At 62.6% G+C, this 55,327-nt stretch carries 60 protein-coding genes and 2 pseudogenes; 51 read left to right on the top strand and 11 right to left on the bottom strand.

The genetic code is table 11. The features are described 5' to 3' along the window. The first annotated feature begins 122 nt into the window (after nucleotides 1-122). From G3A56_RS20430 to G3A56_RS20185, 51 genes and pseudogenes are all read left to right on the top strand, one after another. Nucleotides 123-314: a hypothetical protein gene (locus tag G3A56_RS20430; protein ID WP_097143148.1), complete on the top strand. Its 192-nt coding sequence runs from the start codon at nucleotides 123-125 to the stop codon at nucleotides 312-314. After that, on the top strand, nucleotides 311-544 hold the full coding sequence (locus G3A56_RS20425; protein ID WP_097143149.1) for a hypothetical protein: 234 nt from the start codon (nucleotides 311-313) through the stop codon (nucleotides 542-544). The genes G3A56_RS20430 and G3A56_RS20425 overlap by 4 nt, the downstream gene beginning before the upstream one ends. Beyond that, nucleotides 541-732: a hypothetical protein gene (locus G3A56_RS20420; protein WP_097143150.1), complete on the top strand. Its 192-nt coding sequence runs from the start codon at nucleotides 541-543 to the stop codon at nucleotides 730-732. The genes G3A56_RS20425 and G3A56_RS20420 overlap by 4 nt, the downstream gene beginning before the upstream one ends. A 270-nt stretch (nucleotides 733-1,002) precedes the next feature. Continuing rightward, entirely contained in the window at nucleotides 1,003-1,956 is a 954-nt protein-coding gene (locus G3A56_RS20415; RefSeq protein WP_097143184.1) for an ArdC family protein, read from the top strand. Then, a complete protein-coding gene (locus G3A56_RS20410; protein WP_097143183.1) occupies nucleotides 1,956-2,735 on the top strand; it encodes a hypothetical protein in 780 nt (259 codons plus the stop codon). Before G3A56_RS20415 ends, G3A56_RS20410 begins: the two co-directional genes overlap by 1 nt. Then, nucleotides 2,732-3,175, top strand: coding sequence for a hypothetical protein (locus G3A56_RS20405; RefSeq protein WP_097143182.1), 444 nt, complete (start codon nucleotides 2,732-2,734; stop codon nucleotides 3,173-3,175). Before G3A56_RS20410 ends, G3A56_RS20405 begins: the two co-directional genes overlap by 4 nt. Beyond that, a complete protein-coding gene (locus tag G3A56_RS20400; protein WP_097143181.1) occupies nucleotides 3,162-3,503 on the top strand; it encodes a hypothetical protein in 342 nt (113 codons plus the stop codon). Before G3A56_RS20405 ends, G3A56_RS20400 begins: the two co-directional genes overlap by 14 nt. A gap of 109 nt (nucleotides 3,504-3,612) precedes the next feature. Further along, nucleotides 3,613-5,787, top strand: coding sequence for a ParB/RepB/Spo0J family partition protein (locus G3A56_RS20395; RefSeq protein ID WP_097143180.1), 2,175 nt, complete (start codon nucleotides 3,613-3,615; stop codon nucleotides 5,785-5,787). 97 nt (nucleotides 5,788-5,884) lie between these two features. Then, nucleotides 5,885-6,304, top strand: a complete 420-nt coding sequence (locus G3A56_RS20390; RefSeq protein ID WP_097143179.1) for a hypothetical protein — start codon at nucleotides 5,885-5,887, stop codon at nucleotides 6,302-6,304. 84 nt (nucleotides 6,305-6,388) lie between these two features. Continuing rightward, nucleotides 6,389-6,658, top strand: a complete 270-nt coding sequence (locus G3A56_RS20385) for a DUF6117 family protein (protein ID WP_097143178.1) — start codon at nucleotides 6,389-6,391, stop codon at nucleotides 6,656-6,658. 389 nt (nucleotides 6,659-7,047) lie between these two features. Then, nucleotides 7,048-7,470 carry an antirestriction protein gene (locus G3A56_RS20375; RefSeq protein WP_097143177.1) on the top strand — a complete coding sequence of 141 codons (423 nt, stop codon included), beginning with the start codon at nucleotides 7,048-7,050 and terminating at the stop codon, nucleotides 7,468-7,470. Nucleotides 7,471-7,625: 155 nt separating this feature from the next. Beyond that, a complete protein-coding gene (locus G3A56_RS20370; protein ID WP_097143176.1) occupies nucleotides 7,626-8,174 on the top strand; it encodes a hypothetical protein in 549 nt (182 codons plus the stop codon). A gap of 72 nt (nucleotides 8,175-8,246) precedes the next feature. After that, complete coding sequence (locus tag G3A56_RS20365) at nucleotides 8,247-8,675, top strand: hypothetical protein (RefSeq protein ID WP_097143175.1); 429 nt, start codon at nucleotides 8,247-8,249, stop codon at nucleotides 8,673-8,675. Further along, on the top strand, nucleotides 8,657-8,851 hold the full coding sequence (locus tag G3A56_RS20360) for a hypothetical protein (RefSeq protein WP_097143174.1): 195 nt from the start codon (nucleotides 8,657-8,659) through the stop codon (nucleotides 8,849-8,851). The genes G3A56_RS20365 and G3A56_RS20360 overlap by 19 nt, the downstream gene beginning before the upstream one ends. 69 nt (nucleotides 8,852-8,920) lie before the next feature. Further along, a complete protein-coding gene (locus tag G3A56_RS20355; RefSeq protein WP_097143173.1) occupies nucleotides 8,921-9,337 on the top strand; it encodes a hypothetical protein in 417 nt (138 codons plus the stop codon). Nucleotides 9,338-9,545: 208 nt separating this feature from the next. Continuing rightward, nucleotides 9,546-13,895 carry a bifunctional class I SAM-dependent methyltransferase/DEAD/DEAH box helicase gene (locus G3A56_RS20350; RefSeq protein ID WP_164056814.1) on the top strand — a complete coding sequence of 1,450 codons (4,350 nt, stop codon included), beginning with the start codon at nucleotides 9,546-9,548 and terminating at the stop codon, nucleotides 13,893-13,895. Beyond that, complete coding sequence (locus tag G3A56_RS20345) at nucleotides 13,895-14,932, top strand: DUF7146 domain-containing protein (protein ID WP_097143171.1); 1,038 nt, start codon at nucleotides 13,895-13,897, stop codon at nucleotides 14,930-14,932. The genes G3A56_RS20350 and G3A56_RS20345 overlap by 1 nt, the downstream gene beginning before the upstream one ends. 328 nt (nucleotides 14,933-15,260) lie before the next feature. Continuing rightward, nucleotides 15,261-16,199 carry a DUF2493 domain-containing protein gene (locus G3A56_RS20340; RefSeq protein WP_164056813.1) on the top strand — a complete coding sequence of 313 codons (939 nt, stop codon included), beginning with the start codon at nucleotides 15,261-15,263 and terminating at the stop codon, nucleotides 16,197-16,199. Between the two features lie 165 nt (nucleotides 16,200-16,364). Continuing rightward, on the top strand, nucleotides 16,365-16,781 hold the full coding sequence (locus G3A56_RS20335; RefSeq protein WP_097143170.1) for a hypothetical protein: 417 nt from the start codon (nucleotides 16,365-16,367) through the stop codon (nucleotides 16,779-16,781). A 708-nt stretch (nucleotides 16,782-17,489) separates the two neighbouring features. Continuing rightward, nucleotides 17,490-17,891 carry a single-stranded DNA-binding protein gene (locus G3A56_RS20330; RefSeq protein WP_097143168.1) on the top strand — a complete coding sequence of 134 codons (402 nt, stop codon included), beginning with the start codon at nucleotides 17,490-17,492 and terminating at the stop codon, nucleotides 17,889-17,891. A gap of 552 nt (nucleotides 17,892-18,443) precedes the next feature. Further along, complete coding sequence (locus tag G3A56_RS20325) at nucleotides 18,444-18,989, top strand: hypothetical protein (RefSeq protein ID WP_141402144.1); 546 nt, start codon at nucleotides 18,444-18,446, stop codon at nucleotides 18,987-18,989. 292 nt (nucleotides 18,990-19,281) lie between these two features. Continuing rightward, complete coding sequence (locus G3A56_RS20320) at nucleotides 19,282-19,446, top strand: hypothetical protein (RefSeq protein WP_164056812.1); 165 nt, start codon at nucleotides 19,282-19,284, stop codon at nucleotides 19,444-19,446. Between the two features lie 174 nt (nucleotides 19,447-19,620). Beyond that, entirely contained in the window at nucleotides 19,621-19,785 is a 165-nt protein-coding gene (locus G3A56_RS28470) for a hypothetical protein (protein ID WP_165910062.1), read from the top strand. A 200-nt stretch (nucleotides 19,786-19,985) separates the two neighbouring features. After that, nucleotides 19,986-20,222, top strand: coding sequence for a helix-turn-helix domain-containing protein (locus tag G3A56_RS20315; protein WP_097143166.1), 237 nt, complete (start codon nucleotides 19,986-19,988; stop codon nucleotides 20,220-20,222). A gap of 113 nt (nucleotides 20,223-20,335) precedes the next feature. Beyond that, nucleotides 20,336-20,599, top strand: a complete 264-nt coding sequence (locus G3A56_RS20310; protein WP_425359574.1) for a DNA -binding domain-containing protein — start codon at nucleotides 20,336-20,338, stop codon at nucleotides 20,597-20,599. A 127-nt stretch (nucleotides 20,600-20,726) separates the two neighbouring features. Continuing rightward, nucleotides 20,727-21,038 carry a transcriptional regulator domain-containing protein gene (locus G3A56_RS29650; protein WP_376884951.1) on the top strand — a complete coding sequence of 104 codons (312 nt, stop codon included), beginning with the start codon at nucleotides 20,727-20,729 and terminating at the stop codon, nucleotides 21,036-21,038. Then, nucleotides 21,004-21,489 (top strand): DUF2285 domain-containing protein, encoded by a 486-nt coding sequence (locus tag G3A56_RS29485; protein WP_097143164.1) that lies wholly within the window; start codon nucleotides 21,004-21,006, stop codon nucleotides 21,487-21,489. Before G3A56_RS29650 ends, G3A56_RS29485 begins: the two co-directional genes overlap by 35 nt. 138 nt (nucleotides 21,490-21,627) lie before the next feature. Further along, nucleotides 21,628-21,909: a helix-turn-helix transcriptional regulator gene (locus tag G3A56_RS20300; RefSeq protein WP_097143163.1), complete on the top strand. Its 282-nt coding sequence runs from the start codon at nucleotides 21,628-21,630 to the stop codon at nucleotides 21,907-21,909. Between the two features lie 18 nt (nucleotides 21,910-21,927). Continuing rightward, a complete protein-coding gene (locus G3A56_RS20295) occupies nucleotides 21,928-23,253 on the top strand; it encodes a replication initiator protein A (protein WP_246231399.1) in 1,326 nt (441 codons plus the stop codon). Continuing rightward, a complete protein-coding gene (parA, locus tag G3A56_RS20290; protein WP_246231440.1) occupies nucleotides 23,144-23,749 on the top strand; it encodes a ParA family partition ATPase in 606 nt (201 codons plus the stop codon). Before G3A56_RS20295 ends, parA begins: the two co-directional genes overlap by 110 nt. Further along, nucleotides 23,746-24,504 carry a DNA-methyltransferase gene (locus G3A56_RS20285; protein WP_097143160.1) on the top strand — a complete coding sequence of 253 codons (759 nt, stop codon included), beginning with the start codon at nucleotides 23,746-23,748 and terminating at the stop codon, nucleotides 24,502-24,504. Before parA ends, G3A56_RS20285 begins: the two co-directional genes overlap by 4 nt. Further along, entirely contained in the window at nucleotides 24,501-24,752 is a 252-nt protein-coding gene (locus tag G3A56_RS20280; RefSeq protein ID WP_097143159.1) for a hypothetical protein, read from the top strand. Before G3A56_RS20285 ends, G3A56_RS20280 begins: the two co-directional genes overlap by 4 nt. Then, nucleotides 24,749-25,270 (top strand): DUF2840 domain-containing protein, encoded by a 522-nt coding sequence (locus G3A56_RS20275; RefSeq protein ID WP_097143158.1) that lies wholly within the window; start codon nucleotides 24,749-24,751, stop codon nucleotides 25,268-25,270. Before G3A56_RS20280 ends, G3A56_RS20275 begins: the two co-directional genes overlap by 4 nt. Continuing rightward, nucleotides 25,267-25,812 carry a S26 family signal peptidase gene (locus tag G3A56_RS20270; protein ID WP_097143157.1) on the top strand — a complete coding sequence of 182 codons (546 nt, stop codon included), beginning with the start codon at nucleotides 25,267-25,269 and terminating at the stop codon, nucleotides 25,810-25,812. The genes G3A56_RS20275 and G3A56_RS20270 overlap by 4 nt, the downstream gene beginning before the upstream one ends. Before the next feature lie 47 nt (nucleotides 25,813-25,859). Then, nucleotides 25,860-26,195 (top strand): DUF736 domain-containing protein, encoded by a 336-nt coding sequence (locus G3A56_RS20265; RefSeq protein ID WP_097143156.1) that lies wholly within the window; start codon nucleotides 25,860-25,862, stop codon nucleotides 26,193-26,195. A gap of 3 nt (nucleotides 26,196-26,198) precedes the next feature. Beyond that, nucleotides 26,199-26,954: a lytic transglycosylase domain-containing protein gene (locus G3A56_RS20260; RefSeq protein ID WP_097143155.1), complete on the top strand. Its 756-nt coding sequence runs from the start codon at nucleotides 26,199-26,201 to the stop codon at nucleotides 26,952-26,954. After that, the gene (locus G3A56_RS20255; protein WP_141402143.1) at nucleotides 26,951-27,208 is read left to right on the top strand and encodes a hypothetical protein; all 258 of its coding nucleotides are present in this window, start codon (nucleotides 26,951-26,953) and stop codon (nucleotides 27,206-27,208) included. Before G3A56_RS20260 ends, G3A56_RS20255 begins: the two co-directional genes overlap by 4 nt. After that, the gene (locus tag G3A56_RS20250; RefSeq protein ID WP_097143154.1) at nucleotides 27,198-28,937 is read left to right on the top strand and encodes a relaxase/mobilization nuclease domain-containing protein; all 1,740 of its coding nucleotides are present in this window, start codon (nucleotides 27,198-27,200) and stop codon (nucleotides 28,935-28,937) included. Before G3A56_RS20255 ends, G3A56_RS20250 begins: the two co-directional genes overlap by 11 nt. Before the next feature lie 29 nt (nucleotides 28,938-28,966). Beyond that, a pseudogene (locus tag G3A56_RS20245) lies at nucleotides 28,967-30,951 on the top strand (conjugal transfer protein TraG). A 4-nt stretch (nucleotides 30,952-30,955) separates the two neighbouring features. Beyond that, nucleotides 30,956-31,420 carry a CopG family transcriptional regulator gene (locus tag G3A56_RS20240; RefSeq protein WP_097143152.1) on the top strand — a complete coding sequence of 155 codons (465 nt, stop codon included), beginning with the start codon at nucleotides 30,956-30,958 and terminating at the stop codon, nucleotides 31,418-31,420. 167 nt (nucleotides 31,421-31,587) lie between these two features. Further along, the gene (gene trbB / locus G3A56_RS20235) at nucleotides 31,588-32,589 is read left to right on the top strand and encodes a P-type conjugative transfer ATPase TrbB (protein WP_132010564.1); all 1,002 of its coding nucleotides are present in this window, start codon (nucleotides 31,588-31,590) and stop codon (nucleotides 32,587-32,589) included. Between the two features lie 83 nt (nucleotides 32,590-32,672). Beyond that, nucleotides 32,673-32,969 (top strand): TrbC/VirB2 family type IV secretion system protein, encoded by a 297-nt coding sequence (locus G3A56_RS20230; RefSeq protein WP_097143298.1) that lies wholly within the window; start codon nucleotides 32,673-32,675, stop codon nucleotides 32,967-32,969. Beyond that, the gene (locus G3A56_RS20225) at nucleotides 32,969-33,250 is read left to right on the top strand and encodes a VirB3 family type IV secretion system protein (RefSeq protein ID WP_097143292.1); all 282 of its coding nucleotides are present in this window, start codon (nucleotides 32,969-32,971) and stop codon (nucleotides 33,248-33,250) included. The genes G3A56_RS20230 and G3A56_RS20225 overlap by 1 nt, the downstream gene beginning before the upstream one ends. 11 nt (nucleotides 33,251-33,261) lie before the next feature. Then, a pseudogene (gene trbE, locus G3A56_RS20220) lies at nucleotides 33,262-35,691 on the top strand (conjugal transfer protein TrbE); the annotation flags it as partial. A 22-nt stretch (nucleotides 35,692-35,713) separates the two neighbouring features. Then, on the top strand, nucleotides 35,714-36,466 hold the full coding sequence (trbJ, locus tag G3A56_RS20215) for a P-type conjugative transfer protein TrbJ (protein WP_097143290.1): 753 nt from the start codon (nucleotides 35,714-35,716) through the stop codon (nucleotides 36,464-36,466). A gap of 11 nt (nucleotides 36,467-36,477) precedes the next feature. After that, nucleotides 36,478-36,771, top strand: a complete 294-nt coding sequence (trbK-alt, locus tag G3A56_RS20210; protein ID WP_097143289.1) for a putative entry exclusion protein TrbK-alt — start codon at nucleotides 36,478-36,480, stop codon at nucleotides 36,769-36,771. A 3-nt stretch (nucleotides 36,772-36,774) separates the two neighbouring features. Next, the gene (gene trbL / locus G3A56_RS20205; RefSeq protein ID WP_097143288.1) at nucleotides 36,775-38,148 is read left to right on the top strand and encodes a P-type conjugative transfer protein TrbL; all 1,374 of its coding nucleotides are present in this window, start codon (nucleotides 36,775-36,777) and stop codon (nucleotides 38,146-38,148) included. Next, nucleotides 38,145-38,834: a conjugal transfer protein TrbF gene (gene trbF, locus G3A56_RS20200; protein WP_097143287.1), complete on the top strand. Its 690-nt coding sequence runs from the start codon at nucleotides 38,145-38,147 to the stop codon at nucleotides 38,832-38,834. The genes trbL and trbF overlap by 4 nt, the downstream gene beginning before the upstream one ends. Beyond that, nucleotides 38,831-39,850, top strand: coding sequence for a P-type conjugative transfer protein TrbG (gene trbG, locus G3A56_RS20195; protein WP_164056811.1), 1,020 nt, complete (start codon nucleotides 38,831-38,833; stop codon nucleotides 39,848-39,850). The genes trbF and trbG overlap by 4 nt, the downstream gene beginning before the upstream one ends. Continuing rightward, on the top strand, nucleotides 39,847-41,010 hold the full coding sequence (locus tag G3A56_RS20190; RefSeq protein ID WP_210202046.1) for a TraB/TrbI/VirB10 family type IV secretion system protein: 1,164 nt from the start codon (nucleotides 39,847-39,849) through the stop codon (nucleotides 41,008-41,010). The genes trbG and G3A56_RS20190 overlap by 4 nt, the downstream gene beginning before the upstream one ends. A 4-nt stretch (nucleotides 41,011-41,014) precedes the next feature. Further along, nucleotides 41,015-41,287 carry a DUF2274 domain-containing protein gene (locus tag G3A56_RS20185; protein ID WP_164056810.1) on the top strand — a complete coding sequence of 91 codons (273 nt, stop codon included), beginning with the start codon at nucleotides 41,015-41,017 and terminating at the stop codon, nucleotides 41,285-41,287. A gap of 23 nt (nucleotides 41,288-41,310) precedes the next feature. Here the strand turns inward: G3A56_RS20185 and G3A56_RS20180 are convergent, their stop codons facing one another. The 11 genes from G3A56_RS20180 to G3A56_RS20130 form a co-directional block, all read right to left on the bottom strand. Beyond that, nucleotides 41,311-42,243: a LysR family transcriptional regulator gene (locus G3A56_RS20180; RefSeq protein ID WP_164056809.1), complete on the bottom strand. Its 933-nt coding sequence runs from the start codon at nucleotides 42,241-42,243 to the stop codon at nucleotides 41,311-41,313. A 100-nt stretch (nucleotides 42,244-42,343) separates the two neighbouring features. Further along, nucleotides 42,344-43,438 (bottom strand): sensor domain-containing diguanylate cyclase, encoded by a 1,095-nt coding sequence (locus tag G3A56_RS20175; RefSeq protein ID WP_097143283.1) that lies wholly within the window; start codon nucleotides 43,436-43,438, stop codon nucleotides 42,344-42,346. Between the two features lie 60 nt (nucleotides 43,439-43,498). Then, on the bottom strand, nucleotides 43,499-43,693 hold the full coding sequence (locus tag G3A56_RS20170; protein WP_097143282.1) for a hypothetical protein: 195 nt from the start codon (nucleotides 43,691-43,693) through the stop codon (nucleotides 43,499-43,501). A 73-nt stretch (nucleotides 43,694-43,766) separates the two neighbouring features. After that, complete coding sequence (locus G3A56_RS20165; RefSeq protein ID WP_164056808.1) at nucleotides 43,767-46,160, bottom strand: phosphoketolase family protein; 2,394 nt, start codon at nucleotides 46,158-46,160, stop codon at nucleotides 43,767-43,769. 285 nt (nucleotides 46,161-46,445) lie between these two features. Then, nucleotides 46,446-47,618 (bottom strand): alpha/beta hydrolase, encoded by a 1,173-nt coding sequence (locus G3A56_RS20160; protein WP_097143296.1) that lies wholly within the window; start codon nucleotides 47,616-47,618, stop codon nucleotides 46,446-46,448. Between the two features lie 118 nt (nucleotides 47,619-47,736). After that, nucleotides 47,737-50,787, bottom strand: coding sequence for an efflux RND transporter permease subunit (locus G3A56_RS20155; protein WP_164056807.1), 3,051 nt, complete (start codon nucleotides 50,785-50,787; stop codon nucleotides 47,737-47,739). Further along, nucleotides 50,784-51,875 (bottom strand): efflux RND transporter periplasmic adaptor subunit, encoded by a 1,092-nt coding sequence (locus G3A56_RS20150; RefSeq protein WP_235824441.1) that lies wholly within the window; start codon nucleotides 51,873-51,875, stop codon nucleotides 50,784-50,786. The genes G3A56_RS20155 and G3A56_RS20150 overlap by 4 nt, the downstream gene beginning before the upstream one ends. A gap of 1 nt (nucleotide 51,876) precedes the next feature. Next, the gene (locus tag G3A56_RS20145) at nucleotides 51,877-52,929 is read right to left on the bottom strand and encodes an efflux RND transporter periplasmic adaptor subunit (protein WP_164056806.1); all 1,053 of its coding nucleotides are present in this window, start codon (nucleotides 52,927-52,929) and stop codon (nucleotides 51,877-51,879) included. Between the two features lie 215 nt (nucleotides 52,930-53,144). Continuing rightward, the gene (locus G3A56_RS20140) at nucleotides 53,145-53,771 is read right to left on the bottom strand and encodes a DUF3313 domain-containing protein (protein WP_164056805.1); all 627 of its coding nucleotides are present in this window, start codon (nucleotides 53,769-53,771) and stop codon (nucleotides 53,145-53,147) included. A 280-nt stretch (nucleotides 53,772-54,051) separates the two neighbouring features. Continuing rightward, nucleotides 54,052-54,666 carry an SH3 domain-containing protein gene (locus tag G3A56_RS20135; protein ID WP_097143278.1) on the bottom strand — a complete coding sequence of 205 codons (615 nt, stop codon included), beginning with the start codon at nucleotides 54,664-54,666 and terminating at the stop codon, nucleotides 54,052-54,054. Nucleotides 54,667-54,740: 74 nt separating this feature from the next. Next, on the bottom strand, nucleotides 54,741-55,055 hold the full coding sequence (locus G3A56_RS20130; protein WP_246231398.1) for a hypothetical protein: 315 nt from the start codon (nucleotides 55,053-55,055) through the stop codon (nucleotides 54,741-54,743). Between the last annotated feature and the right edge of the window lie 272 nt (nucleotides 55,056-55,327).

The following is a 55,327-nucleotide window of genomic DNA, read 5'->3' as shown; positions in this document are numbered from 1 at the left end:
CCCTGAAACCCTGATCCACGGTTTTACGTGTTTCCGGCTTTACGCCGAAGACGACATTCCCCGGCTCGTTGCAATATCCCGGTGCACAGCCAGTCCGATTTCAGAGTGATGGTTCCGCACATATGGCCAAGAAGCCGGTCGAACGACTTGATCCGACACAATCCACGATAAAGAAACTCTTCGCCTATAGCGGAAACCAATGCGCGATCCCCGATTGCCAGGAGCGGCTTGTCGACGCAAGCGGCGCCATGCTGGGCAAGATCGCCATATCTACGCCGCCGAAAAAGGCGGGCCGCGCTTCGATTCCAAGATGAGCAACGAAGACCGCCGCAGCTTCGACAGAGGTGTTCGACGTTACCGACTCGATGAAGAGGTCGAAGGGCTGGCTACCTTCATCGACCGACTGAAGGAGCTTCCCCTTGAAGAGCGCGCCTTCGCCATCAAGCTGACGGAGCGCATGAGGCACGAGACGTCGACAATCTGCCGGCTGAAGATGTGGCGGGCGCATTCAGCCTGGGTAAGACCAAGCTACGTCAGCGTATGAACCTGCTTGAGCATCATTTGCTTGGCGATATCACCGCGGGCCATGGTTACCAGCAATATATCGTGCGTCTGTGGGACCGCGATCCCGGCAGCAATCCCTGGATTGAAATGCTGGAATTCTGCGACAGGACCGGCATCGCCATCGACAGTCTCGTCTCCGATCTTAACTTCGCGCAATATGACGCATGACGGCATCGCCTCGATGCTATCGGCGGCATGGGCTTTGATTCGGAATTGCTGGTCGAGGTTCCAAGGCTGAATTCCGGACTGTCGTTTCCACGAGTTTCCGTATCTTGGGTGGGGGAAAGCTTTCCCCCTGGCCGGCACTGCGTTGCCGGCGCACCCTCTTCAGCGGGGAGACCCCGCAACGCCCCCTTAGAGTGAGAGTGCGGGCCGGGTTTTCCGCGACGGGTTGAGGGCTGGGAGAGAGGCTTCCGGCGCCCGTCGCGGAGAACCGCGATGTCCAGATATGACCGTACCGGATCGGATCGGGCAAACCTTTACGACGAAATTACCAACAAGATCATCGCCGAGCTGGAGGCCGGACGTATTCCCTGGGTGCAGCCCTGGGGCACGTCGGCAGCGAAAGCACCGCTCGGACTGTCGAGAAACGCCAGCACCGGCCGCAGCTACAGCGGCATCAATGTTCTCATCCTCTGGGGTGCCGTCATCGAGCACGGCTTTCCCGCTCAGGGCTGGCTCACTTTCCGCCAGGCCCTTTCCCTTGGCGGAAATGTCCGCAAGGGCGAACGCGGCACGACTGTCGTCTATGCCGACCGCTTCGTCCCCGACGACGAGAAAAAGCGTGCGCGCGACGCCGGCGAGGAAGCCCACGCTATCCCCTTCCTGAAACGCTTCACCGTGTTCAACACGGCGCAATGCGAAGGATTGCCCGAGGAGATCGAGACCATCGCGCCACCTCCGCCGCCCGGCATGATCGAGCCGCGCGTTGAGGCGCTCATCAAGGCGACAGGCATCGACTTCCACATCGGCGGCAATAAGGCTTTCTACATTCCGTCGCTCGATGTGGTGCACGTACCTCCGCCCGCCGCCTATTTCGAGCCGATCAACTGGCACAGAACTGCGCTCCACGAAGTCGGTCACGCGAGCGGCCATCACAGCCGGCTCAATCGGGATTTGTCCGGTTCCTTTGGCTCAAAGCCTTATTTTTTCGAGGAATGTGTGGCCGAAATTTCGAGCGCCTTTTGCTGCGCGGCGATGGGGATCGTCCCGACCGTGAGGCATAGCGACTACATTGGCGCGTGGATCGATACGATGCGCGCAGACAATCGCGTCATCGTCCGCGCAGCCTCGCAAGCCAGCAAGGCGGCCGACTGGATCTTGTCCTTCCTGCCGGAGGACGAGCGGCCCGTCGCCGAACCGGAAACCGCCATCGACAGGAGGGCCGCGTGATGCGCTTCCGTCGCTGGCACAGACCCGAACCCTATGGAGACACGTCGCGCAAACGCGCGGCGTTCCTGCGCAAGCAGCGCCTCGAACGCGAGGCCCTGCCGCTTTTCGCCGACGACATCGCTGCCGGTCAGCACAGCGTAGACGAGGAAATGGCCCGCCGCGCCGTCTGGTGGGACGAGGCCGAACGCGAGCGCCGCAGCCAGCGGGCGGCCTGGTGGCGCAAAGGCCGTGCCCGGCTGTTCGCGTTCCCCGATCCGTTGCGCCACCGCGTCCGCGAGATCTGGCGGACTTGCCCTTATCCGGCGGACCCGGCGAGCTTTACCGATTTTCTCCATCAGATCGCGGTCGGCAAGCTCGATCCCTACAGGCCACCGTGGGTCTTCCATCAGCAGCTCGCAGTGCGGATCACCCGCAACCCGGCAACCTTCGCCGACGCCTTCCGGCAGATCGGCAGGCGCAAGGCCGCTCTTGGGCAGAACGCGACCGAAGCCGACCAACTGCTGTTCTGCGGCAATCTCGGCTCCGGCATCCTTTTTCTCGCCTCACAAGCCCGTCCGATCGATCCGGACGAAAGCCTCCACATCCTCGACGGTCACAGCCTTGGCGGTTCCAATCTCGGCCGGGCCAGTCATTGGGTCGATATCGAGGTGTGCGGCAAATGCTCCGATGCGGATTTCGCGCTGATCGAGCGGCTCGCCCAGGCCAGCGACACGCGGCCCGTCGTCGTCCGGCGCATGGTTCGCGTCACGCCCGAGGTCAGGACGGGAGGCGCGGTATGACCGAACGCTCCCTTCCGTCCGGCCATAATGGCGGGCCTCCGCTCGATGGGCCTGATGCCCGGCAGGATGGCCGATGCAAAAACTGCATCCACTGGCACGCCCCGCCCGAACGCGAGCAGCGGGACTACGAAAATTTTCGGCTCGGCCTTTCGCGCCGGCGCGTCAAACGGCCTTCCGGAACGTGCGACCGCGTGTTGCTCGTCGGCCGGACTTCGACCGTCTTCTCCGCGACGACGGCGGATTTCTGTTGCCGGAATTTCGAGGCGAAGCCGCCGATGCCACGGCCTTCAGGTGGCGGTTTCGTCACGATCTGGAAGAACGGCCGGATCGTCTGGCAGGGACCGGAGGAGAAAATCCCGCCGCGCTTCCAGCAGCAGGATCTCGATCTTGACGATCCCGATGAAACTTCGGGGCAAGGCGGCGGCCATGATCGACCGTGAGCAGTTGCGCGCGGCCCTGGCGCGCATGGAAACCAGTCTTGCGGAAACCCGCCGCAACCTCGCCCTTGCCGAGCGTGCGCTCAGCGACCGGGCCGAAGCCGAGACGATCGGCCGGCGTCCGAAGGCGCGATACTATCATCGCCGGATGAGCCGGTGGACCGGCGCCGACGAGGTAGAATACCGGCGCGTTCTCGACGGCTTTCTGCTGGTGTCAGGTCCAGATATGGACCGGCTACGGCTCAGGATCGAGCGGCAGGAGGCGGCGATCGAGGCGCTGCGCCGGAAATACGGTGTCAACGCGCAGCGGCCTGGGTGCTTCGACTGGTGACGCCGAGCCTGCCTCCCGCGCTGTAGAGGGAGAGAGAGGCTGGGGATTTCATGACGGGTTGGTAGGTCGAGAGAGAGTCTCTCGGCTGCCCGTCATGGAGTAACCCACCATGGCAAGAGCTGCCAAGAAAAAGTCCGCACCTGCAATCATTGTCTTCTCGCGGTCGCGCGACATTCCGTTCAATCGCATCCACCTCTCGGCCGACAACGTGCGGGAAGTCGACGTCGAAGCCGGCCTTGACGAACTCACCCAGGACATCGACCGCCGCGAGGACCTCGTGCAGGGTCTCAATGTCCGCGCCATCCTTGATGCTGACGGCAACGAAACCGGCGATTTCGAGACCCCGGCCGGCGGTCGCCGCTACAGGTCCGTCGCGCGGTTGGTCGAGACCGGGCGCTTCCCGGCCGATGGCCTCGTTCCCTGCATCGTCAAGAAGGCCGATGCGAAGACCAGCGCTGTCGACGACTCGCTCGCCGAGAACACCTTCCGGCGCGCGCTCCATCCGCTCGACCAGTTCAAGGCGTTCAAGCGCATGGTCGATGGCGGCATGACCAAGGCAGAAGTCGCCAGCGCCTACTTCACCACCGAGCGCTATGTCGACCAGCGCATGGCGCTCGCCAAGGTCTCGCCGGTGCTGCACGAAGCCTATGCCCAGAACAGCATGACGCTGGCGCAACTGGAGGCGTTCACCGCGAATCCGCATCACGAGCGCCAGGAGCAGGTCTGGGAGGCCCTCCAGCAGTCCCACTACCGCGAGCCCTGGCGCATCCGCAACATACTGACCGAAACCAGCGTTCCGGTTTCCGACAGGCGTGCGGCCTTCGTCGGCATCGACGCCTATATGGCAGCGGGTGGCCCGGTGCTGCCGCGCTACCTCTTCGACGATGAGGAAAACGGCTGGCTCGACGACGTGCCGCTTCTCGACCGGCTGGTTGCCGAGAAGCTGAAGACCATCGCTGACGAGATCTCGGCCGAGGGCTGGAAGTGGATCACGGTCGATATCAATCTTCCCTACGGCCACGATCACGGCCTGCGCTCGCTCGGCTTCACCTTCGCCGATCTCACCGAGGAGGAGCGGGCTGCCCGCCAGGCGCTTCGCGACGAATATGAACGGATCGAGGCCGAGCATGAAGGCGCTGACGAACTGCCCGCCGACATCGACCAGCGCCTCGGCGAGATCGAAAAGCAGCTCGAAGCTTTCGAGCGTCGTCCGGCGATCTACGATCCCGCCGACATCGCCATCGCCGGCGTTTTCGTCAGCATCGACGAGGATGGAACGCTTGCGGTCGATCGCGGCTGGGTCCGTCCGGAGGACGAGCCGGTCGAGAGCGCCGAAGGCGGAACGCCGGAGGCTGAAGCTGGCAGCGATACGGATGGTGCGGCGGCGCCTGATGTTCAGCGCGCCACCATCACCATCGATGGGCAGTCGGCCGAGCCCGAGGAAGAAGAGGACACGATCAAGCCTCTTCCCGAAAAGCTGGTGATCGAGTTGACGGCGCATCGCACCGTGGCACTGAGCGACGCCGTGGCCGCCAATCCGCATGTCGCCATGACGGCGCTGCTGCATCGGCTGGTGCGCGACCGCTTCAAGCAGTCTACCACCGGATCGACCGTGCGAGTCTCGGTCCAGGAAGTGTACTTCCGCGAGCAGGGCATCGACCTCAAGGACAGCCCCTATGCGAAGTCGGTCGCCGAGCGGCACGCGGGATGGAAGGCGGATCTTCCGACGGACGCCGATGCGCTGTGGGATTGGCTCCATGCGCTCGATGATACCAGCCGCATGGCGCTGCTGGCGCATTGCGTCTCGTTCGGCATCAACGCGCTCTATGAGCGGCCGAACCCCTTCAGCGGGACCGGCATAACGGAACAGGGTCTTCAGACCCGCATGGCGGAAGCCGACCGCCTTGCCCGCGTCACCGGCCTAGACATGGCGGAGGCAGGTTTCCGGCCGACGGCCGTCAACTATCTCGGCCGCGTCCCCAAAATCCGCATTCTCGAAGCCGTGCGCGAAGGTGCCGGTGATCGGATGGCCGACCTGATTGCCGACATGAAAAAGGCCAAAATGGTCGAGGAGGCCGAGCGCCTGCTGGCGGATACCGGCTGGCTGCCGGAGCCGCTGCGTCTTGCCGGTTCCGATGCCGATCAGGCCGTGGAACCATCGGCAGACGGCGATGGCGGTGACGAAGCGGCGCTGCCCGATTTCCTCGCAGGCGATGACGACGAGGATGCCGCGGACGACGGCGCCAGCAGTGAGGAACCCGAACATCTGGTGGCTGCCGAATAGGTCGCATCGGCGGGGTGACTCAGGTCGCCCCGCTGTCTTCCCTCCCTTGTTTCACAGCCCGGTCCCATGCCGGGCTTTTTTGTTTTGGAGAATAACGATGAAAATTCATGCCACTCTCGAATTCGACCTGGAGGACGAAAGCGGCGTCCTGATTGACGAGCGAAAGGAATATGTCTGGGCCGCAGAGGCCACCGACGATGCCATTCGTTCGCGGCTGATGGGCGCCGGATTCCTGTCCGACGACACGATGATCGGCAGCTATACGCTCGATGTCGTCGTCATCGACGGCTTCGTCGATGACGGCACGGAGGCCGGTCAGGAGGCGGTCCCGGATAGTGCCGCTCTCGCCTCCGAGGAATTCGACGGCCTGATCGACGATGCCACCCACGCGGTCAACAATCTCATCCCCGACCATGCGCTCTCCCGTCTGTCGGACGGCGAGCGCACGGCACTTCTGCACGCGATCAACGACGCGCTGACGCCGGTTCTCGGTCAGTACATTCCGATAAATCCATAAACCGCGCGGCGCTTTGAGCACATACCTTCCCGATCAACCCGGCCCGGCCATCGCGCCGGGCTTTTTCGTTTCTGGAGAAACCTCATGGCCATCCCCGACCATGCCCGCACGAACTTCAACACCCTGCTTCGCGCCGCCGGCGACGGCAATCTCGCACTCATGGAGTGCCTGGATGCCGTCACCCGCGAGCGTCGCTATGTCGTCTGCGCCGTAGGCCGCGCGGATGACGGCGATATCGTCATGACGCCGTTCGGCCATCTCGCCGACGGCAATCCTTACGATCTCTATCTGCCGCCCGATCCCGACGATCCGGCCGGTTTCATCGAGAACCCCGAAGACGGAGGTGCATCATGACGACGATCGACGAGATCTTCGCCGACGATCGCAGCAATCCTCCCGCGGAGCGTTCGCTTCCGTGGGAGGAGACGCATGGCACCGTCACCGTTGTCGTCGAGCCGAAGCCGCACTGGGCATCCGACATGAGGGCCTTCCGGCGCACGGAACAGACCTACTGCTATTATGCCGACTGGACCGAGAATGGTCGACGCGCGCGGTTCTATGGGCATATCGACACGTCCGGTGACGGACGTGATGATGAAGGCACGGACCATGCTCACGCGCGAGATCGCGGACGAACTTTGGGACTGAGAGGAAGAGTGCTGCGGGGCCGGGATGGGTTCGGACGGGCAAAGAGAGAGCGCCGTCCGGTCCTGTCCTTTTCCGCTCTCCGGAGAACCAGTTCCATGTCTACGCAAGTCGCTACTTCTCATTTTGCAACCCTCGTTCCGGATCATCGCCGCGGGAAGTTCCTGCCGACGCTGTTCGGGCATCGGCTCTTCATCGTCGCCGAGGCCGCGGTCTATACGATCATGGAGCGGCTCAGCCCCGACGACTATCGCGGCGGCTTCTGGAATTTCTACGAGCATCATGATCAGCCGCTGTTCCTCGCACCGACGTCCAGGCCACGTTACCGGATCGAAAGCGGCCTCACGGAGTTTCGTGGCGAGGTCTCGGCGGAGGCCGCCGGCATCATCGCCACGATGTTCACGCTTTCGCATCTCACCTTCCAATACGAATCCGACCTACTGGTGGAAAGCTTCCACCGCCTTCGCGACAATCTGGACGGCCATCCCGAGGCGTCCGAGATATTCCAGGCCATCGATTGAATCTCAAAAAGCGTCCTGCCGATCGGTGGGGCGCTTTTTTCATGCCGGCCACGGCCGCAATGCGAGAGCGATGAGAGGGAGAGTAGGGCCGGTTTGGCCGTGGCGGGATGAGGGTCGGGAGAGAGGCTTCCGCCGCCCGTCGCGGAGATATCGTGATGAACAGTTTCACCTTTGCGAATGCCGGCGTTCCAGTTTCGCGCGCCGTTGCCGCTCTGTTGGCCTCCCGGAAATTTCCCCTGCGCGTCACCTGCCTCGGAGAAATTGAGTATCCGGAAGACGATCCAATCTACGGTTCCTATTCCACGGTTACCACGATCGAACTGGCGCAATGCGGCTCGCTCGATGAGGCGATCGCCTTCGTCGAAGGGATTGCCCGACAGAGCCGTATCGTCACCGGCGACGACGATGCCATCGGTTTCCAGCCCCGGCTGTTTGTTGTCGTTGACGGTGAGCACCGGCAAGTGCTTGCCGGCGAGCCGTGGCAGCGCGGCATCCGATGGTGCGATCCCGTCGCCTCCGACGGCGAGGCCCGCCTTGTCGTGGCAAAGGCGAGCAAGCTGCGCGGCGAAGCCTCCCTGGAGGCCGGATGGGACAATCACAGCACCGCCCGCGTGCTTCGTTTCCGCGCCAGCGTCCTCGAAGGCCGCCTGGTTCATCCTGATTGGCGGCAGACCGTCCGGGCAGCGCTGTTCCAGGCTGCCTGACCCCGATGCCCCACCACATTCCCCGATCCAGCCCGGCCCCCGCGCCGGGCGCTTTCATTTGAGGAGTCCCCCATGCCGAAATTTGTTGTCACCGCACGCCATGATGCCCTGGTCTATTACGAAACCGTCGTCGAGGCTGCGACGCCGGAGCAGGCGCGAAGCCTCGCCAACAGCTTCATGTATGAAGGCGAATGGTTCGCTACCGGCTCTGTGTCGGAATATGACGACTTCGAAATCGACGCGGACGACGGCGTTCGCCTGCTCGAAGATGACGAGACCATCGAAGCGTTCCTGACCGTCGCGGTCACGGCCCAGGAGCGCGATGCCGTACTGGCTGGTCTCCGGCTGCTTCAGATCGCCCTTGCGCGGGGCGACATCGATCCGCCGCTCGGGAGCATCCTCACCAATGACGGCGCTCACGCCGGCCTTGATCTGACCCGGATCGACGCCCTGTGCGAACGCATCAACTGTAGGGGGCTCAAATGTACGCCACCTATCTGAGGCTCGACATCATGGTCTGGGACAGCAACCGGGCCGTCATCCGCGCCGCGCGCCGCAGGCTCGCGCGCAGCGCCCGCCGCGATCCGGCGAAGCGGGAAGCCCGCAAGCGCTTCTATCGCGAAATGCTCCGGCATCACGCCGACGCGCAGCGGCTCGTGGCCCACTTCCGCCTCTGACATAGCCGCAAGCATCCCCTCAACCTCGCCCGGCCATCGCGCCGGGCATTTGCGTTTCAGGAGCCTGATATGGCCAACTACTTCACTCATTTCTCCTGCCTGCTCGACGTCGGCACGCCCGACAATGCCGCCCGCGCGCTCGACCTTTACAACAAGCTCTCCGAGGAAGGCGCCTCGGAGGAACCGCCTTCCGAGGGCTTCCTTCTCTCGATCCAGCCCGAACATGGTGGCACTCAGCTCTGGATGCACGATGACGTCACCGGCGATCCCGAGCGTCTGATCCAGTTCGTGAAGATCTGCGCGGCCGAGTTCGGCCTGACAGGTCGTTGGGGTTTCCAGTACGCCAACACCTGCTCACGCCCGCGGATCGATGGTTTCGGCGGCGGGGCGCACGTCCTTGATCTCGCCACCGGCGAGACCGTCGCATGGACCTATACCGATGGTTGGCTCGCCCAGGTTCTCGATGAAGGTGATCCTGATGCCTGAGATCATCGAAACCCACGTCTATCGGCTGAGCGTCCCACCCAACGGTCGGGTGCTCTTGTCATGGCAGCCACGGCTATTTCCACCTCGTAGTCGGGCGTCTTTCCTCGGGACGGAGAGGGAGAGGGTTGCCGGGACGGGTTTGAGCCTGTGCGGTCGAGAGAGAGCGCTGCGCGGCTCAATCCTGTTCTGCTCTCCCGAGGTCGTTCCCATGAACATGATTTCCGCATCTGCGGCGGCTCCTGCTTCCGCGTCACTCCCGCTTGCTTCCGACACCGACACGGCCGCTTCCGTCTTCGCGGCCGCCGATCTTCTTCTTCCCCATCTCGAGCGCGGCCAGCGTGTCGATGCCGTTACGCTGCGCGCCGCAATGGAAACCGCTTTCGGAGCTTCCGATGCGGCCGGCGCCTGGGACTGGAAAACCGGCTATGACGCCTGCGAGGCCGCAACCGTCCTCTTCCTGCGCAAATACGGAAAGGCGCTTTTCCGTAAAGCCGGTTCTCCGGCTGCACGACTTTCCGCCCTGTCGAAAATCGCCAGCCTCCTGCCGACCCACACACGGCGATCCGAAGAGGCACAGACCTTCCAGCAATTCTCGACGCCGGTTCCGCTCGGCCTGGTGGCCGCGACGGCAGCGGCGATCACGCCCGCCGATCGTGTGCTGGAACCTTCGGCCGGCACCGGGCTGCTCGCCATTCTCGCCGAGATCGCCGGAGGCGCGCTTGTGCTCAACGAGCTGGCCGAGCTGCGCGCCGGCCTGCTTTCTTCCCTGTTTCCGGCCGTTTCCGTCACCCGCTTCGATGCTGCCCAGATCGACGATCATCTCGATCCCGGTCTGGTTCCTTCCATCGTGCTGATGAACCCACCATTTTCTGCCATGGCCAATGTTGAGGGTCGCATGGCCGACGCCGCCTATCGCCACGTCGCCTCGGCGCTGGCGCGTCTTGCACCCGGCGGACGACTGGTGACGATCACCGGCGCGAACTTCGCGCCTGACAATGTTGCCTGGACTCCTGCCTTTACCCGGCTGCAGGAGCGGGGTCGCGTCGTCTTCTCCGCCGCGATCGACGGCTCGGTCTATGCCAAGCACGGCACGACGATCCCGACACGGATCACCGTCATCGACAAGCTGCCCGCCGATGATCCGGCTCTCTTTCCGGCCGCTCCCGGTGTCGCGCCGGATGTTGCTACGCTGATGGGCTGGCTCGACACGCATCTGCCTGTGCGCCTGCCTGTCGATCCGTCCGTCGCGGTCCCTGTGGTCACCGCGCCCGCGCCCCGCACCGTGCGCGGCTATCTGAACCGTGCCGCTGCCGCAAGGCCGGCTCCTTCCGCGCCGCTGGCCGAGCCCGAAGCCGTGGCGCTCGAATACGAGACCGTCGACTGGCAGGCGGCCGAGGATGGCCGTATCTCCGACGCCATCTACGAGGAATACGGACTTCAGGTTATCCGTATTCCCGGCTCTACGGCGCATCCGACCAAGCTCGTGCAATCGGTGGCGATGGCGAGTGTTGCGCCGCCGAAGCCAAGCTACCGGCCACACTTACCGACCAACATTCACGGCCTGCTCTCCGACGCACAACTCGAAACCCTGATCTATGCCGGCGAGGCCCATTCCGACTATCTCGCCGGTTCGTGGACGGTGGACGAGACCTTCGATCTCGTCAGCGCGGCACCCGAAGACGCGAAGAATGCCGTGCGTTTCCGGCGTGGCTTCATGATCGGTGATGGCACTGGCGTCGGCAAGGGCCGTGAATCCGCGAGCATCATCCTCGACAACTGGATGCAGGGCCGCCGCAAGGCGGTGTGGATCTCCAAATCCGACAAGTTGATCGAAGACGCGCAAAGGGACTGGAGCGCGCTCGGTATGGAGCGCCTGCTGGTGACGCCGCTATCGCGCTTCCCGCAGGGCAAGCCGATCACGCTGCCGGAAGGCGTCCTATTTACGACCTATGCCACGCTACGCTCCGACGACCGTGGGACAAGGGTTTCGCGCGTCAAACAGATCGTCGAATGGTTGGGAAAGGACTTTGACGGAGCCATTATTTTCGACGAGGCGCACGAGATGCAGAACGCCGGTGGCGGCAAGGGAGAACGCGGCGAGGTTGCCGCATCGCAGCAGGGCCGCGCCGGCCTGCGTCTCCAGCATGCGCTTCCGAACGCCCGCGTCACCTATGTTTCCGCGACCGGCGCCACCACGGTCCACAATCTCGCCTATGCCCAGCGGCTTGGCCTCTGGGGTGGCAAGGACTTTCCCTTCTCCAACCGGGCTGAGTTCGTCACGGCGATCGAGGACGGCGGCGTTGCGGCCATGGAGGTTCTCGCCCGCGACCTTCGCGCGCTCGGCCTCTACACCGCCCGCTCGCTCTCCTTCGATGGCGTGGAATATGAGCTGGTCGAGCATGAGCTGGCGCCCGAGCAGCGTCGCATCTATGATGCCTATGCTGGCGCGTTCCAGATCATTCATAATAATCTGGACGCCGCGATGCAGGCCGCCAATATCACCGGCGACACGGGCACGCTGAACAAGCAGGCGAAATCCGCCGCCCGCAGCGCTTTCGAGTCGGCCAAGCAGAGGTTTTTCGGGCATCTGCTGACGTCGATGAAATCCCCGACACTGATCCGGTCGATCACCCGCGATCTCGAAGAAGGCCATTCGGCCGTCGTCCAGATCGTCTCGACCGGTGAGGCGCTGATGGAGCGCAGGCTGGGAGACCTGCCGACAGAGGAATGGAACGACGTCCGCGTGGACATCACTCCTCGCGAGTATGTCCTTGATTACCTTTCCCATTCCTTCCCGGTGCAGCTCTACGAGCCCTTCACGGATTCGGAAGGCAACATGTCGTCACGGCCGGTCTATCGGGACGGCCAGCCGGTCGAGAGCCGCGAGGCGGTCGCCCGCCGCGATGCCCTGATCGAGAACCTCGCCAGCCTGCCGCCGGTTCCCGGCGCCCTCGACCAACTTGTCCAGCATTTCGGGACTGACATGGTTGCCGAGGTGACGGGCCGCTCTCGCCGCATCGTCCGGAAACGCAGCTCCGGTGATATCGACCGTCTCGTGGTTGAGAGCCGTGCGGCTTCCGCCAACCTCTCCGAGACGCAAGCCTTTATGGACGATGATAAGCGCGTACTCGTCTTCTCCGACGCCGGCGGCACGGGCAGGTCCTATCACGCCGAGCTTTCGGCGAAGAACACGCGGCTGCGCGTCCACTACCTGCTCGAACCCGGCTGGAAGGCGGACAAGGCGATCCAGGGGCTCGGCCGTACTCACCGCACCAACCAGGCACAGCCGCCGCTCTTCCGGCCGATCGCCACCAACGTCAAGGCCGAGAAGCGCTTCCGCTCGACCATTGCTCGCCGTCTCGACACGCTGGGCGCGATCACCCGCGGCCAGCGCCAGACCGGCGGCCAGGGCCTGTTCCGCCCCGAGGACAATCTGGAGAGCGTCTATGCCCGCGATGCGCTGCGCCAGCTCTATCTCCTGCTGGTCCGTGGCAAGGTCGAAGGATGCAGCCTCGACCGTTTCGAAGACGCCACCGGCCTGAAGCTGATGGACTCGACGGGTATAAAGGACGATCTTCCGCCCATCACCACCTTCCTCAATCGTCTGCTGGCGCTGACGATCGAGCTTCAGGGCATCCTCTTCGCCGCCTTCGAGCAGCTTCTCACGGCTAAGATCGAAGGGGCGATCGCCAGCGGCACCTATGATGTCGGGCTGGAGACGCTGACGGCCGAGAGCTTCGTCGTCATCGACCGCAAGACCATCTATGTCCATCCGGGCACCGGCGCCGAAACTCGCCTGGTGACCATCACCGAGCGCAAGCGCAACCGGCCGGTCACGCTGGCCGAAGCCCTCGGCCATCTGGACGATCCGCGCGCCAGACTGCTGATCAACGAACGGTCGGGCCGCGCCGCCGTGCAGATCCCAACCACGAGCGTCATGCTCGACGATGGCGAGATCGAACGGCGTGTCCGCCTGATCCGGCCGATGGAAGGGCATAACATCCCGGTGAAGCTGATGGCCGAGACCTATTGGCTCGAAGCCGACCATGATGCCTTTGCCGCGGCCTGGAACGCCGAGCTGGCCGAGGTGCCGGAGTTCACCGACGGCACCATCCATGTCGTCGCCGGCCTGTTGCTACCGATCTGGAAGCGGCTGCCACAGGAATCCACCCGCGTCTATCGTCTTCAGACCGACGAAGGTGAGCGCATCATCGGTCGCCGTGTCTCGCCGGCCTGGGCCGCAACAGCGACCACGACCGGCACGACGTCGCTAACGCCCGACGAAGCCTTCACGGCGCTGATGGACGCACGCACCATCCTCGATCTCGCCGAGGGTCTCCAGCTTCGCCGTGTCCGTGTCATGGGCGCCAACCGCATCGAGCTTTCCGGCTTCGACGACACCATGCGCGAGCGCCTGACGGCCTACGGCTTGTTCCACGAGATTATCTCGTGGAAGCTCAGGATGTTCGTGCCTGTCGATGCCAACGGGCCGGTCGTTCTCGCCAAGCTCCTCGACCGCTGGCCGGTCGAGCGCATCGGCGAGCGGGAGGCTGCGTGATGGCCCGTCACGGTGCTTCCGATCTGGCAATCCGTCTCGGCAGGCAGGCCGAGGCGGTCTGCCGCGAATATCTGTCCTCCGGCCGTCGCTCCGGCAATTACTGGCTGGTCGGGGACGTCCAGAACAGCCCCGGCCGCTCCCTCTATGTCCGTCTGAAGGACACAGCCAAAGGCCCGGCCGGCAAATGGACCGACGGCGCGACGGGCGAGCATGGCGATCTCCTCGACGTCATCCGCGAGGCGCTCGGCCTCATCGACTTCAAGGACGTAGCCGAGGAAGCGCGCCGGTTCCTCTCGCTGCCCCATCCCGAACCTTCGAGGCCGAGAACGCCGACCGGAATGACTTCAAACATTGTCATCGGTTCGCCTGAAGCGTCCCGGCGGCTCTTCGCCATGTCGCAGCCGATCGGCGGCACCCTTGCGGAAATCTACCTCAGAAGCAGGGCGATCACGTCGCTCGTCGGTGGCTCCGCGCTGCGCTACCATTCGCGGTGCTATTACAGGCCCGATGAGCATTCGCCCACGGAGATCTGGCCGGCGATTGTCGCGTCCGTGACCGATCTCGACGGCAAGCAGACCGGCGCTCACCGCACCTGGCTTTCCCCGGACGGTTCGGGCAAGGCGCCTGTCGAGACACCGAGGCGGGCGATGGGTGACCTTCTCGGGCACGGCGTCCGCTTCGGCGTTGCCGGTGAGGTGCTCGCGGCCGGCGAGGGCATCGAAACCGTGCTGTCGCCCCGTCAGGTCTTGCCCCACATGCCGATGCTGGCGGCGCTTTCGGCGGCACATCTCGCTGCCATCCTGTTCCCGGCGACACTGCGCAGGCTCTATGTCCTCAGAGATCGCGATCCGGCAGGCGATAGCGCGAGAGACAGCCTGATCGACAGAGCAGCGAGCGTCGGCATCCAGGCGATCCCGGTGTCGCCGGTCGGCGAGGACTTCAACGACGATCTGCGCTGGCGCGGCGTCGACGCCCTTCGGGCGGCTCTGAAGGACCAGCTTCATCCCGAAGACGTTAGCCGATTCATGGAGGGATGAGGACATCGGCGGGGGATGAGGTGCGGAAGGGCATCTCCACCTGCCGCCTCCATTCATCATCGGAAGCATCCTTCTCGTGTCGGAGAGAGCGGCGCCCACGGCCTTCTGAGAGGACGATCGGCTCACAAGCTGGCCGGCCAAGCAATGGCCGTGTCCCGGCTATTTTCCGCCGGCGGCGATGCCGCCTTTGCAGCGCGAAACAAAATAGCCGGAACCCGGCCATCAAGGCCCTCGCGGGAGTGCGAGGGCTGCCAGTCCGTCCTGCCCGTGAGCTTCGACGCCTGCGAAGGCCGCGATGGGCGCGGTCTCCAGACAAAGGACGCTCCCGATGACGAACGAAGACGATGATGCAGGTTTCGAGCCGGTCCACGCCTCATCTCCCACCGATCATGTCCTCACGGAACTCCAGCTCTACGGCTGGCGTCCGTTTCAGGACGAACCCGATCCTCGACCGCTGCCGGAGGGCAATACCGTCGCCGCCGCGGTCGCAGACATCTTCGACGCCCTCATCGCCACACTCGGCGACACTCGCCTCGAACCCGATCTCGAAGAGCTGCTCTGGGGAACCGTCAATCTCTTCCATCGCGCCGCCAGCCGGGTCGAACGCGAGCTTGACGACAACGAGCAGGCACAGCGCCGCCTTCAGAGAGAACAGGATGGCAGCGAGGTGAAGTCGGTCGAACTCGAACGCCTGACGGCGGAGGGGCAGACCATGATCGAGCGGCGCAACATCATGGAACTCTTCCGTGAAGTCGCCACAGAAGCCTTCGAGCACCACACCGGCAGCGCTTGGCGGCCGCGCAACGGCTCGAAAATCAGCCACCGCAACTTGACCGCCGCGATGATCGACAGCCGCGACTTCCTTGCTGCGAAGCGCCAAGCGGAGAAAGAGGTGCTGCTGCCCGCCGGACCGAAGGTTGCCGTCTCCGGCGGCACGAACTTCAACGACCATCACCTGATCTGGGCGAAGCTCGATCAGGTCCATGCAAAGCATGCTGATATGGTGCTCATCCACGGCGGCGCCAAGACAGGCGCCGAAAAGATCGCTTCCGACTGGGCAGGCATCCGCAAGGTGACGCAGATCGCCTTCGAACCGGACTTCAAGAAGTATTCGTCGAAACAGGCGCCCTTCAAGCGCAACGATACCATGCTCGAAGTCATTCCGGTCGGCGTTCTCATCTTCGGCGGTGGCGGCATCCAGGGCAATCTCGAGGACAAGGCCCGCAATCTCGGCATTCCCGTCATGAAGTTCGACGGCGGCGCGTAAAGCGCCGCCGCTCGGCGGCTGTTTCAACCGCCAATACTTGACGAAATCCCATTGATCTGGCTCAAATGGAGCATCCTTGCAGCAACGGTGAACTGGCATAGTCGCAGGCGGAGCGTATCTCCTGGCAGCCTGACGTGATCCTCAACCGTTCATCTGGAGGCTGTCATGACCCTGATCCTGCTCGTCATCTCCCTGACGATCGCCATGTGCGTGATCGCCTATAACTTCGCCATCTATGCCTTGCCCTTCATGGTCGGGCTTTCCGCCTTCCAATATGTTCATGGAATGGAGGCCGGTTTCCTGATGTCGGGGCTTGCTGCCATTGGCGCGGCGCTGCTTTCCGTGGCGCTGGTCATCGCCGTTGTGGGCTTTGCGAAGAACCCGGCCTTGCGGCTGATCGCGCTTGCTGTCTTCGCGATCCCCGCGACCATCGCCGGCTACGCGCTCGTCCACGGGGTCACGAAGAACTTCATCGATTCCACGGTTGCGCTGAACCTGCTCGGCGGAGCCGGTGGCCTGTTCATTGGCGTTGCGGCGCTGCTCAATCTCAACGCCCTCGGTACGGCGATCCTCTCGCGCTGAAGCGGGCGCGACCTGCTGCTTCCATGGAAAAAACCTGCGGCTTGCGCCGCCGTTTCTTTGTCACCCGCCCAGATGAGAGATGGCAGATCAGCGCGGTGTTCGTCATCCTCATTCGCGGCCTGCTTCGCCCGGCAGGGGAAGGCAGTCACCGAACGACAATCCCGCGCGATGTTACGGTCAGCACCTTCCGCATCGGTCCGGTATCCGTATAGCGGGGGCAACCGCGAACACCTTCATGTTTCCGTCTCTCAATACTACTGGATCGTTCCTTCAGCCGGCGAGCCGGGAACGGCGCCATGTGCCTGAAACCCGATAGCCGTTAAGGCTACGTCCGGACTGCCGGCCTTCCGGCTGGCGGCATGAGGTCACGGGTGAAGAGGCTCTTGCAGGCGCACCGATCTGATAAGGGTTTCAGCACGGAGCCTGGCACCACGCTGTTACCGGCAAGGACGATTGTTTGCGCCGCATATCTCCGTTTGTGCTCTCAAAGGCACCAATCCCTCCGACTGACTGATCCCCTAAGACCGTTCGGTTTCTGACCGCAACCCGCGCGGCTCCGGACCGAGTTGGCGCAAGCGCCTGCCCGCCCCACTCCGGGCCTTACGGGTCAGGCTGCCGCTTGAAAGCGCCAGTGCAAGCATCTCCCGACGGCCTTGGCCGGGTCTCGTCGGAGGGATGGTCCCTCCGAGGCGCAACGGAGATACGAAAATGACAAACATCGCCATTCTTGCCGGCAACATCGGCCAGGACCCCGAAACCCGCACTACCCAGGGCGGCACCGGCATCACCCACTTCACGCTCGCAACCTCGCGCCCACGCTATTCGGAAGGCCGGGTTGTCCGAGACGAGAACGGCTACCGGGTCCAGGATACCGAATGGCATCGCGTCATCGCCTTCAACGGCGTTGGCAAGACGGTCCAGGAGCATTGCAGTAAGGGCATGAAGGTACTGGTGGAGGGCCGCATCCATTACACGAAATGGACCGACCAGCAGGGCAATGACCGCTACGGCACCGAGATCATCGCCGAGTCGGTCACGTTCCTGACGCGAGCGAAGCAGACCGAGAACGGTGAAGGACAGCGCGATTTCGACGATGACATCCCGTTCTGAGCGGGGTGCCAAAGGCCCGGCGGCGCAAGCCGCCGGGTTTTCCCATGTTCGCGGCAGAACACCACCGCTTCCGCGCCAAATAATGCCGCCTCTGCTCGGGGAAGCTGAGCGCAGACGCCGCGAAGAGAGGGGTGCCTATGCTCCCTCCGCTTGTCGGTGATCGTGACCTCGGACTGTATGGATAGGCCCTCCAGCCGGATCTACCGGCCGGATCTCCTCATGAGAAGGGGAAAGCCGCCCCTCTCATGACTCTCCCCGAAAGGGGCAGGGCGAGCCCCGCCCCTTGAACCCCCACCCATGAAGGGGTGGTCCACCCCCTCCAAACCTCCCCAGCCCATACGGACGCGGCGCCTGGTCGGCGCCGCGGGGCTTCTCTATCTGACTTCCGATTGTCGCATTCGCCCCTGCGGCGTAAAGGACTTCGTGGTCCCCTCAAAATGCTAACGCATTTCGGCTCCCCACTCGCCGGCTCCGCCGGTCGCGTTGCGATCCTTGACCCCTTGGGTCGCCAATGCAGACACCTTTGCGTCAGATAACGCAAAGGAGGCTTCCATGTCTGAATTAAATTTTCTCAAGATGTATGCCGATGCTGCCGCGCTTCGGATCGACGTTCTGGTCAATCGTCTCGATTGCAACACGGCTCTCGAACGGGCGCTGCATGACTACCTCGAAAATTTCCTCGCACAATTCATCACCTACACCCGCGAGGCTTTGGCAGCGGAACGCCGCTTCATCCTCAATACCGATCCGGCCAAGGTCGCGGAACTGGACGAGGATTTCGGCAATCATCGCGAAAACTATGAATATTACTGGCGCGAGCCGAAAGGCTCGGACCTTTGGGATCATGTTCCCTGCGAGATGAAGGAGTTTCGCCTTCTGCTTGGTAGGATCGAAAGAAAGCTCGGCATTCCTATCGATGCCATCGGCTTGGAACTACCGCAGCAGGAATACCCTACATCGGCTCCGTCGTCCGTTGAACACGATCCTGACGACATTGACGAGGAATGCTACGAAGACCTGCATGGTTACGATGAAGGCGAGGAATTTTCCGCAATCTATGTCTTCGTCAACGGTGACGACTGCGACAGCAAGCCGTGAGACGCAGACCAGAGGCGGCATTCGCCGCCTCTGGTCTTTGCCTCTGCGGGAGCGCTGACAGCCGGATCGACCGGCCGCCAGCACTGACGAAAGGGGGGCTGCGCCGACCCCTCTCGTCGCTCACCCCATGAGGGAAAGGCAAGCCCCTCCCTCAAACTCCCTCCCATGGGAAGGAGAGACGGTTCCCTCCTTCTCCTTCCCAAACCCATCCTCTTCTCCCGGCCAGGTCTGACTCGAACGCTGACTACGCTATGGATCGTGCCGTATTCCTGCTTCGCGGCCTGATCCACGGATGGCAAAGGAACTCGCCATCTTATCCTGCCCAGATCCGACAGTGCTGGCGGCGGCCGTCGAAATGACGAACGACACCGGAACGGGGCCAACAAACCAAGGCACAGCGAAAGGCATCGGCAAATCATTTTCCGACTACGGCGGCAAAGACCACCCCGCTCTTTGAGACGCAACCTTGGTTTCAATCCCGGCCTTCCGCGATCAACCCATGAAGGGTCGGACTATGCGAAGCATGCCGCCGCGCGAGGCTTCGCCTCGGCGGTGATCGCGGCCGGGACCAAAACACATCGGGCGCCTGTCGAGCGGGGAATGGTCCCCGCCTCCAAACAGGAGCCGGAAAATGTCCCTTGCAGATGCCCACGCCTTCGCCTTCAGCCTCGCCGCCACCCTGATGGTCACTATCGTCGTCTTCCGCGCCGGCGACGGTACGCTCAGCGTGATGCCCGCCGCCGAATACGACGGAGAAGACGATACCGTCATCAACGAGATAGACCCGTTCGCTTGAGCCGGGCGGCGTTGGCCACCGCCTGCGGGCGGTGGCCCCGCATGGGCCACCAGGCCGGCGTTTACCGAAACCGAATCAGTTCGTGGCCGTTCGCCGGATTCGCTGAGTCAAATAGGGTTTTTCTGGATTTTCACGGCAAGAGCGACTAAAATAGCCGTAGTTTTGGAATGTGCGTAGGTCCATGTGGGAGGTGATCATGCATGATCACCGCCCGACAATCTCGGGCCGCGCGCGCGTTGCTTGGTTGGACGCAGGAGACGCTCGCCGACAAGGCCCGTGTATCATTGACCGCCCTCAAACGCCTCGAATCCGAAAGCGGCTTCGAGGTATACGAGACCACACGCGATCAGGTTCGTCGGTCTTTCGAAGACAACGGCATCGTCTTCCTCAATTCCGATCGTGGTGTGGGAGTTATGCTTGTTCGCGAAATTCTCTAATCCTGTCCCGACTGTAGGGAGGCGTCGTATTCGCGGCTTCCACCTCTGTTTTGCCATCACAAATCCGTTAACAAGCACCAATACATTGGATAGGGTTCAGTAGTGGGGATCGTGTGATCAAAAACTTGCTCATGGACCATCCGCCGGCTGACGCGGAGCTCACCGCCTACGACCGGGCGCATCTAAAGCTGTATCTGCGTCTTCTCGATGCGGAGGCCGATGGCGCGGATTGGCAGGAGGTTGCCGAGTTGGTCTTGCGCCTTGATCCCAGGAAAGACGCAGAACGCGCCCATCGAATCTACGCCTCGCATCTGGCTCGGGCGAAGTGGATGGCCGAGCAGGGCTATTCCAGCCTGATGCGCGCCGCCCTTCACTGACCTTCGATCCAGGTGGTGCAGAACCCGCATCACGTTACGCCACCTTCGTTGTTCCCAAAACCAAAGCAACTTGAGATCGTAGCCCTTGCATTGCCCACAGTCGTAAAGCGTATGTGGAGGTCAGGGGATGCCTGAACAACATGACTGGCGGTCCGACGCCGACTATGACTTTATTGATCGATTGACGACGTCCGAGCTTGCTTGGGAATTCCTTCGGCGAAACTTGGATTACCGGAAAGCCTACGAGAGCCTCGCTGCGCGCGGGCAACTTGATAGCGATCAGGCTCGTGCCGTCGCCGAACAATGGGGGTTGTGCTTTCGCCGCCGATCCCCGGCACACAGCACTCGATCATCCTATCTTCTGGACCCCGAATGCCGACCCTGGGGCAATTCTACTCCACAGGATGTCCCTCGCTTCAGGCGATTCCGCCGCTGCTGAGGATTTCATCCGCGCGCACTCCTTTGACCGAATCGATGCTCTCCATCTGCGGATCGACGTTGCCGGTGAACGCCTCGAAGTCACCCGTATCGATGCCCCATCCGGCGGCATCCTTGTCGCTGTTCTGATCCTCGATGCCGCCGCGTTGGATCGGCTTCATGCGCTGAGCCGCTTTTGCGCGATGCTGTTTCGCCGTCGTGTCCCCACAGACATGCGGCTGACGTCGCAGCGCCGGCGGCGTATCCGCCAGATGCTGCGCGCATTCGACGCGCGCCTGGACGGGGCGACTTACCGCGAAATCGCGATCGCCATCTATGGTGATGCGCGTATCGCCGCCGAACCATGGAAAACATCTTCTCTGCGCGATGCCGTCATAGGGCTCGTCGAAGGTAGTTTCGCCATGACCAGCGGCGGTTATCTCCAATTGCTGCGTCACCGTCATCGATCCTAACTGTTTTTGGTGAGCCGGGGGTGGGGATTTTCGTCCCCCTTAGTTCCCCATCCCCCCTGAAGGCTTCCCTCCGCCACCGTGGTCGCCGTCCGCCGCTAATCCGCGGCCGCCGCCCGCAACCCCACGGAGGCCCGCCCCATGCGACCCGATCCCGTCATTTTGCCGCCGCGCTTCCTTCGCACCAAGGAGGCCGCTGAATTCCTCAGCCTCTCCGCTCGAACCCTTGAAAAGCATCGGACCTACGGGACTGGTCCTTCGTATCGCAAGCTGGGTGGGCGCGTCGTCTACGCCGTGGACGATCTTGAAGCCTGGGCCGCACTTGGCGCTGTCACCTCGACCTCCGATCCGCGTGGCCAGGTGCTGCCGGCGAAGCGCCATGCGCTGCCCGCCGTTCCGCAGCCTGGCCGCTACGCACGCTGATCGCGGCCGGTTTTTCGAATGGCGGCGCGGCATCGGTCCCTCTCGGAGCGTGGACAACTCGATCTGTTCCGGGCGCTCCCCGGCGACTTCGCGCCACGAGACGCGCAGGATCTCATGGCCTATCCCTTCTTCTCCCTTTCCAAGACCCATCGCGTCGCGCCGATCGATTTCGTCGCCGGCAATGTGACGATCCGGGTCGAGGCCGTCCCCGATCACGGCATGGCGACCATCTGGGACGCCGATATCCTGATCTGGGCGGCAAGCCAGATCGTCGAAGCCCGCGATGCCGGGCTTCGCACTTCCCGGCTGATGGCTGCCACGCCATACGAAATCCTTTCCTATGTCGGGCGTGGCACCAGCGTGCGCGACTATCAGCGCCTGAAGGCAGCACTCGACCGGCTGCAATCGACCACGGTGTCCACCTCGATCCGACAGCCGGCCGAGGGCCGTCGCCATCGTTTCTCGTGGATCAACGAATGGCAGGAGCGCACCGACCGCAACGGCCGTCCCGAGGGCATCGAGATGATCGTCCCGGACTGGTTCTACCAGGCCGTTATCGACGATGCCCTCGTGCTGACCATCGACCGCGCCTATTTCGATCTGACGGGCGGCCTCGACCGCTGGCTCTACCGCCTGGTGCGCAAGCACGGCGGCCGCCAGCGAGACGGCTGGCGTTTCGACTTCCGCCATCTCCATCAGAAATCCGGCAGCCTGTCGCCGTTCAAGCGCTTCGCCTTCGAACTGCGCGACATCATCCGGCGCCAGCCACTGCCGGGCTACAGGCTCTCCCTTGAGACCGAGATCGGCGGGCGCACGCTGCTCGCTTTCGAGCCCACTCCGACCTGTGGAAAACCTGTGGATAGACTCGTGCTATCGGGAACCCGGACTATCGTGCTATCGGGAACCGGAGGCTCGTGCTATCAGGAACCCAAACAGGGGGTAACGCGCGGAAATCAAACACGAAATCGCGCCCTTAACTTAGAGTCTAACCAAGAATCTAACCTTAAAGAGCGCGGGCGCGATGTGGAAAACCTCATCCGCGACGCTGCCAGAAGCCTCAGCATAGCCGCGAAAAAGAGCGTTTCGGCCAGGCCGTCCGCCCCCGACCGGCCCCCGATCTCCCCGAGACTCCTGCATCCGATCCCGAAATACCTCGGCTTCCTCTCGATCCACCGGGAGGACGCTGATGATCGTCGCGCTCCTCAATCAGAAGGGCGGCGTCGGCAAGACAACGCTGGCGCTGAACCTCGCCGGGGAATGGGCGGCACGCGGCAAGCGCGTCACCCTGATCGACGCCGATCCGCAGGGTTCGGCGCTCGACTGGTCGCAGCAGCGCAGCCGTGAGGGCCTTCCGCGCCTGTTCGGCGTCGTCGGCCTGGCGCGCGATACGCTGCATCGCGAGGCGCCTGAACTTGCCCGCAACGTCGATCATATCGTCATCGACGGGCCACCGAGGGTCGCCGGCCTCATGCGCTCGGCGCTGCTCGCCGCCGACCTCGTGCTGATCCCCGTACAGCCGTCGCCGCTCGACGGCTGGGCCTCGGCCGAGATGCTGGCGCTGCTCTCCGAGGCGCTCATCTACCGGCCGGAACTGGCCGCACGTTTCGTGCTGAACCGCTGCGGCGCCCGCACCGTGCTCGCACGCGAGACAGCCGAGACACTCGCCGATCACGATCCGCCGGTGCTGACCACCACTATCGGCCAGCGCATCGCTTTTGCCGTTGCCGCGCAATCCGGTCGCCTCGCATCCGAACTTGACGACGACACGCCGGCCACGCGCGAGATCGCGGCGCTGGCCGCCGAGATCGAGCATCTCGAAATCGGGAGGGCCGCATCATGACAGTCCTCACCGAAACCGTGCTAACCGGCGATTGCCGCGATCTCATGCCGGCACGCGGCCCGTTCGACTTGATCCTGGCCGATCCCCCTTACGGCGACACATCGCTTGCCTGGGATCGTCGCGTCGCCGACTGGATCACGCTCGCTCGCGTGGCGCTCACACCCACCGGCTCGCTCTGGGTATTCGGCTCGCTGCGCCATTTCATGGCGACCGCCGACCAGTTCGCCGATGCCGGTTTGCAGATCGCCCAGGAGATCGTCTGGGAGAAGCAGAACGGATCGTCGTTCCACGCGGACCGCTTCAAGCGCGTGCATGAACTGGCCGTCCAGTTCTACCCGGCCGAGACCGCCTGGCGCGACATCTACAACGACGTCCAGACCACGCCGGATGCGACGGCGCGCACCGTGCGGCGCAAGATGCGCCCGCCGCACACCGGCCATATCGATGCCGGTCACTATGTCAGCCATGACGGCGGGCCGCGCCTCATGCGCTCGGTCATCTACCTGCGAAACTGCCACGGCCGTGCCATCCATCCGACCGAGAAACCGTCGGCGCTCATGGAAATCCTGATCCGAACAAGCTGCCCGGAGGGCGGGCTTGTCGGCGACTGGTTCGCCGGATCGGGCGCGGCCGGTGAAGCCTGCCGGCTTACCGGCCGACGCTATCTCGGCTGCGAGATCAGACCCGACATGGCGGAGAAGGCGCGCGCCCGGATCGCATCGGTGCTGCCGTTCGACGGGAGGGCCGCGCCATGAGCAAGCGTCCCGCCCGCAAAGGCTTCGCCTCCCGGCCTGCCGATCCCGACCATTGGATCAGGGCTGCCGACGCGCCGCTCCGCAATGGTGACGCCGGCGGTTTCACCGCCCGGCTGACCATCGACGTGACGCCCGAGCTGCGCGGCAGGATCAAGATCGCTGCCTTCCGGCGCGGCGTCACCGTCGCCGACATGCTGCGCGATCTCTTCGCTCGTGAATTCCCGCCAACCCAAGGAGACCCCTCATGACCGGCAATGCGGCTCCCCGCTTGCGCGGCGGCCCGTTGCCGTCCGCAGGCTCTACCGACGATATGACCCATGTCGAGCTGACATGGATCGAGAAGAAGGTCGAATACTGGATCAGGTTCGGCCGGGAATCCGGCGAACTGATCCTCGATCGCCGCCGTCGCGTCATTTCTTTCCGCCCAAACAGCATCTTCGCCTTCGCCCGCTGGGCCGGCAACGATTTCGGCACGATCATATCACGCATCGACATCGTGCGCGCCGTCGAGCCGGGCGAAACCTATCAGACGCTGCCCTTCGTGCGTCCCGGTGGCGAGATTCTGCTCAAGATCGAGGGCTGGCCCAAGGTCGAGGACGTGCTGCGCCACATCGATGCGATCGAGCGTGTCGGCATCGACGCCTGCGACGTCGCCCCCGATCACTGGCGCCACATCGCTCACCGAATGCAGTCCGGCGAGACTCCACGCTCCTACACGATGGAGCGTCATCAGGCGTGGCTCAAGCGGCGGGAGATCGGCCGATGACCCGCTTCGGCTACGTCATGGTGACGTATTTCGCGGCGATGGGCGTCGCCATCGCTGCGTTCATCCCGACATCCACCAAGCTGATCTGGAACGCCACCGAAAGCGCGCCGATCGGCTTCTACACCATCGCGCCAGCCGATCGGCTGGAGGTGCCCGAACTGGTCGCCGTCATGCCGCCCGAACCGCTCGCCGACTTCATGGTGGAGCGCGGCTATGTCGGCCGCGGCGTGCCGCTGCTGAAGCGCGTCCTTGGCTTGCCCGGTCAGCGCGTGTGCCGCAGCCGCGACCTGATCACGGTCGATGGGATCGAGATGGGCGAAGCGCTCGACCGCGATCGCCTCGGCCGCGCGCTGCCCATCTGGCAGGGCTGCCGCGTCGTCGCGGATGACGAGCTTTTCCTGATGAACTGGGAAGTCCGCGACAGTCTCGACGGCCGCTATTTCGGGCCGCTTCCGGCCTCCACCGTGATCGGCCGGGCAATCCCTCTCTACACCGACGAGGACGGCGAAGGCCGCTTCGTCTGGCGCGCGCCGACGCGGTGACGGCGCAAGTTTCGCAACCTTGCCGCACAACACAGGAGACCATGAGCATGGCTCAGATTGGACATTTCACCCGCACGCAATCCGGCTTCAAAGGGCGTTTCAGGGCGCTCGGCATCGACGAGGAAATCACCTTCGTTCCGGCCGAGCCTTCGGAAGCAAAGAATGCCCCTGCTTACCGCGTTCTGCTCGGCGACGAGGAAGGTCTCGATATCGGCGCTGGCTGGTCGCATGTCGGCGACCGCGCCGGCGAATTCGTCTCCGTCGAGATCTACAGCCCGCTGTTCGGCGGCACGCTTCGCGCAAACCTCTTCCGTGCCGGTGACGACGGCTCCGCCTGGGGCCTGCACACCAACCCGCCGTCGAAGAAGCGGAAGGAGGACTGAACGGTGGCAATTCGGCAACGTGCCTGCGTCGGACGTTCTGCTACCGTCCGACGCTCGGCACTCTCCCTTCTTCTTTCCAGCCTGACCTTTGCCGCCTCCGCGGCGTGTCCGGCTGTTGCGCAATCGCTGCCGCCGACCCGCGCCGCGATCGCCGATCCCCATGCCGCGCACATCGCCGAGGCGTCGCAGCGCTTCGCTATCCCGCAGGCATGGATCGTCGCGGTGAAGCACACCGAAAGCCGTGACGACGTGCGTGCGGTATCGCCCGCCGGTGCGCTTGGCCTCATGCAGATCATGCCCGAAACCTGGGCCGAACTGCGCGCTCGTTACCGGCTCGGTCGTGATCCGTTCGATCCTCGCGACAACATCATCGCCGGCACCGCCTATCTGCGCGAGATGCTTGATCGCTACGGCACGGTCCCGGCGATGCTTGCTGCCTATAATGCTGGCCCGGCGCGCTACGACCAGCATCTCGCCACCGGCCGCGCTCTGCCGGCAGAGACGCGCGCCTATGTCGCTTTGCTCGCGCCCGCGCTTGGTGCCGCCGCGCCGTCGGACGGAACGCACATCGTGCTCCAGCCGCCGGCCGATTGGCGCGAAGCATCGCTCTTCGTGGCGCGCGACGATAACCGCCGACCTGTTGCCAATCGTCAGCCGAACGGTCTGCAACCTTCCGTTCCGGCGCAGGACGACAATGCTGCCGGATTGCAGACGGCACCCATTTTCCTCGCCAGGCGAGAGGGAGACGGTGCGCAATGACAGTCAACCGGCTCTTTCGCATCCTGTCGGGCTCTGGCGCATCATGGAGTGTGCCGGGGGTGGAGGCAGGAGCAGCGACCGAAGGATGGCAGGATAAAAGGGCGCACATTGCGCGGCGGTTGGGCGGTTGTTTTTGTTTAGGTTTCTGGCCCCTTTTGCACATTGTCCGGCTTTGCCGCAATGTTCGCAAGCAGTCCAACACCCTGTTTCTGCGCGATCTTTTGCACATTGCGGAGTTGCGCCATGGCCGATGAGCGCGAGTTCCGCGTCCGACCGGGGTGCATCCGGTCCAGCCGGGCGCAGTCGGCGCGGTCCTTCATTTCGCAGGCGCTCGCCGCGGCGAAGAAGGCCGGCGGCGGCGTGTCTCGCTCCGGCCGCGTCGTCTCCGGCAACCGCTCGCGCTTCGGTCACGGCCAGCGCGCCAGCATTCAGGCCAATCGCCTGATCTCGTCCCGCTCGCGCGGCGCCGTCGTCAAGGCGCGTGTCGTGCGCCATTCCGCCCGGACTGCGCCGCTCGGCACCCATCTCAATTATCTGCGTCGCGAGGGCGTGACCCGTGACGGGGAAAAGGCCCGCCTGTTCGGGCCGGGAACCGAGAACGCCGATGCAGGCGCCTTCGCCGAACGCTGCGAGGATGACCGGCATCATTTCCGGTTCATCGTATCGCCGGACGACGCCGTGGAAATGGCCGACCTCAAATCCTTCACCCGCGATCTCGTCGGGCAGATGGAGAAGGATCTCGGTACTCGGCTCGACTGGGTGGCGGTGGATCACTGGAACACCGAGCATCCCCATGTCCACCTGATCGTGCGCGGCGTCCGCGACGACGGCCGGGATCTTGTGATCTCGCGTGACTACATCAAGGAAGGGATCCGTGACCGGGCGCGCGATCTCATCACCCAGGAACTGGGGCCGCGCACCGACCTCGACATCCGCCGCACTTTGGAGCGCCAGATTGAATCGGAGCGCTGGACCCAGCTCGACCGCCAGCTTGTCCGGGATGCACGAGAAACCGGCATCGTCGATCTCGCACCGCGAGCCGATCGGCAGCCCGACGAGTTTCATGCCCTGAAGGTCGGACGGCTGCGCAAGCTGGAAGTCCTTGGGCTGGCCGGACAGGTCGGCCATTCGCAATGGTTCATCAAGCCCGAGGCCGAGGCGGTGCTGCGCGAACTCGGCGAACGCGGCGACATCATCAAACGGATGCACAAGGCGCTGACGGACCGCGGCATCGAGCGCGGCTCCGCCAACTATGTGTTGGCAGGCGAAAGCCTCGATGAGCCGATCATCGGTCGCCTGGTCGATCGCGGTCTCGACGACGAGCTGAGAGGCTCGGCCTATGCCGTCGTCGACAGCGTGGATGGACGCACCCATCACATCAAGCTGCCCGACCTCGATGCTGCCGGCGACAGCGTTCCCGGCTCGATCGTCGAGCTGCGCAAATTCGATGATGCGCGCGGTGAGCGCCGCGTCGCACTCGCCGTTCGCTCCGATCTCGACATCGAGCGACAGATCTCGGCGTCGGGCGCGACCTGGCTCGACCGACAGGCAGTCGCGAAGGAGCCGCTCTCCTTATCCGATGGTGGCTTCGGCGCCGAGGTGCAGCAGGCCATGGAGCGGCGTGCTGACCATCTTGTCGAAGAGGGGTTGGCCGAGCGGCAGGGACTCAGCGTGGTGTTCGCCCGCAGGCTGGTCGACACCTTGCGCCGCCGCGAGCTCGATGCGCTTGGCGAGAAACTCGCCACCGAGACGGGCCAGCCATTCAACCGCGCTGGCAGTGGCGAATATGTCGCTGGCACCTATCGTCAACGCTTCGCGCTTGCCTCCGGCCGCTACGCGATGATCGACGACGGTCTCGGCTTCCAGCTCGTACCGTGGTCTCCATCGCTGGAAAAGCAGCTCGGCCGGCACGTCTCCGGCATCGCCCGTAACGACGGCGGCATCGACTGGAGCTTTGGCCGCAAGAGAGGGCTCGGCCTTTAACCTTCAACATCGGAGAAAGGACCAACGCCATGTCCGCGACGAAAATCCTCTGGGGCCAGATCCTCACCGTCCTTCTGATCGTGCTAATGACGACCTGGGGAGCGACACAGTGGACGGCCTGGCAACTCGGCTTCCAGCCCCAGCTCGGCCATCCCTGGTTCGTGATTGCCGGTTGGCCGGTCTATTACCCACCGGCCTTTTTCTGGTGGTGGTATTTCTACGACGCCTATGCGCCGCCGATCTTCGTGGAAGGCGGTATGATCGCCGCGTCCGGTGGTTTCATCGCCATAGCGGTTGCCATCGGCATGTCGGTCTGGCGGGCACGCGAAGCCAAGAATGTCGCGACCTACGGATCGGCGCGCTGGGCCGAGCCTGAGGAAGTGAAGGCCGCCGGTCTGCTCGACCAGGACGGCGTTGTTCTCGGCAGGCTCGATCGGGCCTATCTGCGGCATGACGGTCCGGAGCATGTCCTGTGTTTCGCGCCGACCAGATCGGGCAAGGGCGTCGGCCTGGTCGTGCCTTCGCTGCTCACTTGGCCCGGTTCGGCCATCGTCCACGACATCAAGGGCGAAAACTGGACACTCACCGCCGGCTTCCGATCCCAGCACGGTCGCGTGCTGCTATTCGATCCGACCAATGCAAAGTCCGCCGCCTACAATCCGCTGCTCGAGGTGCGGCGGGGTGAATGGGAGGTCCGCGACGTCCAGAACATCGCCGACATCCTGGTCGATCCCGAAGGCTCGCTCGACAAGCGGAACCATTGGGAGAAGACGTCGCATGCGCTTCTCGTCGGCGCCATCCTGCACGTTCTTTATGCTGAGAAAGACAAGACGCTGGCCGGCGTCGCGGCATTCCTGTCCGATCCGAAGCGGCCGATCGAGTCGACTCTCGCCGCGATGATGAAGACGGCGCATCTGGGTGAAGCCGGTCCGCATCCGGTCATTGCCAGTGCTGCACGCGAACTGCTGAACAAGAGCGACAACGAGAGATCCGGCGTGTTGTCGACCGCCATGTCGTTTCTGGGCTTGTACCGCGATCCTGTCGTTGCAGAGGTGACGCGCCGTTGCGACTGGCGCATTACCGACATCGTCGGCCGCAAGAAGCCGACGACGCTCTACCTCGTCGTACCGCCGTCAGACATCAATCGGACGAAGCCGCTCATTCGCCTGATCCTCAACCAGATTGGCCGGCGCCTGACCGAGGATCTGCAGGCGAAGGCGGGACGACAAAGATTGCTGCTCATGCTGGATGAGTTTCCGGCTCTGGGAAGGTTGGATTTCTTCGAGTCGGCTTTGGCCTTCATGGCAGGCTATGGTCTCAAATCATTCCTGATCGCGCAGTCGCTAAACCAGATCGAGAAGGCATACGGGCCAAACAATTCGATCCTCGACAATTGCCATGTGAGAGTCTCCTTCGCGACGAATGACGAGAGAACCGCGAAGAGGGTGAGCGATGCACTCGGCACCGCCACAGAGATGAAGGCGATGAAGAACTATGCCGGGCACCGGTTGTCGCCCTGGCTCGGGCATTTGATGGTCTCGCGCTCGGAAACCGCGCGGCCGCTGCTCACCCCTGGCGAGATCATGCAGCTTCCTCCGGCCGACGAGATCGTCATGGTCGCTGGAACGCCGCCGATCCGGGCGAAGAAGGCGCGGTATTTCGAGGATGCGCGGTTTCAGGAGCGGATATTACCTCCGCCGAAACTGGTCCGTGCCGGCGAACCGCATCCGGATGACTGGAGCCGCCTGCCGATCCCGACCCGCCCTCCGTTCGATGACGTCGTGGCGGGCGCCACCGAAGAGGATGAGGACCCGACCGAATCCGAACGCCGGCGTCAGCCGGAGCTGAGCCGGGTGAAACCCGTCGAGAAAAAGGAGCCGATCGAGAACGAGTTCGAGATCGATCCCCCGATGAGATGGAGGAGGAAGCCACCCGGAACCGTCGTATGACCCGGCTCATGCAGGGTGTGGCGCGGCAGGTGTCGCTTGATCCGAATGACGGGATGGAGCTGTGAACGCATGACCGGCAGGAAAAAGAAGACGCAGATCTCCGTTTATCTCGAACCCGACGTCATGACGATGCTCTCGGACTATTCGGCGCGCCGGGAGCAGCCGATGTCCTTGATCGTGGAGGCGGCCGTCGCCTCCTTCCTGTCGCCGGACGACGCCGAACGGCGCGAGGGGTTGATCACCAAGCGTCTCGACCAGATCGATCGCCGCATGACGCGGCTGGAACGTGATGTCGGCATTTCGGTCGAGACGCTTGCCGTGTTCGTTCGCTTCTGGCTCACCACCACGCCAGCACTGCCCGAACCGGCCGTACAGGCGGCGCGAGCCAAGGCCGGCGAGCGCTATGAGGCATTCGTCTCGGCACTCGGCCGCCGGCTCGCTCAGGGGCCAAAACTGCGGCAGGAAATTTCCGAGGATGTCGCCGACTCATCTGACAGTCAGGGCTCCCCGCGCATGGGCGCACATGGCGAGTAGTGACGGCTTTCGCGAGATCAAGCAGATCGCGGCACCGCCGTTTCCCTGTATTTGCACGCTACGCTACTACGACGCCAATTCCTTGTTGAATCAGCATAATTTCTGGCTCCTTTAATCATCCCCATCCGGGGACCGTCTGATTTTCCTCGGCGAGAAACGGGGATCGGATGGCAGTCTCGCATCGAAATTCAGAAGGCTTTGCGCGTGGCGCCCGGATGCTGCGCACCGCGCTAGGTGCATCCATCGCCCGCTTTCTGGAAGATCCCGGTGTCGTCGAGGTAATGCTCAATCCGGATGGGCGATTGTGGATCGACCGGCTCTCCGAAGGCATGTCCGACACCGGCGAGCGCATCTTGCCCGCGGATGGCGAACGCATCATCCGCCTGGTTGCTCACCACGTCGGCGCAGAAGTTCATGCCGGCGCTCCACGTGTTTCGGCCGAACTGCCCGACAGCGGCGAACGCTTCGAAGGTCTCCTGCCTCCGATCGTCACCGGTCCGGCCTTCGCCATCCGCAAGCCGGCGATCTCGGTGTTCACACTCGACGACTATGTTGCGGCAGGAACGATGACCGCCAATCAGGCGGCATTGCTGCGCGAGGCCGTCGCATCGCACGCCAATGTCCTCGTCGCCGGCGGCACGGGCACCGGCAAGACGACACTCACCAATGCTCTGCTGGCCGAAGTGGCGAAGGGGCAGGATCGGCTTCTCATCATCGAGGATACCCGCGAGCTTCAAAGCCAGTCCGAGAACAAGGTGCCGATGCGCACCAAGGATTTCATCGCCAATCTGACCGATCTGGCACGCTCCGCCATGCGCTTCCGGCCTGACCGCATCATCGTCGGCGAGGTGCGCGGTCCCGAAGCTCTCGACCTGCTCAAATTGTGGGGAACGGGACATCCCGGCGGCATCGGCACCATCCACGCCGGTACCAGCATCGGCGCGCTCCGCCGTCTCGAGCAGCTCATCCAGGAAGCTGTCGTCACCGTCCCCAAGGCACTGATCGCCGAGACCATCGACATTGTGGCGGTTCTCTCCGGTCGCGGTTCCGTGCGCCGGCTCTCCGAACTCGCCCGCGTCGAAGGGCTCGACCCCGACGGCGATTACCGGGTCGCTTCCGCTCACCTTTCCCCTGATCGCCAACCACTCCCGAAAGGAGAACAGTCATGACCTCCCATGTTCCGCCCATCCTGCCCACGGCGCCGGATCAGGCGTGCGCACCGTCCGTTCTGCGCGGCATCCGTCGGCACCTCATGGGACCGACTACGCTCGCCGTCGTTATGATGATGGCGGCCGTGCCGGCTCATGCTTCCGGATCCTCCATGCCGTGGGAGGCGCCGCTTCAGTCGATCCTCGAATCCATCGAGGGGCCGGTGGCCAAGATCGTCGCCGTCATCATCATTATCGCCACCGGCCTGGCGCTGGCCTTCGGCGACACAAGCGGCGGTTTTCGCAGGCTGATCCAGATCGTTTTCGGCCTGTCGATTGCCTTCGCCGCCAGCTCCTTCTTCCTGAGCTTCTTCTCCTTCGGCGGCGGGGTACTGGTCTGATGGCCGGGGCGCTCTTACGGATCGACGATGTGCCGGGGCTCAATGTCCCGGTCCATCGGGCGCTGACCGAACACATCCTGCTCGGCGGCGCTCCGCGCGCCATCGCCATCATGAACGGAACGCTCGCCGGAGCCGTGGGCCTCGGCCTGCGCCTTTGGCTGGTAGGTCTCGCCATCTGGGCAGTCGGCCATTTCGCCGCCGTCTGGGCGGCGAAACGCGATCCGCTGTTCGTGGAAGTCGGTCGCCGTCATCTGCGCATCCCTGGTCACCTTGCGGTCTGAGGAGCGCGACCATGCTGAACCTTGCCGAATATCGCCGCACCGCCAGCCGCCTCGCGGATTTCCTGCCCTGGGCCGCGCTCGTCGGCGAGGGCGTCGTTCTGAACAAGGACGGATCGCTGCAAAGGACCGCGCAATTTCGCGGTCCAGACCTCGAATCCGCCGTCGCTGCCGAACTGGTCGCCGTCGCCGCGCGCCTCAACAATGCCTTCCGGCGTCTCGGCTCTGGCTGGGCGATCTTCGTGGAAGCGCAGCGCCAGGAGGCCGCAACCTATCCCGACAGCCGTTTTCCAGATCCGGCCTCGGCATTGCTCGATGCCGAGCGCAAGGCCGATTTCGAGGAACAGGGCAGCCATTTCATTTCCGGCTACTTCCTCACCTTCACCTATCTCACGCATGCCGAGGACGCAGCCCGCGCCGAGACCTGGCTCTATGAGGGCCGTGAACGCTCCGGCGTCGATCCGAACGAGATCTTGCGCGGCTTCATCGATCGCACCGATCGCGTGCTGGCGCTGCTCGACGGCTTCATGCCGGAATGCGACTGGCTCGACGACAGCGAGACGCTGACCTACCTGCATTCCACTGTCTCGACCAACCGGCATCGCGTCCGGGTTCCCGAGACGCCGATGTATCTGGACGCGTTGCTGGCCGATCAGCCCCTGACCGGCGGGCTGGAACCGCGCCTTGGCAACACCCATCTGCGCATCCTCACCATCGTCGGCTTTCCGACCGCGACCACGCCCGGAGTTCTCGATGAACTGAACAAGCTTGCCTTTCCCTATCGCTGGTCGACGCGCGCCATCCTGCTCGACAAGACCGACGCCATCCGGCTGCTCACACGAATTCGCCGTCAGTGGTTTGCGAAGCGCAAGTCGATCGCTGCGATCCTGAAAGAAGTCATGACCAACGAGGCGTCGGTTCTCGTGGACACCGACGCGGCGAACAAGGCGGCCGACGCGGACATCGCGCTTCAGGAGCTCGGCGCCGACTATGCCGGCATGGCCTATGTCACGGCGACCATTGCCGTGTGGGACACCGATCCCCGCCTTGCCGACGAAAAGCTCCGGCTTGTCGAGAAGGTCGTGCAGGGCCGGGACTTCACAGCGATGTCCGAAACCATCAATGCCGTCGATGCCTGGCTCGGCTCGCTGCCGGGGCATGTCTATGCCAACGTCCGCCAGCCGCCGATCTCGACGCTCAATCTTGCCCACATGATCCCCCTCTCCGCCGTGTGGGCGGGACCGGAACGGGATGACCATCTCGGTAGCGCCCCCTTGCTCTTCGGCAAGACCGAGGGAAGCACCCCGTTCCGGCTTTCCATTCATGTCGGCGACGTCGGGCACACGCTGGTCGTCGGGCCGACCGGCTCCGGCAAGAGCGTGCTACTCGCCTGCATGGCGCTCCAGTTCCGGCGCTACGCTCAATCCCAGGTGTTCGCGTTCGATTTCGGCGGCTCGATCCGGGCCGCGGCCCTTGCCATGGGCGGCGACTGGCATGATCTCGGCGGCGACCTCACCGAGGGGAATGCGTTTTCTGTCTCGCTCCAGCCGCTTGCGCGCATCCATGACATGCCGGAACGCGCCTGGGCGGCCGACTGGATCGTCGCCATCCTGACGCGCGAGAGCATCGCGATCACGCCGGATGTCAAGGAGCACATCTGGGCGGCGCTGACCTCGCTCGCCTCGGCGCCGGTCGAGGAACGCACCATCACCGGCCTGACAGTACTGTTGCAATCAACCGACCTGAAGCAGGCGCTCAGGCCCTATTGCATCGGTGGTCCCTACGGTCGGCTGCTCGATGCTGAAACCGAACATCTCGGCAGCGCGTCGGTGCAGGCTTTTGAAATCGAAGGCCTGGTCGGCACGGGTGCTGCTCCGGCCGTCCTGTCCTATCTGTTCCATCGTATCGGCGACCGGCTCGACGGCTCGCCCACCATGCTCATCATCGACGAAGGTTGGCTGGCGCTCGATGACGAAGCCTTTTCCGGGCAGTTGCGGGAGTGGCTGAAGACACTCAGGAAAAAGAACGCTTCGGTCATCTTCGCCACGCAGTCGCTCTCCGACATCGACAATTCGGCGATTGCACCGGCGATCATCGAAAGTTGCCCGACGCGTCTTCTTCTCCCGAACGAACGCGCCGTCGAACCGCAGATCACCGCCATCTATCAGCGCTTCGGACTGAATGCGCGCCAGATCGAGATCCTCGCGAGGGCCACCCCGAAAAAAGACTACTACTGCCAGAGCCGCCGGGGGAACCGCCTGTTCGATCTCGGCCTGTCCGAAGTCGGCCTGGCACTGACGGCCGCCTCCTCGAAAACCGATCAGTCCGCCATCGCCCGCATCTTCGCCGAGCACGGCCGGGACGGCTTCCTTGCCGCCTGGCTGCGCCTGCGCGGCGTCGATTGGGCCGCCGACCTCATTCCCGCCCTCGCCAATCTCATCCCCAGCCCGATAAGGAGACTTCCTCATGAACACCCGTTATTCCCGCACGGCGCTGCTTGCCGCATCCTTTCTTGCCGTCTCAGGCCCGGCTTCGCTGGTTCTGGCGCCGCCGGCTTCCGCCGCCTGGATCGTCTACGACCCGACGAACTACTCGCAAAATCTGCTGTCTGCCGCGCGGGCGCTGGAGCAGGTCAACAACCAGATCACCTCGCTTCAGAACGAAGCGCAGATGCTCATCAACCAGGCCCGCAATCTGGCGAGCCTGCCGTATTCGTCGCTCCAGCAGATACAGCAATCCGTTCAGCGCACGCAGCAGCTTCTCAGCCGGGCGCAGAACATCGCCTTCGATGTCGGCCAGATCGATCAGGCGTTTCAGTCGAAATACGCCAACGTGTCGCTGTCGGCCACCGATGCGCAGCTTGTTGCCGATGCCAAGGAGCGCTGGAGGAACAGCGTCGGCGGACTTCAGGACGCCATGCGCGTGCAGGCCACCGTCGTTGGCAATATCGATACCAACCGCACCGAGATGTCGCAACTGGTTGGTCAGAGCCAGAGCGCGACCGGCGCGCTTCAGGCTGCACAGGCAGGCAATCAGCTTCTCGCCCTCCAGTCGCAGCAGCTCTCCGACCTCACGGCATTGCTTGCCGCCAATGGCCGGTCCACCGCGCTCACCGAGGCAGAACGCGCCGCCGCGGCCGAACAGGGTCGCGTGCAGCGCGAGCGCTTCCTGACGCCGGGCTCCGGCTATCAGGCCGGCAGCGCCAAGATGTTCAACTGAGGGCGTGGGCCATGGACGGCAAGATGCTGGCCCGCTTGGGCGCCGTCGTCTTTGTCGCCGTCGCGATCACCGCGACGGCGACCGAAATGCTCAGAAGGAGAGAGGCGCCCGCACCATGGACACGCCCCACGGCCGCCGTCGGATCGCCGGCAGATCCACTTCGCGTTGGACAGCGCCGGTGCCAGCAGCTCGGGCAGGCCGCAACGAACGACGCCGAATGCCTGCGCATCTGGTCGCAAACGCGAGACCGCTTCCTCGGCAGGACGTCCGTACCGGCCGCCCCACAGACCATCGAAGGACAGTGATCCATGGGCGGCAGCGGCGTCATCGACAATTTCCTCGGGGTCTTCACCTCTTATATCGACAGCGGGTTCGGTCTTCTCGGCGGCGAGGTCGCCTTCATCGCCACCACGCTGATCGTCATCGACGTGACGCTCGCCGCCCTGTTCTGGAGCTGGGGCGCCGACGACGACATCATCGCTCGACTGGTGAAGAAGACCCTGTTCGTCGGGGCTTTCGCCTACATCATCGACAATTGGAACAATCTGGCGAGGATCATCTTCGAGAGCTTCGCCGGCCTCGGCCTCAAAGGCTCCGGCACCGGCTTTTCGACGGCGGACCTCCTTCGTCCCGGCCGGGTGGCGCAAGTCGGTCTCGACGCGGCCCGGCCGCTCCTGGAATCCATTTCCGACCTCATGGGCTGGGTCGCGTTCTTCGAGAATTTCATCCAGATCGCATGCCTGCTGTTCGCCTGGGCGCTCGTCCTCTTGGCTTTCTTTATTTTGGCGATCCAGTTGTTCGTCACGCTGATCGAATTCAAGCTGACCGTTCTCGCCGGATTTGTCCTCATCCCGTTCGGACTGTTCGGAAAGACGGCCTTCATGGCCGAAAGGGTCCTCGGCAGTGTCGTCTCTTCCGGCATCAAGGTGCTGGTGCTCGCTGTCATCATCGGCATCGGCTCGACGCTGTTCAGCGAGTTCACCTCCGGCTTCGGCGGGGTCACGCCGACGATCGACGACGCGATGGCGATCGTGCTCGCAGCACTTTCCCTGCTCGGCCTCGGCATCTTCGGACCGGGCATTGCCAACGGTCTGGTTTCCGGAGGCCCGCAACTTGGTGCTGGTGCTGCCGTTGGCACCGGCCTCGCCGTCGGAGGTGCTGCACTTGCCGCAGGCGGTGCGGCTGGCCTGGCCTTGCGCGGTGGGGCTGCGGCACTGTCCGGCGGCGCTGCTGCCGTTCGTGGTGGCGCAGCGGCGGCAGGTGCCGCCTCGACCGCCTACAATCTCGGATCGATGGGGCAGACCGGCGCTGCCGGTGTGGCGTCCGGTCTCGGCGGTGTCGCGCGAGGAGCAGGCTCCGCCACCGTCTCGCCTCTGAAGCGCGCGATCGGTCGTGCGTCCGAAAGCGTTAAATCGGATTTCTCCGGAGGCGTGAAAGGCGGCTTCAGCGCCACCGGCGGCTTTTCCACCCTCGGCACGGTCGGCGGTGCCGAAGCCGCCAATGATGATTCCTTTGCCGCCACCCCCGCAGCTTCGGGCAATGGCGCCCCCGATTGGGCCAGGCGCATGAAACGCAGCCAGCACTTCAGCCACGGCGTTTCCGCGGCCGCCCATGCCGTTCGTTCCGGCGACAGTCATGGCGGCGGCTCTTCCGTTAATCTCTCCGAAAGTGACCGCTCATGAGCTTGTTCAAACGACCGGCAACCCACTACGGCAAGACGCCGCAACCCGAGACACCCTATCAGAAGGCCGCACAGGTCTGGGATGAGCGCATCGGCTCGGCCCGCGTGCAGGCGAAGAACTGGAGGTTCATGGCCTTTGGAAGCCTGATCCTGTCGGCAGGCTTTGCCGCAGCACTCGTCTGGCAGTCCACGCGAGGGACCGTCGTGCCCTGGGTCGTGGAGGTCGACAAGCTCGGTCAGGCACAGACCGTCGCCGCCGCCACGGCCGACTATCGTCCAACAGATCCGCAGGTCGCGTGGCATCTGGCGCGCTTCATCGAACAGGTCAGGAGCATTCCCGCCGATCCCATCATCGTGCGCCAGAACTGGTTCCGCGCCTATGACTGGACGACGGATCGGGGCGCGACGGCGCTGAACGACTATGCGCGCAGCAATGACCCGTTCACCAAGGTCGGCAAGCAGCAGGTTGCCGTCGAGGTTTCCAGCGTCATTCGCGCATCTCCCGACAGCTTCCGCGTCGCCTGGATCGAGCGCCGATACGAGAACGGACAGCTTTCCACCACCGAGCGCTGGACCGCGATCCTGACCATAGTGATCCAGACGCCCCGCGATGCTGATCGACTCAAGGCCAATCCCCTCGGCATCTATGTCAATGCAATATCGTGGTCGCGGGAGATGGGCGAATGAAGAAGTCGCCGATCCGTACAACCGGAACCCCTTCTTTCCGCAAACCCGCCATTGTCGCCGTGCTCCTTTCCACCGCTGCGCTGGCCGGATGCGCCACGCCGCAGAAGCCGCCGCAGATCCGCTACGATTCCGATGTGCCGGCATTGCCGGTCGTTCCCACCGTGCTGAGGGATGAGCGCCCGAAGCCGCTGCACATTCCGCCGGGCTGGACGCCGGCGCGTGGGGGTGCCACCGCAACCACGCCGACCGGCCGGGTTCAGAATGCCAATGCGGCGGCCCGTGTCGAGCCACGCCGGGATGGTTACTACAATGCAATCCAGATCTATCCCTGGAGCGAAGGCGCCCTCTATCAGGTCTATGCCGCACCCGGCCAGATCACCGACATCACGCTTGAACCCGGCGAAAGCCTGACCGGAGCCGGGCCGATCGCTGCCGGCGACACCACACGCTGGATTATCGGCGACACCGAGAGCGGCAGCGGCACCACCCGGCGCGTCCATGTCCTTGTGAAACCCTCGCGCCCCGACATCACCACCAATCTGGTGATTTCCACCGATCGACGCACCTACATGCTCGAACTGCGATCCGGCGAAACGCCCTACATGCCGTCGGTCGCCTGGTCTTACCCGCAGGTGCCGGGCTCGCAGCAGTCCATTCCGGACACGCCGGCTATTCCGGCTGTCGTGGCACGAAACTACCGCTACGGTCTCACCGGAGACACGCCGCCGTGGCGGCCCGTCTCCGTCTATGACGATGGCCGCAAGGTCTATGTCGAATTCCCGCGCGGCATAGTGCAAGGGGAGTTTCCGCCCCTGTTCGTCGTCGGCCCAGAGGGTGAAGCGCAAATCGCCAATACCCGTATCTATCGGAACATCCTGATCGTGGACCGTCTCTTCGGTGCGGCCGAGCTGCGCCTTGGCAGCGGCAAGCATCTGCAGACCGTGAGGATCGTCCGGACAAACGGCGTAGTACAGGCGCCGGTTGTCCGAGACAAAGAAGGAGGACGGTCGTCATGAGCGAGGCCGGCAACAGTCAAGAAGCAACTCCGGCGCTCAATCCTGTCACACCCATGCGCTTGCGGGCAGAACCACCACGCGTCACCAGGCTGTCGCGCAGGGTGCTCCTCGGCCTTGGCCTGGTCGCATCGCTCGGCATCGGTGGCGCGTTGATCTATGCTCTTCAGACCCGAGATCGTGGCAATGGTGGCGAAGAACTCTATTCCACCGAGAACCGGACCACGGCCGACGGTCTGGCAGGCCTGCCGCGGGACTATACCGGCCCGATCCTGGGGCCAGCTTTGCCCGGCGATCTCGGCCGTCCGATCCTCAGTGCGCAGGATCGTGGCCAGCCTGTTGTTGTGCCGACAGCGCCGGGTGTCGATCCGGCCGAACAACGCCGCCTCGCCGAAGCGGAATCCGCCCGAACCAGCCGCGTGTTCTTCCAGACGGAAACACGCACGACGGCAAGCGCAATAGCGCCTGACGCGAATACGACCACAAATCTTGCCGGTCTCGATCAGGCTGGCACTCCTACTGCGCAGGACCGACAGGTCGCCTTCCTCAACGCCGCCGTCGACCGACGCACTGTGGCGGCCGATCGCGTGATGCCGCCGGTGTCGCCCTATGTGCTGCAGGCCGGTTCGGTAATCTCCGGAGCGCTGATCACCGGCATTCGCTCCGATCTCCCCGGCCAGATTACCGCCCAGGTCACCGAGAACATCTACGACAGCCCGACCGGCCGCATCCTGCTCGTACCGCAAGGAACCCGCATCATCGGCCAATACGACAACAATGTCGGTTTCGGGCAGAGGCGTGTCCTGCTGGTCTGGAACCGGCTGATATTCCCGAATGGCCGATCCATCGTCCTTGAACGACAGCCCGGCGCCGACACGCAGGGCTATGCCGGTCTCGAGGACGGCGTCGACTACCACTGGTGGGATCTGGCGAAAGCTGCTGGCCTCTCGACATTGCTCGCGGTCGGCGCAGAGCTTGCCATGGATGACGAAGACCGGCTGGTTCAGGCTATCCGCAATGGTGCGCAAGATACCATCAACGATGCTGGTCAGCAGATCATCCGCCGCCAGTTGCAGATCGCGCCCACGCTCACCATCAGGCCAGGTTTCCCGGTGCGGATCATCGTCACCCGAGACCTTGTGATGGAGCCCTATAGAGGTTAGCCCGATGACAAAATTGAAACTCGGGCCGCTCGTCGACGACAAGCCCGTCAAGGTGAGTATTGAACTTCCCGGACCGCTATATCGGGATCTTGTTGCCTATGCGGAGCTGCTCCACCGTCAGCAACAAGGCCAATCGTCGGCCGATCCCGCCAAGCTGATCGTGCCTATGCTTCAGCGATTCATTACGACCGATCGCGGCTTCGCAAAGCAAAAGCGCGCTGTTCTGGGTTTTTCCGGCGCATCGTCTCAAACACCAAAGATTGACGAATCGCGCTAAAGTACCGGAGCCGCCGGCACCGCTCACCGAGCGCTATCGGTCTGATTGGCAATTGCATTCCATCGAACTTTTCCAGTGGCCAAGTCCAGAAATTGCTTCAGTGCTGGATTATGATTCCTTGGCGACCAGACAGCACTAAAATGAATGTCTTCCAGGCCATCCAAGATGGGAACGAACACGACTTCCTTGTGTGCACCGCCGGACGTTGACGACAATATGAGCGAAATGCCGAACCCTTCTCCGACCATGTTCAAAAGATTGTCTCGTCCGACTCCCTGAATGGATATTCTCGGTTCGGAATCGGATTTGGAAAGCTGCCGCAGTAGATATTGATCCAATTCCGCACCAGCGATACCGGCCGGGATCAGGAATGTCTCGTTGCGCACATCTGCCCAGGAAACGCTCTCTGCCGTTGCAAGAGGATGCCGTTTTGGCAGCGCAAGGAAAAGTCGCTCGGTCCACAGTTGAACCGTTTTGCAACCGGCTAACTGAGGCTCTCCCGGAAGAAAGGCCACATCGATACGGCCGCTGAGAAGATTGGCGGCTGCCACTTCGGACGTCGATTCCTCTATTTTTACCTCTACACCGCGGAAGCGGGAATGATATTCGCCTACGAGATCTGAAAGAAATCCGCTTGCCAGGGACGTCATCAGCCCGATTCGTATCTCACCTGTGTCGCCGTGATGCGCCGTTTGCATGTCCTTCACAGCTTGATGCAAATGGGATGCACCGAATGCGGCGTTTTGCAGAAACCGCGCTCCTGCAACGGTTAGCTTTGCTCCGGTGCGACTACGAGTAAAGAGGGGTACACCAAGACGTCGTTCAAGCAGTTGGACCCGGCGGCTTACAGTAGATTGGGACATGCCAACCGCATCCGCCGCACGGCGAAAACTTCCGTGTTCGGCGACCAACAATGCATATCGTAAATATCGCAGGTCAAGCGCGAGATCCGGCATCCAACAGTCTTTTATGCTGTCTTAGAGGTAATCGCTAAGCGACTATTCGGCTCTTGAAGACCGGATCCAGTCCCTTGCTTTCGCCTGCTCACTTCGCCATTCATCTATGCTGCCAACTTGACTTGTTCGGCCGGTTGTTCCTCGGCCGCTCGCGGTCATGCACGTTGCGTTGCGGTGAGCTCTTCGGATATCTCGTGGCTTCCGGCGGCGAGAACCATGCCCACCCACCCTTGCTGGCCCGCTTAATTCGATAGAGTGCCTCATCGGCATGTTTCATGAGTTGCGCCAGACCAGTCGCGTCGTCAGGATAGAGGCTCACGCCAACGCTTGCACCAAGCACAGTCCTCGTCCCGCCAATCTGGATGGGCTGCTTGAGCGCTCTTTCGACACGTCGGCAGACTTGTTCTGCCTGGTATGGCGATCCCATGTTCTCTACGAGAATGGCAAACTCATCCCCACCCAATCGGAACACAGCATCGTCGCTGCGAACACATGCGCGAAGCCTGTTGGCTATCAAGAACAGCGCTTCGTCACCGGCATCATGTCCCAGTAGATCATTGATTGGCTTGAATTCATCGAGATCGATCAGAATAAGAGCGATCATCGGCCGCACGTCGTTTTCATAAGACGTTGCGATACTGTTCCATTTTGCTGACAACCGCCGCCGATTACCAAGGCTCGTCAATGGGTCTTCGAAGGCGACGCGTCTTAGCGTCTCCTCCACCCGCTTTCGCTCGGAGACATCCTCGAATGTAGCAATCCCGACCCCTATGTCATGTAGAAGGATGCCACGCTGGTTGACGGTAACGATACCGCCATCCGCCGACACCACGTCCAGTTCCAATGGTTCTACTTTGGATATTCCGGTGGAATCGGCTCTCCGCAGACGGTGCCAGTACTCACGAGCTAAGAGTTGCTGTTCCATTTTTGGATAGCTTTGTTCAATCCACGCATCCATGGTTTCGAAATGACTTTCGTCATAACCGAAGGTCTCCTTGAAAGCACGATTCATGAACTGAATCTTACCCGCTGGTATTGCCGCCCACGAGATTGGAATTGGCAGAGCATCAAGAATGATGTGCATGTCCCGAAGCGAGAGCCCGGTATGTTTTACTCGCTCAAGAAACTCTTCCAACGCTATCTCCTGTTGCAACTCCGCATCGTTTACCTTCGCAATTTTTCCGTTTTCGAGCATTTCATGGCTTCAGGAAGGATTGCTGTTCCGTATCACGCGCACCTTCCTTGCCCTGCTCGATCATTCTTTCGAGCGGGGGCCGAAGAGCGCTTTAACAACACGCGGGCCGTACCAGACGATGACGGCCAAAGCTGCGATCAACAACAGCGCGCCGACCATTTCGTAGACGGGAAAACCCACCGCGTCTCTCGAAACGAAGAGGGCCACCACAACGCCTGCAGCAGACAGAATTGCTTGGGCTAGGATACGAACCATGGGAACCGTCTCGAATTCCTGTCACAAACGCTCTGGGGCGGGGACAGACTGGATGTTGTTCTACTGTCGCAAGCTAAGAACCGGATCGCCATGCCCAGTCCCTGATTTCCGGCATATCCTCGCCATGTTCACGGACATAGGCGAAATGCTCCTGCAGCTTGCCGCGCAGGCTTTCGACCACATGACCGGCCTTTTCCTTCAGCCCCGGCACGCGCTCGATCGCCTCGATGGCGAGGTGGTAGCGGTCGAGCTGGTTCAGCACCGTCATGTCGAAGGGCGTCGTGGTCGTGCCTTCCTCAACGAAACCTCGGACATGGATGTTCTGATGGTTGGTGCGTTTGTAGGTCAGCCGATGGATGAGATAGGGATAGCCGTGATAGGCGAAGATCACCGGCCGCTCGGTGGTGAACAGCCGGTCGAAGTCCTCGTCGGAAATCCCGTGCGGATGCTGGTCCTTCGACTGCAGCGTCATCAGGTCGACGACGTTGACGACGCGAATCTTCAGGTCCGGGATCGCTTCCCTCAGGATGGTCACCGCCGCCAATGTTTCCATCGTCGGCACGTCGCCGGCGCAGGCCATCACCACGTCGGGTGAAACCGTATCCTCCTCGTTGCCCGCCCAGTCCCAGATGCCGATGCCCGCCTCGCAATGCTTGGCGGCGTCCTCGATAGCCAGCCATTGCGGTTCCGGCTGCTTGCCGGCAACGATCACGTTGATCCGGTCCCAGGTCTTCAGGCAATGGTCGGCGACCCAGAGCAGCGTATTGGCATCCGGCGGCAGGTAGATGCGGACGATGTCCGCCTTCTTGTTGGCGACGAGATCGACGAAGCCGGGATCCTGATGCGAGAAGCCGTTATGGTCCTGCCGCCACACATGCGAGGTGAGCAGATAGTTGAGCGACGAGATCGGCTTTCTCCATTCCAGCTCGCGAGTCACCTTCACCCACTTGGCATGCTGGTTGAACATGCTGTCGATGATGTGGATGAAGGCCTCGTAGCAGGAGAAGAGGCCGTGCCTCCCGGTCAGCAGATAACCCTCCAGCCATCCCTGGCACAGATGCTCCGACAGCACTTCCATCACCCGCCCGTCGGGCGACAGATGTACGTCGTATGGTTCGATCTTCTCCATCCAGACGCGGTCGGTCACTTCGAACACGGCACCCAGCCGGTTCGATTCCGTCTCGTCCGGGCCGAAGATGCGAAAATTCTTCTCCGCGTCGTTGAGGGTCAGGATGTCGCGCAAATAACGCCCGAGGATTTCCGTCGTCTGCACCACGGTCTTGCCGGGCTCCGGCACGTCGACCGCGTAGTCGGAAAGCGGCGGGCATTTCAGTTCCTTGCGCAAGAGGCCGCCATTGGCATGCGGGTTGGCGCCCATGCGGCGGTCGCCTTCTGGCGCGAGCGCCTTCAGTTCCGGCTTCAGCCCGCCATCGGCAGTGAACAGATCTTCCGGATCGTAGCTCCGCATCCAGTCTTCGAGTATCTTCAGGTGATCCGGATTTTCCCGGCAGCCGGAAACCGGCACTTGATGGGCGCGCCAGAAGCCTTCGACCTTCTTGCCGTCCACTTCCTTCGGACCGGTCCAGCCTTTCGGGCTGCGCAGCACGATCATCGGCCAGCGCGGCAGTTCGGCAGGGGAGGCACCGCCGTGCGCCCTATCCTGGATCGCCCGGATACGCTCCATCGCTCTGTCCATCGCGCCGGCCATCAGCCGGTGCATCACCTCGGGCTCATGGCCTTCGACGAAGAGCGGCTCGTAGCCGTAGCCCTCGAACAGCTTCTTCAGGTCCTCGTCGCCGATGCGCGAAAGCAGAGTCGGATTGGCGATCTTGTAGCCGTTCAGGTGCAAGATCGGCAGAACCGCACCGTCGCGGGCCGGATTGATGAACTTGTTGGAATGCCAGCTTGCTGCCAGCGGACCGGTTTCCGCCTCGCCGTCACCCACCACGCAGGCGACGATCAGGTCCGGGTTGTCGAAGGCCGCGCCATAGGCATGAACCAGCGCATAACCGAGCTCGCCGCCTTCGTGGATCGATCCGGGCGTCTCCGGCGCCGCATGGCTCGGAATGCCGCCCGGGAAGGAGAACTGGCGGAACAGTTTTCGCATCCCGTCGGTCGTTTCGGCGATCTCCGGATAGATCTCGCTATAGATGCCTTCCAGATAGGTATTGGCCACCATGCCCGGCCCGCCATGGCCGGGGCCACAGATATAGATGACGTCGAGATCACGGGCTTTGATCACCCGGTTCAGGTGCGCATAGATGAAGTTCAGCCCCGGCGTCGTGCCCCAGTGGCCGAGCAGGCGCGGCTTGATATGCTGGGCCTGGAGCGGTTCGCGCAGGAGCGGATTGTCGAGAAGATAGATCTGGCCGACCGACAGATAGTTGGCGGCGCACCAGTAGCGATGGATGAGATTGATTTCCCCGGCGTCCAATGAGGCTGTCGTGATGAATTTTTCTTGCTGCATATTCCCGCCCTCAGCTCGCCCCAAATACGTCAGCAGTTTGGCTGACATGGGAAAGGCCAGCATCCCCTGAACCGACAGGTTAATTTCATGTCATCATGCGATGACTGCCGGAGACCATATATCCATTCATGCTGGATGATGGCAAGTGAAAATGCAGACGCGATTGTGTTTCATTAAATACAGAAGATTATTGCCAACAACAGTAACAGCCGCCGGTGTTGCCTGAATGGTGTTCATTGCCGATTTCCCTTCATAGTAAAGCGAATGATACAGCCTCGCTGACGTTCAGTAAGCGATCTGTCCATTGACGAGGCCCCCTGATGTCCCGGATAGTTCCTGTTGCAAGATCTTCCGTGCTTCGGGGCTGACCACCGACATCGGGGCTGCAACGACAGTTCTCGCCGCGGAGCCGGCCAGATTGACCGTACCGATTGCCGCCATCCCGACGTGATCGGCCAATGTCACCTGACCGCCCTCGAGGGATTGACCAGCCAGGCGTTTCCCCAGGAGCCCGATGATTTCCGGGCTATCGGCAAAGGCGTTGTGGCCGAGGGCGTCCTTGGAACGCACGGTGCTGGTATCGATCACCGTGATCCCAAGCTGCTTCAGCACGCCGGTATAAGCGGTGGTATCGACACCGCCGACACGGTTGACTCCGCCGGAGATCCATCTCGATACCTCAAGCGCCCGGTCGCGTGTCGAGGCAAAAATGGTGAACTGCGGCCGCTTCGGTCCCATCTCTATGAGTTGGCGGCGGAAGACGTCGACATCGATATCGGGCGACGCCAGCACGACGTTGCGGACCTTCGCCGGGATCGTCTTTTCGCGCATCGCGATCCCGCGCAGAGCCTCAGCCGTCAGCCATGTTCCCATGGAATGGGCAAGGATGGTGATATCGCCGACGTCAGGGCTGCGGGCAGCCTGGATGATCAAATCCTCCAGGGCACGGCGTGAATAGTTCGTGCTTTCCTTGTCGTAGAGATAGCCGAGAACGCTGGCGCGGGAGGGCCAGGTGAACAGGATCGGAGCGGCATCGGTTCCGGCGTCATGAGTGATCTGGGCAAAACGAAAGACGGCATCCGCATAGGTGTTGTTGAAGCCATGCACGAAGATGATCACCTGCCGCTTTGCATTCCGGTTCTTGCGAAACCAGTTGAGCGCCTGCTGCTCTGAGATCACCTTCTCGTCCTTGAGCACGGCGAACTCTTTCGCAGGGTTGGGGGGCACGCGCTTCGGCCACTGGACCTCCCCGATCTTCCGCCCATCATCCGGCGGGATGGAAACGGTGAGGTTGTTGAGCGAGATCGCCGTTCCGCGCTCTCCGGAATAAAGCTCGCCGGGATCTGCGGCGGGTTTTCGGGTGGTCGCGACCAGCATGTCGACGCGGCTTGTGTCGTTCGTCGTCAAAGCCACGGGCTGAAGGACATTTTCCGGCCGGCCAGCGCAGCCGCCGAGCATGGAAAGAAGGAGCGGAAACAATATGATGCGCCTTCGCCACGCGCGTGAATTGCGTAAGCAGGCTTTTCGGGCGGCAACGGCATCCAGTGACGAAAGCCGTCGCAGCGATGCCGTGGAATCAATTGTGTTCGACATCGCGGGGAATCCTGAACCAGGTCACATAGAGAGCGGGAAGGAACAGCAGGGTCAGGACGGTTCCGACGACGATGCCGCCCATCATGGCGTAGGCCATCGGTCCCCAGAACACCTCTCTTGAGATGGGGATCAACGCCAGGGTCGCAGCGGCGGCCGTCAGCATGATCGGTCGCATCCGATGCTCCGTCGCCTCGACGACGGCCTGCCACGGCGGGATTCCTGTTGTGCGCAGGTCTTCGATTTGGACGATCAGGATCACCGAGTTCCGGATGAGGATACCGATCAGGGCGAGCACGCCGAGGATTGCGACGAAACCCAATGGCGCCTGGCTCAAGACCAGCGCGCCAACGACGCCGATCAGCGCAAGTGGAGCGACCGAGAAGACAAGGAACAACCTGTGGAAGCTTTGAAGCTGCGTCATCAGAAGCGTTGTCATGACGAAAATCATGACCGGCACCACATTTATGATCGGCGCTTGGGATTTGGCGCTCTCCTCGACCGTACCGCCGACGGCAATATCGTATCCCGGCTCCAATGAAGCCTTCAGTTCTTCTATCTTCGGATCGAGCTGTCGGACAATCGTGGCAGGTTGCATAGTGTCCCTGATACCGGCCTTGATCGTGATCGTCGGTATCCTGTTGCGCCGCCAGATCGTCGGTTGTTCCAGGTCGTAATCGAATCTGGCCACGGAAGAGAGCGGGATGGATTTCCCGCTGCTGCTCGGCAGTTGGAGGTCGAGCAGGCTGTCGATGGAGGCGCGTTCCTTTGCTTCTGCCCGTCCGACAACGTTGATCAGGTAGATCGCATCGCGGACCTGCGTCACGGTCGCGCCCTGGACGATGCCGTTGAGGGCGGTCGCGATATCTTCGGACGAGACGCCGAGCTGCCGGGCCTTGTCCTGAAGAACGTCGACCTTGACGACGCGCGCCGGCTCGTTCCAGTCGAAGACGAGGCCGGTCAGGGAAGGGTGCGACATCACGATACCAGCCGTCTTCTGCGCCAGGTCGCGGACCTTTTGAATGTCGGGACCGGAGATGCGATACTGGATTGGCTTGCCCACCGGCGGGCCGATGTCCAGTGTCCTGACGAAGGCGTCGGTGCCCGGGAAGGTTTTCAGCAAATAGGCCTGCAGGTCGGCCTTGAGCCGGTCGCGGACCTCAATACCCTTCGAGACGATGACGATCTGGCCGAAGGTGGGATCGTCGGGCTGGACGTCGAAGGACAGGATGAAGCGCGGGGCGCCCCTGCCGACATAGCTCGACCAGTGATCGATGTCGGGATTGCCGGTGAGCTTTTCCCGCTCGAATTGCGCTATCTGCCGGCTCGTCTCGGCCATAGAACTGTTTTGCGGCAGGTTCCAGTCGACGATAAGCTCCGGACGGTCGGACGCGGGAAAGAATTGCTGCTGAACCAGCGACATGCCGGCAACGGACAGACCAAACGCGGCAATTGTTACGATGATGGTCACCCAGCGAAAGCGAAGGCAGAGCTGAAGCAGCCATGAGAAGGCGGCGCCCATACGGCTCTTGTGCTCCTCGTGCTTTTTCATCGTCTTCGGCAGGATCGTCACGCCCAGCAGCGGGGTGAACAGGACGGCGACAATCCAGGACACGGTCAGCGAAACCGCGAGTACGACGAATAGCGTGAAGGTGAATTCGCCGGCGTTGCTGTTGTTGAAACCGATCGGCAGGAAGCCTGCGACGGTGACCAGCGTGCCGGTCAGCATCGGAAAGGCAGTCGATATGTAGACATGGGTCGCAGCCTTGCGCAGAGTGTCACCGACCTCCAGGCGGGCCACCATCATTTCGACGGCGATCATCGCGTCGTCGACCAGAAGACCGAGCGCGATGATGAGAGCACCGAGCGAGATGCGCTGCAGGGAAATACCGGAATATTGCATCACCATGAAGGTGATGGCGAGCACCAGCGGGATGGAGATCGCCACAACCAGCCCGGCGCGCAGGCCAAGGCTGATGAAGCTGATGGCAAGCACGATGGCGACCGCCTCGAACAGGGCTCTGGTAAAGCCGGAAACGGCTTCATCGACCACGGCTGGTTGATCGGAGACATGATCGACGGACACGCCGAGCGGCAGATCCTGGACGATGCGCTCCATCATCTCGTCAAGAGCGTGACCAAACTCAAGCAGATTGCCACCGGCCTTCATTCCGATTGCAAGCCCGATCGCCGGCTTGCCGTTGAACCGGAACAGCGACGAGGGAGGATCGACGTAACCACGTTTGACGGTTGCAACATCCGTCAGCGGAAAAAAGCGATCGTTGACGCGCAGGTTGATCGCCCGGAGGCTATCTTCGGAGATGAAGCGGCCACCGACGCGTAGCGCGATGCGCTCCGGCCCGGCGTCGACGAAGCCCGACTGGGTGACGGCATTCTGCTTTTGCAGGGTTTCGACGATGTCGGATTGATTGATGCCGAGCGCTGCGATCTTGCGGGTGGAGAACTCCAGATAGATCACCTCGTCCTGAGCGCCAATGATGTCGACCTTGCCGACATTCGGCACTGTCAGGACCTTGGTGCGGGCATCCTCGACGAGATCGCGCAACTGCCTCTGGTTCAAGCCTTCCGTGGTGAAGGCAAAGATATTTCCGTAAACATCGCCGAATTGATCGTTGAAAAACGGCCCGACGACGCCGGACGGAAACTGTTGCTGGATATCGCCGATCATGTTGCGGATGCGCTGCCATGTCGCCGGGACATTGCGTGCCTTGGTCGTCGGAAGAAGATCGACGAAGATCGTGGTCTTGCCGGCGGTCGTGAGGCTCCGCGTCCGATCGAGGCTGTCGAGCTCCTGGAGCTTTTTCTCGATACGATCGGTGACCTGCTGGGTGACCTCTTCGGCAGAAGCGCCCGGCCATTGGGCCTGGATCACCATCGTCTTGATGGTAAAGGACGGATCCTCCTCCCGTCCGAGGTTGAGATAAGCGTACATACCGGCGACCGCGAAGGCGATCATGAAATACCAGACGAAGGAACGATGTTCGAGCGCCCAGTCCGAAAGGTTGAAATTCTTCATGGGTGCAACTCCTGTCCAAGCCTGATCTTTTGTCCCTCCTGAAGTTCGCTGACGCCCGCAACCACAACTCCCTCATTCGCATTCAAGCCTGAATCGACCCGCACCATCGGGTCTTCCGGCCCGGTATGATCCAGGAGAACGGCGCGGGACGACACGGTCAGGGCATGCGGATCGATGACCCAGACGGCGGGGGCGCCGTCCTTCTCGACGATAGCCGAGCGGGGCAGCACGACGTCGTGAGCCTGCCCGCCGTCTGTGAATGTGGCGGTTACGACCGCACCGAAGCGAAAGACGTCGGGCGCCTTGTCCAGGGCGATCTTCACCCTGTAGGTTCGGGTGTCTGCATCGGCCTGCGGAGCGATTTCGCGTACCTGCCCGGATGTCCGCAAGCGGTCGTCGAGTTGCAGCGTTACGTCGATATGGGTGGACGAACGGATAAACGAAACCTGCGCCTCAGGAACGTCGATGACGACATCGCGCTGATCGAGGCGTGCAAGTTTCAGGACGGACTGTCCGGCTGTAACGGTCTGGCCCACTTCAACGGAGGTCGAGGTGATCACGCCGTCGAAGTCAGCCTCCAATCGTGCATAGCCGAGCTGCTCGTTGGCTTTTGCCAGATTGGCTTGCGCTTGCGTGACATTCGCCTCTGCCGATTTGAGGCCCTGCTCGGCCAGTTCGAGATCGGCGGCGCTGGCCGTATTGGTAGCAGTGAGCATGCGCTTGCGTCGCTCGTTGATCGCGGCATTCTCCAGCTGGGCATTCGCATTTCTGAGATCGGCCCGGGCGCTGATCACGGTGAGTTGCAGCGTGAGCGGGTCGATCTCCGCGAGAATGTCACCCTTCCTGACGACGTCGCCTGTCTCGACCCGCCGTGCGATGACACGGCCAAGAACCCGGAAGGCGAGTTCAGTCTCCACGCGCGGCTGAACCACACCGGCGAAACCCATGGCTTCGGAACGATCGGCAGCGACGTTCATCCAGACTACCGGTCGTGGCGGTGCGTTTTCCGCAGTAGCGGAATGATAGGACAAGGAGGAGGCGCAGACCGTCGCAATGAAGAGCAGCATGGCCGGGGAGGGACGCTTCATGTCAGTCGCCCTCCCAATTCACGACCTGCTCGGGGCGCAGGAACTTGCCGCCTTCCGTAACGACAAGTTCCTGTGCGGAAATCCCTTTTGCAGCAGTGAACTCGCCTGCCCGGTAACTTGCGACAGTGATGGGGCGAAGCGCGACGGTTCGTGTTGTTGCATCCACGATCCACACCGCGGGCTTCCCGTCGTCTGACGCCATCGCACTCCATGGCAGTGTGATTGCAGTGTCCGGAGGCGTATGAAAAGTGCCTATTACGGGAGTTCCAAGGGACCACTGGACATTATCGGGAAGCGCCAGTTTCACGCGGATCGTTCCAGTCGTCGTATCGATGACCGGCGCGATCTCTCTCACCTTTGCAGGGATACCGCCGCCAGGATTCGAGACCGGCGCCACGGTCGCTTCGTCGCCCGGTGGCCCCGCCAGGAAAAATGCCTCGAAGACATCGAAGACCGCATCACGCGGACCGTCATGTGCGAGCGTGAAGGCAGGTTGTGCCGCTGATACGACTTGGCTCACCTCGACGCTTCGGGCAGTGATGATGCCGTCGGCATTGGCTTTGAGTTCAGTGTGAGAGAGTGCATCGCGAGCGATCGCCAGGGACGCCTTGGCGGATTCCAGCGACCCTTCTGCCGTTGCCAGTTCCTCCTTCGCCTGGTCGTAGGTCGACTGCGCGATGGCGCGTGTCTCCACCAATGTCTGGTAGCGCTGAAACGCGAGGTTCTTTTGATTGAGTGTCGCTTGCGCCGCCAGAAGACCAGCCTCAGCGGATTCCACGTCCGCGCGCTGCTCGGTGTCGTCGATCCGTGCCAGAACATCTCCGGCGTGCACATGTGAACCGACATCCACCCGCCGCTCTATGACCTTGCCGGCAGAGCGGAAAGCGAGGTCGGTCTGTATGCGCGCTCGTATCTCGCCTGTGACGCCAGTGCTGCGCTGATGCTCGATCATTGCAGCGTGAACTACGCGGACCGATTGCGGTGGCGCGGCTGTTGTCTTGGCATTGTCGTCGCATGCGGCAAGCAACAGGCCGATCAAACCGAGACCAATCATGCGGAATTGAATAGTGGAAAGGCGACTCCGATGCGTATGCCTGCCGGCATCATGTCGTTCGTGCTTCTTTGAATAACTACCAGTCAGAGTATGATCTCCTGCGATCGTCTGCGCAGCTTTGAACCGGTAAACTTCTGGCCCGCCGCGTCTATTCGGTTTTGACGTCAGGACGCTTCCAGCCGCTTTGAGTGAAGCGGTTGGCACAGTTGGCGCCCTCAGCTATCTGGCGCCGCCGGCCAGCTCCTTATCCAAGTGTTCCGCGGCCGAGCGCACCCCGGCCTTCGCCGCGTCGAGCCCCCGAAATTAGCCGTGATGTCGAGTGCGTTGGCGCTCCTGCTCGCAACATGTGCGTAGAGTAGGGTCCCGGTCTGGGCATCCTCGATCTCGACGGCATAGGACACCCAGCCGGAGAATGTGCCGCGACCGCCAGTGGCCTGAGCGCCCGCATTGACGACGAGGCCGACCGGAAGAACATGCGAAACGGTGGACAGCACCGGTGTGCTTGCTTCTGCACCGGTCAGCGTCAGCCTGGCGCGCAATGTACCTGGTCCGGGCTGTGTAACGAGTTGAAGGCGTCGGCCGAGGACCTTGGAAAACTCCTGATGCATGTAGCTGGCGAGTGCCTGCCGGTCGGTGGCCGACATCTTGCCGAATTGTGCGTCCGGCCCGGCGTAGATCGCTGTGGGTGGGATAATGATGCTTACATAGGCTGCGAAATTTACATCCGGCCGACGGTAGGCATAAGGCTTGGTCTTGTCCGACGTCGGGCGCAGAAACGCCGACGAAGACAGCGCTACAGACGGTGGCGGCGTTGTAGCACAGGCGGCGAGGGCGAGTGCCATCGCGCAAGCCGCCAGGCCGCGCACCCAAATATCGCAAGGCCGCCTCCGAGGCGCTTGGGACGGACCGGAAATCGGGGCCTGGCTATTTGCACGAGTATCCAAGGTTCACCTCATGTGCATGGCCCGCTGTCAGGTGTTTTGTTCACCGGCAGAATGGTCCTCAGCTTTTGAACGAAAATCCCGAGGCGGTGATCCGCCTCGGCCTGGCTTGCGTCATAGCTAACGATCCGGATATGAACGGCCGGCGCGTGTTCGTCTCCGAACCGGAACGAGGTTCGTCTTAACGCTGCATTACGCCCCTGTGGAACTCGAGTCCGCCACCAGGTTGCCGCACGACTGCGCCACCGGCGCAGCGTTCCGGGCCGCATACTCCTCGTACTGCTGCGCCGCCGCCGTTAGGGCCGCGAACAACAGCGGAACCACCGCATGCAGCTCCAACGCAGCCACCTCGCGCGGCGCCACCGTAAGCCGGGCCGGTACGATAATACGTGCTCCAGCTTCCGTACCAGGGCTGGGCGGCATAGTGGGTATTCCAGTAAGCCTGATTGAAGGCGACAACGGTCAATCCGATCATCGGAATGAGCGCCGGCGAAAGAGCTACTGTCTGACCCTGATAATAAACACTGACATAGTTCGAAGAAACCCAGCCGCGCGCGCCTCCCCACGAGACGTCGCACCAGGAGGCCGCGTCGAGACATCCATAGATGGTCAAAGCTGCACTGGGCGGCATTGTCATGACGACTGGATACCATGTCCCCGGGCCGGCCCTCAGGTTGACGCTGGAGACTGTCGCGCCTCTCGTTGCCGCCAACGCGGGGCTGGACATCACGGCCACCAACATTGCCGCAAATGCGCCAAGCACATAGCGACGCGTGATCCACATTTTTCTGTTCATGTCATTTCTCCTTTTGAAGTGATCGATCCTGTGTGCTGGGCACTCAACAGCACCTGTGGAATGCGCTCGGACCTTTACAGATCGAACACGCTCCAACGATTGTCTTTCGGGCCTTCATCTTCCGGATCGCCAGAGGGGTAATTGCTGACGCATCTCTCCCTTGAAGCCATCATGTCGGCGACGCACAGCTCGTATCCGTCCTGATCGGCATAAAGAGTGACGCACACGGCATCCGGCCTTTCGTTATCCGTTGGGATACAAACGGCCTCGATGGGTTCGTTTTCCCAAGGGATCGTAGAAGCCCGCTCGTGGGCAACCGCGCTGACAGAGCCGGATATTCCGATGAACAGCGTCAGGATAAGACAGATAAAACCGCTCCTCTTTCTCATCGTCCGTCACCTGTAATCCTGAGTAGAGCGCCGATCTCCGTGACTGTTTCTCTTAGCCACAACGTGGAATGGGGCTAACGGCAATCGCCATCCGGCCTGCTGCCAAGCGCTCGATGCAACAGCACTTTCTGAAAGATAGGCCTGTTCCATGATCGATCGGCGCCGGGGGCAAGCCGCCCCTGTTCGCGCCAGCGCTGCGGTGGGTCTAGGTCGGTATTTTTCGAACATGAGCAGCTTCCCCAAATGGATGAATTGCTACTGATACGAAGCGC

It is taken from the genome of Rhizobium oryzihabitans, from assembly GCF_010669145.1.
GTDB lineage: Bacteria > Pseudomonadota > Alphaproteobacteria > Rhizobiales > Rhizobiaceae > Agrobacterium > Agrobacterium oryzihabitans.
The sequence above is the reverse complement of the archived record's forward strand: the minus strand, read 5'-3'. Positions and strand labels throughout refer to the sequence as shown.

Bases quoted from the DNA above. Each gene is read 5' to 3' on its own strand.
- G3A56_RS20430 (WP_097143148.1), top strand. From the start codon at position 123: ATGGCCAAGAAGCCGGTCGAACGACTTGATCCGACACAATCCACGATA.
- G3A56_RS20425 (WP_097143149.1), top strand. From the start codon at position 311: ATGAGCAACGAAGACCGCCGCAGCTTCGACAGAGGTGTTCGACGTTAC.
- G3A56_RS20420 (WP_097143150.1), top strand. From the start codon at position 541: ATGAACCTGCTTGAGCATCATTTGCTTGGCGATATCACCGCGGGCCAT.
- G3A56_RS20415 (WP_097143184.1), top strand. From the start codon at position 1,003: ATGTCCAGATATGACCGTACCGGATCGGATCGGGCAAACCTTTACGAC.
- G3A56_RS20410 (WP_097143183.1), top strand. From the start codon at position 1,956: ATGCGCTTCCGTCGCTGGCACAGACCCGAACCCTATGGAGACACGTCG.
- G3A56_RS20405 (WP_097143182.1), top strand. From the start codon at position 2,732: ATGACCGAACGCTCCCTTCCGTCCGGCCATAATGGCGGGCCTCCGCTC.
- G3A56_RS20400 (WP_097143181.1), top strand. From the start codon at position 3,162: ATGATCGACCGTGAGCAGTTGCGCGCGGCCCTGGCGCGCATGGAAACC.
- G3A56_RS20395 (WP_097143180.1), top strand. From the start codon at position 3,613: ATGGCAAGAGCTGCCAAGAAAAAGTCCGCACCTGCAATCATTGTCTTC.
- G3A56_RS20390 (WP_097143179.1), top strand. From the start codon at position 5,885: ATGAAAATTCATGCCACTCTCGAATTCGACCTGGAGGACGAAAGCGGC.
- G3A56_RS20385 (WP_097143178.1), top strand. From the start codon at position 6,389: ATGGCCATCCCCGACCATGCCCGCACGAACTTCAACACCCTGCTTCGC.
- G3A56_RS20375 (WP_097143177.1), top strand. From the start codon at position 7,048: ATGTCTACGCAAGTCGCTACTTCTCATTTTGCAACCCTCGTTCCGGAT.
- G3A56_RS20370 (WP_097143176.1), top strand. From the start codon at position 7,626: ATGAACAGTTTCACCTTTGCGAATGCCGGCGTTCCAGTTTCGCGCGCC.
- G3A56_RS20365 (WP_097143175.1), top strand. From the start codon at position 8,247: ATGCCGAAATTTGTTGTCACCGCACGCCATGATGCCCTGGTCTATTAC.
- G3A56_RS20360 (WP_097143174.1), top strand. From the start codon at position 8,657: ATGTACGCCACCTATCTGAGGCTCGACATCATGGTCTGGGACAGCAAC.
- G3A56_RS20355 (WP_097143173.1), top strand. From the start codon at position 8,921: ATGGCCAACTACTTCACTCATTTCTCCTGCCTGCTCGACGTCGGCACG.
- G3A56_RS20350 (WP_164056814.1), top strand. From the start codon at position 9,546: ATGAACATGATTTCCGCATCTGCGGCGGCTCCTGCTTCCGCGTCACTC.
- G3A56_RS20345 (WP_097143171.1), top strand. From the start codon at position 13,895: ATGGCCCGTCACGGTGCTTCCGATCTGGCAATCCGTCTCGGCAGGCAG.
- G3A56_RS20340 (WP_164056813.1), top strand. From the start codon at position 15,261: ATGACGAACGAAGACGATGATGCAGGTTTCGAGCCGGTCCACGCCTCA.
- G3A56_RS20335 (WP_097143170.1), top strand. From the start codon at position 16,365: ATGACCCTGATCCTGCTCGTCATCTCCCTGACGATCGCCATGTGCGTG.
- G3A56_RS20330 (WP_097143168.1), top strand. From the start codon at position 17,490: ATGACAAACATCGCCATTCTTGCCGGCAACATCGGCCAGGACCCCGAA.
- G3A56_RS20325 (WP_141402144.1), top strand. From the start codon at position 18,444: ATGTCTGAATTAAATTTTCTCAAGATGTATGCCGATGCTGCCGCGCTT.
- G3A56_RS20320 (WP_164056812.1), top strand. From the start codon at position 19,282: ATGGCAAAGGAACTCGCCATCTTATCCTGCCCAGATCCGACAGTGCTG.
- G3A56_RS28470 (WP_165910062.1), top strand. From the start codon at position 19,621: ATGTCCCTTGCAGATGCCCACGCCTTCGCCTTCAGCCTCGCCGCCACC.
- G3A56_RS20315 (WP_097143166.1), top strand. From the start codon at position 19,986: ATGATCACCGCCCGACAATCTCGGGCCGCGCGCGCGTTGCTTGGTTGG.
- G3A56_RS29650 (WP_376884951.1), top strand. From the start codon at position 20,727: ATGCCTGAACAACATGACTGGCGGTCCGACGCCGACTATGACTTTATT.
- G3A56_RS29485 (WP_097143164.1), top strand. From the start codon at position 21,004: ATGTCCCTCGCTTCAGGCGATTCCGCCGCTGCTGAGGATTTCATCCGC.
- G3A56_RS20300 (WP_097143163.1), top strand. From the start codon at position 21,628: ATGCGACCCGATCCCGTCATTTTGCCGCCGCGCTTCCTTCGCACCAAG.
- G3A56_RS20295 (WP_246231399.1), top strand. From the start codon at position 21,928: ATGGCGGCGCGGCATCGGTCCCTCTCGGAGCGTGGACAACTCGATCTG.
- G3A56_RS20285 (WP_097143160.1), top strand. From the start codon at position 23,746: ATGACAGTCCTCACCGAAACCGTGCTAACCGGCGATTGCCGCGATCTC.
- G3A56_RS20280 (WP_097143159.1), top strand. From the start codon at position 24,501: ATGAGCAAGCGTCCCGCCCGCAAAGGCTTCGCCTCCCGGCCTGCCGAT.
- G3A56_RS20275 (WP_097143158.1), top strand. From the start codon at position 24,749: ATGACCGGCAATGCGGCTCCCCGCTTGCGCGGCGGCCCGTTGCCGTCC.
- G3A56_RS20270 (WP_097143157.1), top strand. From the start codon at position 25,267: ATGACCCGCTTCGGCTACGTCATGGTGACGTATTTCGCGGCGATGGGC.
- G3A56_RS20265 (WP_097143156.1), top strand. From the start codon at position 25,860: ATGGCTCAGATTGGACATTTCACCCGCACGCAATCCGGCTTCAAAGGG.
- G3A56_RS20255 (WP_141402143.1), top strand. From the start codon at position 26,951: ATGACAGTCAACCGGCTCTTTCGCATCCTGTCGGGCTCTGGCGCATCA.
- G3A56_RS20250 (WP_097143154.1), top strand. From the start codon at position 27,198: ATGGCCGATGAGCGCGAGTTCCGCGTCCGACCGGGGTGCATCCGGTCC.
- G3A56_RS20240 (WP_097143152.1), top strand. From the start codon at position 30,956: ATGACCGGCAGGAAAAAGAAGACGCAGATCTCCGTTTATCTCGAACCC.
- trbB (WP_132010564.1), top strand. From the start codon at position 31,588: ATGGCAGTCTCGCATCGAAATTCAGAAGGCTTTGCGCGTGGCGCCCGG.
- G3A56_RS20230 (WP_097143298.1), top strand. From the start codon at position 32,673: ATGGGACCGACTACGCTCGCCGTCGTTATGATGATGGCGGCCGTGCCG.
- G3A56_RS20225 (WP_097143292.1), top strand. From the start codon at position 32,969: ATGGCCGGGGCGCTCTTACGGATCGACGATGTGCCGGGGCTCAATGTC.
- trbJ (WP_097143290.1), top strand. From the start codon at position 35,714: ATGAACACCCGTTATTCCCGCACGGCGCTGCTTGCCGCATCCTTTCTT.
- trbK-alt (WP_097143289.1), top strand. From the start codon at position 36,478: ATGGACGGCAAGATGCTGGCCCGCTTGGGCGCCGTCGTCTTTGTCGCC.
- trbL (WP_097143288.1), top strand. From the start codon at position 36,775: ATGGGCGGCAGCGGCGTCATCGACAATTTCCTCGGGGTCTTCACCTCT.
- trbF (WP_097143287.1), top strand. From the start codon at position 38,145: ATGAGCTTGTTCAAACGACCGGCAACCCACTACGGCAAGACGCCGCAA.
- trbG (WP_164056811.1), top strand. From the start codon at position 38,831: ATGAAGAAGTCGCCGATCCGTACAACCGGAACCCCTTCTTTCCGCAAA.
- G3A56_RS20190 (WP_210202046.1), top strand. From the start codon at position 39,847: ATGAGCGAGGCCGGCAACAGTCAAGAAGCAACTCCGGCGCTCAATCCT.
- G3A56_RS20185 (WP_164056810.1), top strand. From the start codon at position 41,015: ATGACAAAATTGAAACTCGGGCCGCTCGTCGACGACAAGCCCGTCAAG.
- G3A56_RS20180 (WP_164056809.1), bottom strand. From the start codon at position 42,243: ATGCCGGATCTCGCGCTTGACCTGCGATATTTACGATATGCATTGTTG.
- G3A56_RS20175 (WP_097143283.1), bottom strand. From the start codon at position 43,438: ATGCTCGAAAACGGAAAAATTGCGAAGGTAAACGATGCGGAGTTGCAA.
- G3A56_RS20170 (WP_097143282.1), bottom strand. From the start codon at position 43,693: ATGGTTCGTATCCTAGCCCAAGCAATTCTGTCTGCTGCAGGCGTTGTG.
- G3A56_RS20165 (WP_164056808.1), bottom strand. From the start codon at position 46,160: ATGCAGCAAGAAAAATTCATCACGACAGCCTCATTGGACGCCGGGGAA.
- G3A56_RS20160 (WP_097143296.1), bottom strand. From the start codon at position 47,618: ATGCTCGGCGGCTGCGCTGGCCGGCCGGAAAATGTCCTTCAGCCCGTG.
- G3A56_RS20155 (WP_164056807.1), bottom strand. From the start codon at position 50,787: ATGAAGAATTTCAACCTTTCGGACTGGGCGCTCGAACATCGTTCCTTC.
- G3A56_RS20150 (WP_235824441.1), bottom strand. From the start codon at position 51,875: ATGAAGCGTCCCTCCCCGGCCATGCTGCTCTTCATTGCGACGGTCTGC.
- G3A56_RS20145 (WP_164056806.1), bottom strand. From the start codon at position 52,929: ATGATTGGTCTCGGTTTGATCGGCCTGTTGCTTGCCGCATGCGACGAC.
- G3A56_RS20140 (WP_164056805.1), bottom strand. From the start codon at position 53,771: ATGGCACTCGCCCTCGCCGCCTGTGCTACAACGCCGCCACCGTCTGTA.
- G3A56_RS20135 (WP_097143278.1), bottom strand. From the start codon at position 54,666: ATGAACAGAAAAATGTGGATCACGCGTCGCTATGTGCTTGGCGCATTT.
- G3A56_RS20130 (WP_246231398.1), bottom strand. From the start codon at position 55,055: ATGAGAAAGAGGAGCGGTTTTATCTGTCTTATCCTGACGCTGTTCATC.